This window comes from Draconibacterium sp. IB214405, from assembly GCF_033963885.1.
In the GTDB taxonomy this organism is placed as follows: domain Bacteria; phylum Bacteroidota; class Bacteroidia; order Bacteroidales; family Prolixibacteraceae; genus Draconibacterium.
Genome location: NZ_JAXBMA010000004.1, coordinates 978816 through 1036486, shown reverse-complemented (window position 1 = coordinate 1036486; position 57671 = coordinate 978816). Strand labels below are relative to the sequence as shown.

The window sequence follows — 57671 nt, the reverse complement described above, 5'->3', positions numbered from 1 at the left end:
ATGGGAGCAAGAATATTTTCTTATTGATGAGGCCTTGTACATGGCTCGTCCCGACCTGATGTTAACCGGAAGAACGTTGATGGGGCATGCTTCTTCAAAAGATCAGCAACTCGACGATCATTATTTTTCGTCGATTCCAACACGCGCCAATCGGTTTATGCAGGATGTAGAGAATGAGGCATACAAACTTGGAATTCCGGTTAAAACTCGTCATAACGAGGTGGCACCGAATCAGTTCGAACTGGCCCCGATTTTTGAAGAAGCCAACCTCTCGAACGATCATAACCAGCTTTGCATGGACATTATGCAAAAGATTGCCCGTCGTCATAAATTCCGCATCCTTTTTCACGAAAAACCATTTGCCGGAATTAATGGTTCAGGAAAACACAATAACTGGTCGTTGTCGACCGATACCGGTGTGAATCTGTATTCTCCGGGAAAAAATCCAAAATCGAATCTGCAGTTTTTAACATTCGTAATTAATACGATGAAAGCGGTGTATGATAATCAGGATTTGTTGCGCGCCAGCATTTTAACTGCCTCAAATCAACATCGTTTGGGAGCTAATGAAGCACCACCATCAATTATTTCGGTATTTCTTGGATCGGAAGTTTCTGCCATGCTCGATTTGATGGAAGAAGCTGTGGTTGACCGTAAAATGACACCGGATGAAAAGACAGCTTTAAAACTGAATATTGGCCGTATTCCTGAAATCATTCTGGACAACACGGACCGAAACCGCACATCGCCATTTGCGTTTACCGGTAATCGTTTTGAGTTCCGCGCTGTTGGATCGATGGCGAACAACGCATCGGCACTTATCGTTTTAAATACTGCCGTTGCCGATCAGCTGAAGAAATTTAAAGCCGAGGTTGACGGATTAATTGAAAAAGACGTTAAAAAGGACGAGGCAATTTTCCAGGTACTAAAAACTTTGATCATCAACACCAAACCGATTCGTTTTAACGGAGATGGTTACAGCAATGGTTGGGTGGAAGAAGCTGAAAAACGCGGTTTGACCAATATTAACAATGTTCCCGAGTCGTTATCGGCACTGCTGCGAAAAGAGAGTATTGATCTTTTCAAAAGAAACGGTGTGTTTAACGAATCCGAAATTGAAGGCAGGGTAGAGGTTGAGTACGAGAAATTCATTATGAAAGTGCAGATCGAGTCGCGTGTTCTTGCCGATATCGCAATCAACCACATTGTGCCTACTGCGGTAGAGTATCAGACCATGTTGCTTGAGAATGTTAAAAACCTGAAGGATGTATTTCCCGAAGAAGAATTTATGTCGCTGGCAGGTGGCCGCCTAGAACTTATTAAAGAAGTTGGCCGACACATTTCGGCGATAAAAGCAAAACGAAAAGAGATGATTGCGGCACGTTCAAAAGCCAATAAGGTTGAGAATGTAATTGAACGGTCGAAAGAATACGATGCCGAAGTGCGTCCTTTTCTCGATGAAATCAGGGATCATATAGACAGACTTGAGCTGATTGTTGATAACGAAAAATGGCCGTTGCCAAAATACCGCGAGTTACTTTTTGTTCGATAAAAGATCAAATTCGTAAGTGCAAAAAAGACTTTTCTTCCGAAGAAAAGTCTTTTTTTATCTTTATATACTTAAGCAATCAATAATACGTTAGTTAAAAGACGAAATAATTTATTGGAATTAGTCGGTAAAAAAATTTTACTTTTACTCCCCGAAATTGAATGGGTATGAAGCAGGTTAAACTAGCTGTTTTTTTTATAATAATTGTAGTTTTAAGTGGTTGTGGTTCCGCCAAACATGGGCGCGATGCTTTGTTGTCGCAAGATATTGGCGAATATTACAAAGCCATTGAAAAATACCGGAAAGCACGTAAAAAAGAAAAAAACCGTCAGAAAAGGATTGAATATGCCTACAATCTGGCCGAGTGTTACCGGGCAATCGGAATGTACGATTATGCTGAACAGAACTACAAATTTGCCATTCGTTTGGGCTATGATAATCCGGAGGCGCTGCTACATTATGCCGAAATGTTGCGTATTACCCAGGATTACGAAGAAGCTTACGAAACTTACCGAACTTACCTCGATTCTGTTCCCGGCGATGAACGGGCCCTCGATGGAGTGGAGGCCATGCGTAAAACGCAGGAATGGGTCGCAAATCCAACCCGTCATATCATTAACCCGATTAAAGAATTAAATTCCCGCGAAAGCGATTTTGCCCCTGTTTTTGTTGGTGGCCGCGATAACGAGATCTTTTTCACCTCATCGCGAAAAGCTGCAACCGGTAAAAAGGAAAGTATGATTACCGGGCACAAATACACCGATATTTTCCGGGCAACTTTTGGGGTGCAGCGCCAGAAATGGGAGCAACCCAAATTGCTGGATGAAAACATGATTATAAATACCGGTGAGGAAGAAGGTGCTATCACGCTAAACTCTACCGGCGAGCAAATGATTTTTACGCGTTGCCGTTACGATAAATCGCAACCGTTGGGAGCCGAATTGTATTCCACATCGCAATCCCGCGGATCATGGTCTGGACCAATAAAATTGCAAATTGTTGGCGATAGTATTATTGCTGCACACCCGGCACTAAGTCCCGATGGAACAGAAATTTATTTTGTTTCGGATATGCGAGGAGGACAGGGTGGCAAAGATATCTGGAAAGCGACAATGGAAGGTGGCAGTTTCGGAAAACCGGTGAATATGGGACCGATCATTAATACTGCCGGCGATGAAATGTTCCCGTTTGTTCGCGATAATGGCGAGCTTTATTTTGCCTCGAATGGCCACATCGGACAAGGAGGACTTGATATTTTTATGGCGAATAAAAATGAAGACGGGATTTGGGTAGTGGAGAACATGGGGTCGCCAATGAACTCGCCTTCCGACGATTTTGGAATTGCATTCGTTACCGGCGAAGACAAAGGGATGTTTACCTCGAACCGTAAAGGATCGCGTGGCGATGATATTTACAGTTTTGTGGTGCCGCCAAAAGTTTATGAAATTGAGATTGAGGTTTTTGATAAAGAAACAGCATCGCATCTCGACGGATCGACAATGCGTATTATTGGTACCGACGGAACAAACCTGAAAGTACGTGCAAGGGGTGGAAAGTTTAAAATGAAATTAAAACCCGAAACCGAGTATGTTTTTGCAGCTTTTAAAGACGGCTACCTGCGCGATAAGGCAGCAGTGAATACCATTGGGCTGGCCGACAGCAAAGATTTCCGTTTCGATATGTTCTTAACTGCTACCGATGCGCCAATTAAAGTGGATAACATTAGCTACGAATTTGGCAGCTGGGAATTGTTGGAAAGTTCGAAGGTTGCACTCGATACGCTGGTTCAGATACTTGTTTTCAACCCAACGATTACAATTGAACTGATGGCACATACCGATTATGTAGGTAGCGATCAGTTTAACTTCGACCTGTCGCAAAAACGTGCACAAAGTGTGGTGGATTACCTGATTGAAAAAGGAATTAATCCTGATCGTTTGGTTGCGAAAGGTTATGGCGAAACCTGGCCAAAAACGGTAAACCGAAAATTGGCCAATCAATACGATTTCTTAAAACGGGGCGATGAGTTAACTGAAGAGTTTATTCTGACGTTACCGGAGGCACAGCAGGAAATTGCCCAGAGTATAAACCGACGTACAGAATTCAGGGTGCTATCAACAGATTTTATCGAGAAATTCGACGCAGAACCGGAACGTTAATTGTCTTCTTCGGAGTCTGGTATTGAATCGATTGGTGGCTTTTTCACTTTTCGGGTGGAGTAATAATCTGTTTTATATCTTTTATTTTTCTTCCGTTTTTGTGCGTTTTTTCCTCCGAAATCCAACGGAATTCTTAATATACTCACCGAGCTGGCTTCCGTTCGCATTAGCCGGTTATTTTCTGTCATTATTGTGGTTGTCGCATCGATTTCGGGTTCCATCCTTTTATACAATATTGGTTTGTATTCATCCAAAAACTGAAGGTTTTGCTCTGCACGTTTTAAATCGCTTTTTTGTTCGGAGCTAACCACTACTTCAGGTATCTGAACATCATCAGACTCGAGAATAATTTGTGGATTTTGCAGGAGCCGGTAAATCTGCACCGATATACGGGTATATGAAATGTGCGAGAAGATTAAAGAGTCCTGGGGGTTAACAGTGATTTTAAAAATTCCGTTTGTTCGGGTAATGTCTTTTTCTAACGTTCTTGGGTTGATCACATAAACATCTGCAATTGGCTGCCCGTCACGGCCTATCGTCTTTCCTTCTATAATAAAGCTTTTATCCTGAGCATAGGCACTTATGCAACAGATTATGGCTAATAGTAAGGTGAAAGTTTTCATTTGTTGTTTAGTTTTCAGCACAAATATCGCGATAAGTTGTTTTAAGGATGCTGAAAAAAAACTAAACTATGTTAATCAATTGACACTGAAAAACAAATTCCCGGAACCTAGATTTACTAACTTGATGCTTTGACATTGTACGCTACAAGCACATCGCCGTGCCGCACCAAAAACATTCCGTTGTAAATTGCCGGTCTCGACCAGTACGGGCCGCTTCCGTACTCGATTTTGAAAGAACTTACCACATCAAACTTTTTGGGATTCGCTTTTACCAGCGCAACATTGCCTCGTTTCTCATCGATTAGATACAACATTCCTTCCGCCGAAATTGCGGGGCCTTTGCTGTGGAAATCAGCTATCCAAACTATTTCACCGGTGTCCCAGTTCATACAAACCCATTTTCCGGTTTGTCGTCCTGTAAAGTTCGATCCATATAAATAACCGTCCACTAATACTACTCCGTGGTTTTGGTTGTCAAAAGTCTGGTCGGCAAATTTTTCGGTTATACTTCGTCCATCGTCCGATATCTTTAGCATCGATGATTTTACATCCCAACCACTGGTAATCCATAAACAGCTGTCCTTGTAGGTTGGTACGTTTGTAAGAATTGTTGTGTTATCGCCATTTGGGCTAAGGAAATTGTGATGGAAATCCCACATAATTTCGCCGGTGTTGGCGTCTACACTTATTACGTGAGTTTGGTTGGCTGTAATAATGTATTTTTTACCGCAATGTTCAATCAGCAAAGGAGTGATGTTCGACCGTTTAGCATGCATTGTTTCCGATTTCCACACCAGTTCTCCGGTCATTTTATCGAGGGCAACTACCATGGCAGTTTCTCCTCCAACAGATGCAATTACTTTATCATCAACCAGCAGGGGAGATTCAGAAACGCCAAACATGTCCCAGTCGCTTTGGTATTTTTCGTGCAGGTCAACTTGCCAGATTATTTCGCCATTTTCGGTGTTCATACAAACCAGCTCGTCTAATCCCGATAAAAGGTATAAGCGGTTGTCTTCAAGTGTTGGAGTACAACGCGCTTCGGGGTATGTATTTATCCACGCCCGGCCGTAACTTTTTTGCCAAAGTATGTTGCCTTGCAAATCGAGGCAGCTTACATATTCCATTGTGTCTATATTCCCGGTAGTATAAATGCGATCAGCTGTTGCAATGGTCGACGAGTTGCTTTTACCCAAATCTTCGGTTACCCATAACACTTCAGGACCTTCTTCGGGCCACTCTTTTAACAGCCCTGTTTCGGGGAAAATACCATCGCGGTTGGGGCCTCTAAACTGAATTACCTGAGCATTGGTTGTGGTTACACTTGAAAAAAATAGAGATACGATGAGGATCAGGGGTAGAAATTTAAAATTTGTCATTTTTGGTATTAATTAACTATGCTTCTTTTTGCATTACTTCTTTAAGTTTTGTGATTTGGAGAGGGTTACCCAAAACAAATAATTGGTCGTTGCGCGAAAGTATCATTTGCGGATCGGGATTAAAAACATACCGGGCCCCGCTAATTTTAATTCCGATAATATTGGCCCCGGTTAACTCTCTAACCTTGAGTTCTGAAATTGATTTTCCAACAAATCGTTGTGCTAAATTTTTACATGATATTTCTTCCAGCGATACGTCCTGCGATTTTTGTAACAGAATGTATTCGATAAACTCAACAACATCAGGCTGGTGTACAAGTTTTGCCATCCGCTGTCCACCAATGCGTTCAGGCATAATTACGTTGGTGGCACCGGCGCGTTTTAATTTCATCTGGCTTTCCAGTTCCGAGGCACGGCTGATCACCGTTAATCCGGGATTCATACTTCGGGCGGTTAAAACGACAAATACATTATCTGCATCGTTTGGAGTAGTCGCAATTAACGCACGCGCCCTGTTAATTCCTGCTTGCTCCAGCGTTTCTTCGTGAGTTGCATCGCCCTTTATATATAAAAGGTTTTCGTTCTCCCGAATTCGTGATATCACATTATCTCGTTTATCAAGGATAACAAACTCCACCTCATTTTCGGCCAGTTCCATGGCTGCCTGTTCGCCATTTCTGCCATATCCCACAATAATTACGTGGTCTTTTAGTTTTGCAATTTTTTTATCCACCCTGTACGTTTTTATATAGTTAGCCAATTCTCCGTCGAAAACAAAACGTGCCATATTCGAGCCTACGTACGCCAAACTACCCAGACTCATAATGATAAGAGCAATGGTAAATATTTTTCCATCGGGCGTTAAAGGATGCGAACCAACCTCTTTAAAACCAACAGTTGAAATGGTAATTACGGTCATGTACACGCTGTCGAGCACGTTCATTCCCTCGATGTAATAATACCCCATTGAGCCAAAAATTAAAATCGAGAAAAGCAGACCTATCCCGATTTTAACGGTTTTGCTCGAAACCGCCTGAAATTTATTGTACTGTTGGCTACTCGCTGGCATGTTAGTCGTCCTGATTTTGTAAAGATGAAACCAATTTCACCCCTATTTGGCAATTTAAACATTTTTTTGATTCACAGTAACAGTTTTTTAACTGAAGTAGAGCCTGCGATTCAAACGCCGAACGCGCCTGTATTCCCAGTTCTTTCCATTTCGAAATGATTGAATTACTCTCTGCCGGCAGATTTTCCAGAAAGCCGAGTGCCCGGTTTTTTAGTTCGGTTTTGTTCTGCTTTTCTCCATAAACAAAAAGAAAAGGAACAATTACGTTGATTATAAGAATGGTAGCTGCTACATCGCCCAATTCCTTTGGTTTTGTTCCCTTCGACGATTTATTGAAATTATAATGTGTATCCCAGTATTCCGAGGTTTTTACTTTTAGCAAGGCCTTCACATTCTCTATTGATTCTGTTTCCAGGATACGCGAAAAAAGCCCCTGCCACCGGTAAATTAAAGCTGCCAATTGCGAAATTCTGATCGTCGGAAAATTTGATGGCCGTAAACGCATAAACTTCCACAGATGGCTTTCAATACCTTTTAGCTTGTATTTTTTGTAAAGAAAAGAATATTCGTCGCGAAGGCGGATAAAATAGTCGTCGCCAAGTAACTGTTGATTAAGTAATCCCGAATTTCCAAACAACAGCGCCTCCAGTTGGAACAGGCTGTTTTTATGTTTTAGCAGAATTTGGATAGGTGTTGATTTGGCCAGCAACTCGAATGGCAAAGCGTTGACTTTAAATCCTAACATGCGGGCCAACACCTGAAAAAATGTTTCATCCCAATTATTGTTGTTTTGTTCCAGTTGCTCAACAATGGCCTGTGTTTTATTCTCTAGTCGTTCTATCATCAGACGGTTAAAACCAAGTTGCAAGATTATTGGATCGATTTTGTGAAATTGATTCTGGCAGGCAATCCAGGTTTGTGCATCCAACAGATTTTGGTAGTTCAGTTTGTATTGCTCGGGATAGTTAAGAGTAAAGGTTGGAATATTTTCTCCGTTGCTACGAGTGATTTTAGCATCGGCAGTCTCAACCACGTGTAAAATTACGTTGTCGTAGGCTTTGTCGTTATTGTGTTCGTGTTTTTGCCAGTCGGAAGCTTTTTTGTGGATTTCGATGTTTCCCGCCCAGATCGTGTCTTTTATTTTAATCTTTGCATTAAAAAAATCAGGACCAGAATCGGTATTGATTCTTCCCGGATCAATAATTTCCAGCCGATCTCCTTCAACGGTTGATAGATTTTCGTTAGTAAAAAGTCTGTTCTGCCAAATGTATTGCAGAAATTCTTCGGGCATATTTTTCGGGGTAGCCATTTGGGAATGTTTTGTTTTCCCTAAAAATAAAGAAAATGTTTGAATTGCCGGAGAACGAAAATCAAGCTGTAAATTAGCCTATCGTATTTATTTTCTGAAAGATGTCCCACAAAACAATACCGGCACTCACCGAAATATTAAAGGAATGTTTGGTGCCGTATTGCGGAATTTCAATGCTGCCATCGCAAAGATCAACAACACTTTGTTTTACACCTTTTACCTCGTTTCCAAAAACCAGCGCCACTTTTTCTCCTTCGGCAGGTTGATAATCCGGTAGCATAATACTGTTTTCAACCTGCTCGATGGCGTACACTTTAAAACCATCCTTTTGCAGGTTCTCAACAACTTCTTCGGTGTGTTCGAAATATTCCCAGTCAACCGATTTTTCGGCATCAAGTGCTGTTTTGCGGATTTCATTATTGGGAGGTGTAGCAGTAATTCCGCAGAGGTATATTTTATTAATCAGCAAAGCATCAGAAGTCCGGAAAACCGAACCAATATTGTTGCAGCTTCTGATATTGTCGAGCACCACAACGATGGGTGTTTTGTCTGACTGTTTGTATTCTTCAACCGATAAACGACCGAGTTCAATATTTCTTAGTTTTCGCATAAATCTTTTCTTTTCAAAATCGTTCTACCAGTTTACTGCTGCTCTTCTGAAAGGTTGCGACATACATCGCGCACCGCCACCGCCGCGTGCCAGTTCCGATCCGGCGATTGTTACCACACATTTTTTGTAATCGTCGACATTAGTCTTGCCCGAAATTATGTCGGTGGCAGTTATAACATCATAACCATGTTTGTTCAGCTCCTCAATGGTGTGAACATTTCGCTGGTAACCGATAATTTTTCCCGGTGCAAAAGCCAAAAAGTTGGCACCACTGTGCCATTGTTCCCGTTCCTGAATCCACGGATCGCCGGTTCCTCCACACGAAATTGGTCGTAAATCCATGCCCAGTTTTTTTAGTGCTTTCGGGATGTTTGGCATTTCTTCAATGCGGTTAACTTTGCCGTTCTCAATTTCAATATGAATGGTTTTAAAGCGGCTCATCCCAAAAATTACCGGCGGGTAAACCATACATTCATCGGTATTCAGAAAAGTAAAAACCATGTCGAGATGAATAAACGATTCAGGTGTTTCCGGTAGTTCCTGAACGATAATGTGGTGTTTTTCCTTTTTTTGGTGTTTTAGGTTTTCAATGATAAAATCGATTCCCTGCGTGCTGGTTCTAATTCCGGTGCCAATCACAAAAATATCGTCGCGGGCAATTTGTACGTCGCCACCTTCAACCATCGATTTCCGGTTCACCATAATTCCTGAATCGGGTTTTCCGGGGTTCAATATTTTAGTGTCAATATCCGGGTGATATTTGTAAATGGCCTCCATTATCACCGATTCTCGTTCGCGCACCGGGTTGGCCATTTTGCCAATAAGCATGTTGTCGTTCATTGCCATGGCCGAGTCGCGTGTAAAAAACAGGTTGTGCAAAGGCCGCAGTAAAAAACGTTCGTTGCTCAGGTAGTTGGTCAGATTATTTTTCTCCAGTACAACTCCTTCAACCAGCAAATTTGCCAGTGTTTGCGAACTTGCTTCAGTAAGCTGCTGACAGGAATCGATGTATTCGGTCATACAGATTTCATTCAGAACTTCTTTTTTTACGGCTTCATCGGCCAAAATATCGGCCAGCAGATCTTTTACCTGGTACACTTTCGACACCTTTTTCAGCACACCTTCAAATTGTGCATATTCTTTCGATGCGATAGATAAATTCAGTATATCGCTGTACAAAGCACGTTCCGCATTTGCCGGTGTCATATTCTCCACTTCCGAACCCGGAGTATGAATAATAACACCTTCTAACTGGCCAATTTCTGAATGAACCGAAGTTTTCATATTCTCGTAATATCAATGTGTTTACGGGATCAAAGATATAAACTTTGTATGGTCCGTAATTGATTAACGAATATTTCATGTGATTAGAATTGATTATTTTTATGGCAATCCGCCAGCTGGCGGAAACGCGCAAGATCATAATCATTCGCCATAGAGTAAAAAAATTATCTCGTACGATGTGTATTTGGACAGACTTTTTGTTATACTCGTTTCGTTCTACTTTTATGTTGCTAAAAATGTTTGGATGAGGAGTTTTGTCTTTATATTGATTTTTTTGTTGGGAGCGGGGTTTGCCGGAGCGCAGGAAAACGATACTTCTGAAATAAATATGGGGTATGTGCAGGATGGCGACACCATCATTTTTAAGAACATAAAAGAGGTGGTTGTTTTTCCGAATCGTGAGTTTAAAAACAAACGACAATATCGTCGTTATACCCGTTATGTTGCAAAAGTGAAAAAAGTGTACCCGTTGGCCGTAGAAGCGCGGGAATTGCTTGCAGAATACGAGCCACAATACAATGCGCTTGAAGAGCCTAAAGAGCGCCGTAAATTGATGAAGCAACTGGAGAAGGAATTGTTGGACGAACATAAAGACGAATTAAAAAAGTGGTCGATTTCCGACGGTCGAATTTTGTTAAAACTGATTAACCGCGAAACCGAACGGACTCCGTATAGTTTGATAAAAGAATTTCGGGGAGGATTTAGTGCAACGTTCTGGCAGGGAATTGCCAAGCTGTTTAAAAACGATTTGAAAGCAGGCTACGAACCGGAGGAAGAGGACAAAGTATTGGAGGAAATTGTAACACTCATTGAACTTGGATATCTTTAGCATGCGAGATCATATAAGAACTTTTATCGCCATAAAAATACACCCTAACGAAAAAGTGCTGGATTTGCTACAATATTTAAAAAAGCAATTCCCAGCAGATAAAATAAACTGGGTAGATACCGAAAACTTCCATCTTACCTTACGATTTTTGGGCAACACAACTCGTGAACAGCTGTATGAACTTGTTGACCGTTTGGAGGAGGTTGTTTCTAGGAAAAAGAAGTGTAAACTTAGTTTAAAAGGGACCGGATATTTTAAAAGCAAAAATCAACCACGCGTGTTATTTGTTAAGATTCAAGCGGAGGAAGTGCTGGAACTTTTGGTTCAGGAAATTGAAAAGGAAGTGGTGAGTTGCAGTTTTGAGGCAGAACAAAAGGCTTATAAACCGCATTTAACGTTGGGCCGAATAAAACATGTTCAAAATACAAATCGGTTTTTCTCACTGTTAGATGAAATGCCTTCGGATATTTATCAGGAGATTAAAGTTGACGGGATTATTTTATTTCAAAGTATATTAAAAACAACCGGTCCGGAATACCGGCCAATCAAAACATTTGCACTACAATGATTGCCAATACACCAAAACCACCTTATTACGCGGTAATATTTACGACACTTCGCAACGATATTGATGACGGCTATGGTGAAATGGCCAAACAAATGCTGGAGTTAGCTAAAAAACAGCCCGGTTTTTTGGGAGAGGAGTCGGTTCGTGAAGAGTTGGGGATAACCGTTTCGTACTGGGAAAGCCTGGAGGCAATTAAAAACTGGAAGCAAAATGCAGAACATTTGCAGGCACAACAATTGGGGAAAGCCAGGTGGTATAAGAAATACAAATTGCGGGTTGCCCGTGTGGAACGCGATGCGGAATTCTGAATGAAAGAATGCTTTAATGGAAAATTTGCGTCGTTGCGATAAATTGTAAAACTGCTCAATTGAATTACTGCCCGGCTTTTGCCAATTGCCAATTGCATTTTTGCCTATTAAGCCTGAATGAAAAGGGATTAGTGTTTCGAATGAATTACAATTATTATTAACCTGAGTTAGATTTTAAATAGAAACTGAGACAAGATTTAGAATCGAACTCAGGTTATTACTTTCCGTTGCCTTTCACACTCACCATTACGGTGTAAATGAGGATTTTGAAGTCGATGTACAACGAGATGTTTTTCAGGTACATCATATCGTAAGTTAAACGCTCCAACATTTCGTCGACGTTTGAGGCGTAACCGTATTTTACCTGTCCCCACGAAGTAATTCCCGGACGAAGTTTGTGGAGGTGAGCGTAATGCGGCGCACGTTCCAGAATCTGCTTGATAAAAAATTCCCTTTCAGGACGCGGTCCAACCAAAGACATGGTTCCCATAATTACATTAAAAAACTGGGGAATCTCATCTAGGTGCGTTTTTCGCAGGTATCGGCCAATTCCTGTAATGCGAGCATCATTTTCCGAGGAAAGAGCAGGTGAGCCATTTTCGGCATCGGCAACCATACTGCGAAGCTTATAAATATTGAAAGGTTTACCGTAGCGGCCAACTCGTTGCTGTTTGTATATAATAGGACCTTTTGACGATGTTTTAATAATGACAGCCAGTACAATAAATACAGGGAAAAACAGAATAAGTGCGATGCACGAAAACACAACATCAAGCAAACGTTTTACGTTTGCCTGCCATCCGGGCATTAATCCGTTGCTGATTTTAATAAGCGGACTTCCGAAAATGGTATTTGTTTTGGTCATTCCCGAAAGCAGGTCGTACAAATCGGGGATTCCCCAAATGGTAATCTGGCGGTTCTCGATAATAGTAAGTATTTCACTCAGCTGATCGTGTTCTTTGGTTTCCAAGGCCAGAATAACCTCTTCAATATTCTCTTTATCCAGAATATTGATAATGTCTTTAATGTGACCGAGCATTGGCAATTGTTCACTTAAAACCGAATCGCTATTCTTGTCCAGTTCTATAAAACCAACAAATTTATTTCCGGCCGGACGAACCTGGCTCGACATTTCGTTGTATACTTTCAGCGCTTTTTCGTTACTGCCAATTATAAGGGTGTTAAAACCAATTTTGCGTTTGTGTATTTTATGAACGGTTTGGGTAGTAAGAACCAGTCTGAACAAGTAGGTTAACCCAAAATGCAGGCTGAAAAGCGTAAATATGGAATTGTAATAGTTTTTATACGATCCTATCCAGTCGTCGAGCAAAAAAGCAAAGAAAATAATTACAACACCAACCACCGATGTTGCAAATGTTTGACCAAGCTCGAGCAAACGCGACCGGCGATAAATGTTATTGTAAAAGCCTACGATATAATAGAAAGTGATCCAGAAAGCCGGAATAAAAATAAGACCCAAATAAAACTGGGTGGTTAATTCGAACGGAACATCCCATCCGTTAAAATATTGAGGTTCAATAATTTCTTTGCGATATACGAAAAAAGAAGCCCAGGCCAGTGCTGCAGCAAAAAAATCGAAAAATAAATATTTGGCCGTCTGCCACGATTTGTTCATGTAGAAACGATTAAGTCAGGTCTTTTCACAATCAGTATTTAAACGACCTCTAATACAAAATATTGCGGCAAAAGTAATTTTTTATTGGCATTAATGAATAGAAAACTGAGCGATCTTTTTATTGATCTTCTGAGCCACGTGCATGGCAATCAGGTAATCATCAAGGGTTGATATTTTTTTAATTTTCCCCTCTATTGACTGAATAAAAACATCCAGTTCGTTAACGATAAATTCATCGTCGAATTTAATGTCCTTGTTATCCGTCAGAAATTTTTCTTTCGAGAAATTGAACGTTGCAAATTGGTTATCGGAATAGATGCGTAACTTAAAGTTCTTCAACGATTCAAGTTTTCCGAAATTCAGATTTACCACTGAAGCATCACCAAATTCAAGACGAACGTTGGTAAATTTTGAGTTGTCGTATCCCGGGAAAGTTACGGCGCCAATCTTTTTTGGAGAAATACCGGTAACCTTTAAAAGCATCAGCAGCATGGGGTAAAGCGAATTCTTTTCGGTTACATCTGCCTCAAAATTCGAATAGTCGATAAATGCCGGAGTTTTAATGTTTTTATTTACCCACTGTATTGCCGGCGAGAAAAAGTACGGATTGATAACCTGCACCACCGATCGCGATTCGTTAATAAGTTTATTCAAATCGGTACATTCATCAATGGTGAGATCGGGGTATTCAACGCAAAAAATGTGCTTCGACTTTTTAATAATATCGCGCATAAATTTAAACGGCATTGGTGTTGAATTGTCCATCAGAATAACATCAGCGCGTTCAATCAACTCAACACGGTTGAACTCCGGAATGGAATAGTGGAAACCGGTGAGCTCGGCGCTCGAACCAACCGAAGCTTTGCCAATAATATTTATCAAAGCATTTTTTTTGATTTCTACAGCGAAGGGTTCAAGAATTTCTGTGTTTCCTATTAAGCCTACATTCAACATATTACGCTATTTAAATTGTTTCTATGCAAATATAGAACTCAGGTCAATATTTTTTTGTGGAGCTGCGTTTAATTTATCAACGTTAAATGTTAATATTCATTCCTGAATGAAAAGTTTGTTGGTACGTGAATTCGATTAATTTTGTACATATAGTTAAGGAAAAGATGGTAAAAGACACATCGCGACATCAGGGTTTGCGCAAACGTTTAGTTGATGGGCTAAAAGTAAAGGGCATTCGAAACGAGGCTGTTTTAACGGCAATCGGTAACGTGCCGCGCCATTTATTTATGGAGAGTGGATTTATAAATTTTGCCTACAAAGATCAGGCTTTTCCGATTGGTGCCGGACAAACCATTTCGCAACCCTATACCGTTGGTTTTCAAACCCAATTGCTCGATGTTAAAAAGGGGGAGAAAGTGCTAGAAGTTGGAACCGGATCAGGTTACCAGGCAGCCGTGCTGGTTGAAATGGGCGCAAAGGTTTTTACTATCGAACGTCAAAAAGAACTGTATGTAAAAACGCATAAGTTTTTGCCGTCGATAGGATATAAACCCGCTTGTTTTTTTGGAGATGGTTATAAAGGTTTGCCAAACTTCGCCCCTTTCGATAAAATTTTGGTAACGGCAGGTGCGCCGTCGGTCCCTTCCGAGTTGAAACTTCAGCTGAAAATAGGTGGGAAATTGGTTGTTCCGGTGGGCAACGAAAAGCACCAGGAAATGTGCGAAATTGTTCGTACAGGCGAAAATGATTTCACTATGAAAAAACATGGAGGCTTTGTTTTTGTTCCTCTCTTAAAAGGAACCGTAAATTTTTAATATGATTAAAGTTGAAAAATTTGTTGTAAACCCCTTGGGCGAAAATAGTCTTGTATTGAGCGACGATACAAAAGAATGTGTAATTATCGATCCCGGATTTTATTATGGAGAAGAACAGGACGAGCTAAAATATTACATCGAACGAAATGAGCTGAAACCTGTAAAAATAATCAATACGCATTGCCATTTCGATCATATAATGGGTGTTGATTTTGTTCGCGAAGAATATAAGATTCCGTTTTTAGCCCATGCCGACGATGCTTTTTGGGTAGAACGGGCAGTTGATCAAGGCAAAATGTATAATTTCGAAATGCAGCCTGTAAAGCCTATCGATACTTTTATTGAAGAGGGGCAAACTGTTGAATTTGGTGAGTCAAGCCTCGAGGTAATTCATGTTCCCGGTCATGCTCCTGGTCATGTTGTTTTTTATAGCAAAAACGATAAACTATTAATTGCCGGCGATGTTTTGTTTTATGGTAGTATTGGACGCACCGACTTGCCGGGAGGCGATTTCGACACCTTGATAAACAACATTAAAGGAAAACTTTTTGCATTACCCGACGAGACAAAAGTGTACTGTGGTCACGGCCCGGAAACCACACTTGGTTTTGAAAAAGTAAATAATCCGTTTTTAACCTGAATGTAAATGATTTAAAATTGTTTTATATCATTTTTTTAAAACCATTCAGTTTATATACTTGCACAAAAATTCATTATAAAATAAATATTTCGAATGTCTCAGGATAGATTTGTCACCCGCCACATTGGCCCGCGAGGTTTGGAAATTGCCGAAATGCTTGAATCTGTTGGTGTTTCGTCGATGGAGGAATTGCTCGAACAAACTGTACCGGCCAATATAAGGTTAAAGCAACCTTTAAAAATGAATGAAGGATTGTCGGAACGTAAATACTTCCGTCGTATTCTTGAACTGGCATCAAAAAATAAAGTATTTAATACTTACATCGGAATGGGCTATTACGATACAATCACTCCGGCAGTGGTTTTACGTAACGTGCTTGAAAATCCGGTGTGGTATACTTCTTATACACCTTACCAGGCTGAGATTTCGCAGGGGCGTCTCGAGGCATTGTTAAACTACCAGACAATGGTTTGCAGTTTAACCGGAATGGACATTGCAAATGCATCCTTGCTTGATGAAGCTACTGCAGCAGCCGAAGCCATGGTTATGATGGCGAATTTGCGATCGCGAAAAATGGTTAAAGCAGGTGTAAACACCGTTTTGGTTGACGACAAAATGTGGCCGCAAACTCACGATGTGTTAAAAACGCGTGCTTTGCCTCTTGGTTTCGAACTTAAAATTTTACCAAAAGACGAGTTTGTTTTCGACGACACCGTATTTGGAGTGTTGGTGCAATATCCGAACTCTGATGGTGAAATTGTTGACTATGCTGACCTTGTTGAAAAAGCACACGAAAAAGAAATAAAAGTTGCTGTTGCTGCCGACCTGATGTCGTTGGCAATATTAACTCCTCCGGGAGAATGGGGAGCCGATATTGTATTTGGTAACTCGCAGCGTTTTGGTGTTCCAATGGGATACGGTGGCCCTCATGCTGCATTTTTTGCAGCCCGAGAAGATTTTAAACGAAATATGCCGGGACGTATTATTGGTGTTACGAAAGATATGCATGGTAACCGTGCGCTTCGTATGGCACTGCAAACCCGCGAACAGCACATTAAACGCGAAAAAGCAACTTCAAATATTTGTACCGCTCAGGCGTTATTGGCAATTATGGCCGGTTTCTTTGGCGTTTATCACGGACCGGATGGTATTATCGGAATTGCAGAGCGCATCCATAATATCGCTGCATTCCTTGCCAGCGAAATTGAAAAACTTGGGTACACTCAGATTAATAAAAACTACTTCGATACCATCCGTTTTGCATTGCCAAAACATGTAATGCGCGAAGATATTGAGTGGTTGTCGCACGAGCTGGAAATGAACTTCCGGTATTTCGAAAATGGCGATGTTGGTATCAGTATCGATGAAACAACGAACCCGCAGGATATTGGCTGGATCATTGAAGTATTTGCAAAAGCTGCCAATAAAAAATGGCAGGTAGCCGAAGAATATCCCGAAGGAGTTGAAATAAACGCTGCGTTTAAAAGAACTTCGGAATTTATGACCGAGGAAGTATTTAATAAATACCGCTCGGAAACAGAGATGGTTCGTTACATTAAACGATTAGCAAAAAAAGATATATCGTTAACACAATCGATGATTTCGTTGGGCTCGTGTACAATGAAGCTGAATGCTGCAACTGAAATGTTGCCGATGAGCTGGATCGAATTTAACGGTTTACATCCTTTTGTTCCGAAAAACCAGGCACGTGGTTACCAGGAAATGATGGAAGAACTGCGTAGGGATTTAGCTGAAATTACCGGAATGGCCGATGTAAGTTTGCAGCCAAACTCAGGTGCTGCTGGCGAATATGCCGGTTTGATGGTAATTCAGGAATACCACAAAAGCCGTGGCGAGGGCCAGCGTGATGTGGTAATTATTCCTTCTTCGGCACACGGAACCAATCCTGCTAGTGCTGTTATGGCCGGAACAAAAGTGGTTGTGGTAAAATGCGATGAAAAAGGTAACGTTGATATGGACGACCTGCGTGCCAAAGCCGAACTGCACAAAGACAATCTTTCGGCGTTTATGGTAACTTATCCATCAACGCACGGGGTTTTCGAAGCCTCAATTATTGAAATGTGTGAGGTGATTCACGAAAATGGTGGTCAGGTTTATATGGATGGTGCCAACATGAACGCACAGGTTGGATTAACCAATCCACGGATGATCGGCGCTGATGTTTGTCACCTGAACCTGCATAAAACATTTGCTATTCCACACGGTGGTGGTGGTCCTGGTGTTGGCCCTATTGGTGTTGCCAGTCACCTGGTAGAATTCCTGCCATCGCATCCGATTATGAATAACGGACACGTTGGTATTACAGCTGTTTCAGCAGCTCCATGGGGAAGTGCATCAGTATTGCCAATTACTTATGGTTACATAAAAATGATGGGCGCTGAGGGCCTTACAGAGGCTACAAAAATCGCCATTCTGAATGCCAACTACATTGCAACAGCTTTAAAAGATAATTACGGAATTTTATATACCGGTGAAAACGGACGTGTGGCACACGAATTAATTTTGGAGTGCCGTCACCTAAAAGCTTCAGCCGGAATTACCGAAGAAGACATTGCCAAGCGATTGATGGATTATGGTTTCCACGCGCCAACACTGTCGTTCCCGGTTCATGGGACTTTGATGATCGAGCCAACAGAAAGTGAATCGAAAGATGAGCTGGATCGTTTTATCAGTGCTTTAAACTCTATTTTCGATGAAGTTAAAGAAGTGGAGAACGGTGCTGCCGACAAAGCTGATAACGTACTAAAAAATGCGCCACACACAGCAGAAAGTGTTTGTGCCGATGAATGGACACATGCTTATGGCCGCGAGAAAGCTGCTTATCCGCTGGATTGGGTGCGCGAAAACAAATACTGGGTGCCGGTTGGCCGTGTTGATAATGCATGGGGAGATCGTAACCTCATTTGTACCTGTGGTTCGCCGGAGGAATACGAAGCTTTCGCTGACTAGAAAAATAAATCTTTATATAAATGTAGGAAGCCGTCTGAATTTTCAGGCGGCTTTTTTATTTTTGTTGCATGATCATATTTCCCAATGCGAAAATAAATATCGGGCTTAATGTTGTGGAGAAACGACCGGATGGTTACCACAACCTCGAAACCATCTTTTACCCGGTAAAATTATCGGATGCTTTGGAAGTGATCGAATCAGAAGAAACGAGCTTTTCTTCGTCGGGTATTGAAATTGATGCTGCTCCGGAGAATAATCTCGTTTATAAAGCTTATTCGTTGCTAGCACGGGATTTTGATCTTTCACTGGTAAAAATGCATTTACACAAAGTAATTCCGTTTGGTGCAGGCCTTGGTGGTGGTTCGGCCGACGCGGCTTTTGCATTAAAAATGCTGAACGGTTATTTTGAGTTGGGATTAACGACAGTTCAACTGGAAAATTATGCTGCCCGAATTGGTGCCGATTGCCCATTTTTTATTCAAAACAAACCAACTTTTGCACATGGTATCGGCGATCAGTTTAAACCGGTTAAACTCGATTTGTCGGCATATGAGATCGTTGTTGTTAAACCTCCGTTCTCTGTTAGTACACCACAAGCTTATCAAAATATTATTCCTGCTAAAGCGGATTTTAACCTGCTTGAGATTGAAAATCTTCCGATTGAAGAATGGAAAACTGTAGTAAAAAACGACTTTGAAAAAAGTGTATTTCCGCAGTTTCCCGAAATCGAAAAACTGAAGAACCAGCTTTACGAAGCGGGCGCTGTCTACGCATCTATGTCGGGAAGTGGCTCAGCATTGTTTGGAATATTTCGCCATTTACCGGCAAATTTAGACAGTAGCCTACCAAAAGGTATTTTTATTTACCGATAACCCCGGACGTTTACCGACCTTAAGAACTCATTAACATTTTTTTTATTCTTTTTAACAAAACGAAGTGTAACCTTTGTCTTCGTAATTAGTCTATTATACTGAAAACAAGAAAACAAAAAAGTCCTTTACGAAGGCAATTTGAAAACAAACAATTAGTTCGAAAACAGTTAAAACAGAAAACATGAAAACTAGATTTAATTTAAAAACAGTTGCACTTATACTAGCAGTAATATTTACAGTAGGAACAGCTAATGCAACAGAAAAAGTTACAAAAGCCTCAAGTCATGAAAACATTGTTGAAACATCGTTGAACCTGGAGTCGTGGATGACCAACGACGCAATCTGGAGCACTTCTGCCGACTTTAATTTCGTTGAAGCGCAGGAAGGTTCGCTAGAGTTGGAAACCTGGATGACAAGCAACGATGTGTGGTCAACTGCAAGTGATATGGCAGCTCAAACAGAAGAAGCCGATCTTGAATTGGAAAACTGGATGACCAACGATTTCACCTGGCAAGTAGTACCAACTTCAACAGTTGAAATGGACGGGACTCTAAGTCTTGAGGACTGGATGATTAATGAAAGAGTTTGGAATTTGTAGATAAATAGAAAACGCGATTAGTTTTATTTGGATTTTTTGAGAGTTGCCGCTTAGTTGAGGCAACTCTTTTTTGTATAAAATAAGGCACAAAAAAAACCGCACAGTCTACTTGCGCGGTTTTAATATTTGAAACTCGTTACGAGTTATTTTGTCGGTTTAATTTCAATCATCAAATGACGGTTAGGAATAACCTCTCCTTTTTTGACGTGAATTTTAACGATCTCTCCATCAAAAGGCATCCGTACCTGGTTTTCCATTTTCATTGCTTCGAGCAATAGTAATGTTTCACCTTCTTTCACCTTTTGTTTTGTTTTTACAAAAAGATCGATGATTGTTCCCGGTATAAATGAATAGAGTTCATTTGGATCCGGAGACACATAATTAACCCTGTTTTCAAACCTTTTGGTATAGGTTGTTTTGTAAACAGCCCCTTGAATAACAAGATTTTTAAGCTCTTTTTCTTCTGCCATAATGCAAATCTTTTAGTGGTTTAAAACGGAGGAATTCCGTGTTTTTTAGCTGGCATTGAAGCGCTTTTGTTCTCCGATACCTGTAACGCATGTAATATGCGCGAACGTGTATCGCTAGGCTCGATTACCTCGTCGATATAACCTTGTGCAGCAGCAACATAAGGATTGGCAAATTTCTCTTTGTACTCCTCAATTTTTTGCTGACGCATTTCATCAGGATTTTCGGCTTCGGCAATTTCTTTGCGGAATACAATGTTTGCAGCTCCTTCTGGTCCCATAACTGCAATTTCGGCTGTTGGCCATGCAAAAACAAAGTCGGCACGCAAGTGACGCGAGTTCATTGCAATATAACCACCACCATAAGCTTTACGCAGAATAACAGTTACTTTTGGCACTGTAGCTTCGCTATAGGCGTAAAGAATTTTTGCACCGTGACGAATTACTCCGGCATGTTCCTGATCAACACCAGGCAGGTAACCAGGCAGGTCTTCCATGGTAATAATAGGAATATTGAAAGCATCGCAGTAACGGATAAAACGAGCTGCTTTGTCCGAACTATCGATATCAAGAACACCTGCAAGTACCATTGGCTGGTTAGCCACAAAACCTACAGTTTCGCCATTCATACGACCAAAACCTACAATGATATTTGGAGCAAAACGTTCCATAACTTCGAAGAATTCAGAACCGTCGGTGATGCTTTTAAGTACATCGCGCATGTCGTACGGAATTCTTGGATCAGCAGGAACAATATCTTCAACCTTAACTCCTTTTAACGGAGCTTTTGGTTTATGAGGTAATGCTTTTTTCAGGTTACTACGCGGAATAAAGCTGATAAGTGTTTTTATCTGATCGAAACACTCCATTTCAGTTTCGGCATAGAAATGTGCATTTCCGGTTACCTCGGCGTGTACTTTAGCACCACCAAGTTCTTCCATAGAAACTTCTTCGCCCAAAACCGATTTAACCACTGATGGTCCGGTAATGAACATTTTCGAAATGTTTTCTACCACAAAAACAAAATCGGTAAGAGCAGGCGAGTATACCGCACCACCGGCACATGGGCCAAGAATTACCGAAATTTGTGGAATTACACCTGAAGCCAGTGTGTTGCGGAAGAAAATCTCTCCGTAACCGGCCAATGAGTTAACTCCCTCCTGAATACGCGCACCACCCGAGTCGTTGATACCGATTAATGGTACACGCATTTTCAACGCGTGATCCATAATTTTGGTGATCTTGCGAGCATGCATCAATCCCAACGAACCACCTGCAACGGTAAAGTCCTGGGCAAAAATACAAACTGGCTTGTCGTAGATAGTACCGGTACCGATAATAACACCGTCGCCGTGCAAGGTTTTGCCTTCCATGCCAAAATCCTTGGCAGCATGTTCTACAAATAAATCGTATTCGTGAAATGAGTTTTTATCCAACAGGGCAAGGATACGTTCACGGGCTGTGAGTTTACCCATTTTAACCTGTTTCTCAATGGCTTTATCTCCACCACCTTTTTGTACTTCTTTCTTTCTTTTACGAAGATCGAGTACGTTACTTCTTAGTGACATAAAGTATTTTTTTAGTTATAAATTACCCGGTAGTTGACCGGTGTTATTTTATTTAGCGTGGGCAAAATTATAATTTTTTTTAATTGCCATGGGCTAATGTATTGTAGTACTACGGAAATTAACCAACATAGGTTCAAGCCCTTCGAATTATTGTATTGTATGTTTGAAAAATTGTCGGAAATTGGCTTTGAAACGCTAAGAAATGTGGAAAATGAGAACTCTCCACACTTTTTAAAATTTAACGGGCAGCCCATCGGTATACAAAAAATGCCAACACAGCATAAGTCAGGTTGGGTATCCACACCGACAGCATTACAGGAGCCGTACCACTTATGGCAAATACGGTTGAAATTTGCATAAATAATATATACGAGAAAGCAAGAAGGAGTCCCAAACCGATGTGTAAACCGAGTCCTCCTTTAACTTTTCGCGATGCCAGACCAACACCGATCAAAGTTAAAATGAATGCGGAGAAAGGATTCGCCAAACGTTTGTGTTTCTCTACTTCCCACTCAATATAATTTACTCCGCGCATTTTCATCAGGTCGATTTCCTTAAGTAAGGCCGGCGTAGGAAAGGTTTCCATTTCATTTTTCATTCGCTGAAAATCGCCTGGCGTCATGTTCAACGTAGTGTCCATCCGGTAACCCTTTTCAAATGTTTCGTGATCGTCGAAAATGTTTCTTTTCCAATACGAGTTGATCACCCATTTCTCGGTTTTTTCGTCCCAGCGGATATTTTGTGCGGTAAGCTTTTCTTTTAGTTTCGCACCTTCAAAACGTTCGAGCGTAAAACGCATCCCCACATTATTTGCATTAAAACTCTGCATATAAATATAGGTGCCCGGTTCAATTTGTCGGTGTATATTTTTGTCGATATCAACAGTTCTGTTTTTAATGTATTTGTGCCTGAAATCGATCATCGTTTTGTTGGCCGGCGGAATTACATAGTTCCCCAACACAAACGAAAAAAGTGCAATAATAAACGCCGAAACCAGGTAAGGTCGCATCAGTCGGGCATACGAAACACCACTGCTTAAAATGGCAATAATCTCGGTGTTGTACGTCATTTTCGAGGTAAAATAAATTACCGCGATAAACGTAAACAGCGGACTAAAAAGGTTGGCAAAGTAGGGGATGAAGTTCAGGTAATAATCAAAAACTATATCGTGAAGCGGAATATCTTTCGACAGGAATTCATCGAGGTTTTCCGAAATATCGAAAACAATGGCAATACTTAAAATCAGGCCAATGGCATAAAAGAACGTTCCCAAAAATTTTTTCGAGATGTAAAGGTCTATTGTTTTATACCACTTCATGATCTTTTAAAGGCGTTGTTTTAGTTTTAAAACCATTTCGTTTTTCCAGCTTACAAATTCGCCGCTCTGTATTTTTTCTCTTGCGGTTTTAACCAGCCACAGGTAAAAAGCCAGGTTGTGCTGACTGGCAATTTGCGCGCCAAGCATTTCGTTCGAAATAATTAAGTGGCGAAGATAAGCTTTTGAATACTGGTCGACAAACGAAGTTCCGTTTTCATCGATGGGAGAGTGGTCGTTTTCCCATTTTTTATTTCGCATGTTCAGGATTCCTTCGCTGGTAAACAACATTCCGTTGCGTCCGTTTCGGGTGGGCATCACACAGTCGAACATATCTATTCCGCGATGAATACCTTCCAGAATGTTTACCGGAGTACCAACGCCCATCAGGTAACGCGGTTTATTTTCAGGAAGATCGGCAGTACAAACTTCGGTCATTTCGTACATTTCCTGTTCGGTTTCGCCAACCGACAACCCGCCAATGGCATAACCGTCGGCATCAAAATTTTTAACGTTGGCCACTGCTGCTTTTCGTAAATCGGTAAACGTGTTTCCCTGAACAATGGGGAACAACGATTGCGAATAACCATATTTTGGTTCGGTGCTGTTAAACTGTTTAAAACAGCGTTCGAGCCAGCGTTGTGTTAATTCCAGCGAACGTTTGGCATAATCGTAATCGGCATCGCCCGGAGTACATTCATCAAAAGCCATAATAATATCGGCACCGATTGTACGCTGAATATCCATCACATTTTCGGGCGTGAACATGTGATACGATCCGTCGATGTGCGATTGAAAACGAGCACCTTCTTCGCTTAATTTACGAATGTCTCCCAGCGAAAACACCTGGAAACCTCCACTGTCGGTCAGGATTGGTTTATCCCAACGATTGAATTTATGTAAGCCACCGGCTTTTTCAATAACATCAATGCCTGGGCGCAAATACAAATGATAAGTATTGCCCAATATAATCTCGGCTTTAATGTCTTCTTTTATATCTCTGGTGTGAATTCCTTTTACCGATCCGGCAGTACCTACCGGCATAAAAATGGGAGTTTCAATGGTGCCGTGGTCGGTGGTAAGTACACCTGCCCGGGCACGCGAGTTATCTGCTGTTTTCTGTAATTCGAATTGCATTTGTGTAAAATTGCGTGGCAAATATAGCTATTTAACCCGAATTCATTTTGGTTGTGGCGTGCCCAATCTTGTTAATAAAAACTAATTACTGTAAACAAATTCGTTTGCTGCAAAGAAAATGGTTGAGGTAATTTTGCTACTATTGCGTTAGTTTTTAATACCGAATTTTCTTCTCTAAATGATTCAGGAATTAACTGATAGTTTTAGCGCGTTAACTGTCTTTCAGGTTACGGTTTTGGCCATTGCTTTATTGTTGTGGTTGCTGCGATTTTTGTATCTGCTACTGTTTCCGTTACGTGTTGTTTCAAACAAAAATAAAGCAGAAGAGAACGACAAAAACACTTCGTTATCCATTTTGCTTACCGTACGAAACGAAGAAAACAATATTCGTGAAACCTTTCCAAGCTTGTTAACAGTGGAAGGTGCCGATTACGAAGTGGTAGCCGTAGACGACTTTTCGCAGGACAATACCTTGTCGGTATTAGGTTTGTTAAAACAGCGCTACGAAAAACTAAAAATCTCGTCGTTAAGCCAGGAAACCAGACATTCAGAAAAACTGTCGCAAAATATAGCACTGAAATTAGCCTCTAAAGAATGGGCTTTGATTTATCCGATAAATGCGCAAAAAGTTTCGGAGGAGTGGTTGGCAGAAATGTGCAAATCAAGCGACGATACTACTTCTGTAAAAGTTGGCTATGTAACCGTACTGCGAGCAAAAAGCTGGTTTAACAAGTTGTATCGGGTTGAGAACTTTTTTCAGCAAGTAAAAAGCGCATCCTTCATATTAAATGGAGCTGCATTTGTTTATAACGAAGAAAATGTGGCCTTTAAAAGAACGGAATATTTTAACCATGGTGGGTATGGAGTGAAGGTAAACGAACCTTTTGCCAACCTAGAGCTCGTATTAAACGACATCATTACAAAAAAGAATTCTGAATTTAATTTTAGCGATAAATCGGTTGTGGAAAAACAATTTTCGGTCGGCCAATCGGATTTTACAAACCTCATTCGAAAAAGCATCAGAATTGAAAAATATTTATCGAACAGGAAGAAATTTTTGTTAGAAATAGATCGCTTAACCGAGATATTTTATCCCTTATTTGTCGTTTTTAGCCTATTTGTTGCATTAACAATATGGCCGGTAATTTTGACTTTTATACTGCTTAAGTTGCTGGTTTTCATGGTTATCATAAAAATATTACAGAATCGTTTGAATGAACATAAATTATTCATAACTTCGTTAGTGTTCAGTTTTATAAGGCCTTTTTACAGGCTGATTTTTAAGTGGCGTTTTAATCGAACAAGCCGAAACTATAAATGGAAAAACAAGGGGTAATATTATCTGAGAAGGCGCGGCAAGACTACGAACTAGTTAAGGCTGCGTTGAATGGAGATGATAAAGCTTTTGCCCGTTTGTTAAACCGCTACAAAGACGCCATTTATTTTATGCTGCTAAAAATGGTGAATAACCGCAGCGACGCAGAAGATCTTACGCTTGAAGCTTTTGGCAAGGCATTTAAGAGCCTTCATCAATATTCGCCCACCTACGCATTTAGTACCTGGCTGTTTAAAATTGCATCGAATAATTGTATCGATTTTCTCCGAAAGAAAAAGGGTGTTCATGTCCCCATCGAAAATAACGCGCAGGACGATAATAGTGAAACCATAAAATTACGCTCGAAAGATCCTGATCCGGAAGAAAAGCTGATTCGTCAGCAGAAGGCGATTTTGTTGAGGCGGGTGGTACGTAAGTTAAAGCCGCGTTATCAAATACTGGTCGAACTCCGATATTTCAGAGAGTTTTCGTACGAAGAAATTGCAAAAGAGTTAGATTTGCCGCTCGGAACAGTAAAAGCCCAGCTTTTCAGAGCTCGCGAAATGCTGTTTAAAATGATTGAAAGTACCGAGATCGGACGAAAAGAGTAACTTTTGTATGGATATAATTCTAAAGTATTTCCCGCACCTTACCGAAACCCAGATTGAGCAATTTAAGCAACTGGAGCCATTGTATGCCGACTGGAATGCAAAAATAAATGTGATTTCCAGAAAGGATTTTTCTGAGTTTTACGAGCGCCACGTATTACATTCGTTGGGTATTGCCAAGTTTGCCCGTTTTGCCGACAAAACAAAAATTCTGGATGTGGGAACCGGTGGTGGATTTCCAGGAATTCCGCTGGCCATTTTATTTCCCGAAGTGCAATTTCATCTTGTCGATTCCATCGGAAAGAAAATAAAAGTGGTTAACGGAGTTGCAGAATCGTTAGGATTAAAGAATGTGCGTGCGGAACAAATTCGTGCCGAGCAACTGCAGGAGAAATACGATTATGTGGTGAGCCGCGCCGTAACCCGTTTGCCCGATTTTGTAAAATGGATCAGAAAAAACATTTCGAAAAAACAAATTAACCCGCTGCCAAATGGTGTAATTTATCTGAAAGGCGGTGATTTAAGAGAAGAGATCAAACCGTTTGGAAAAAGAATTTTCTTACAGGAGCTGTCGGATTATTTTGACGAGCCGTTTTTCGAAACCAAAAAAGTCTTGCACTTACCGCTATAAAAGAAAAACCGTTTTGAAACACTCAAAACGGTTTTTTTATTTAATCCTTCATCGTTAATCCTTCATCCTTTCTAAAGAAATTCATCGCCAAACGATACACCCATTTTTCGGGCTTTTTCAATCAATCCCAAATCCGGTTCAACCAGTCGCAATTTTCCACCAACTTCTTCAAGCGGCACTGTTGTTAGATCGTTGTTTTTAATGGCAACCATAGTTCCAAAATTTTCGTCGGCGATACACTGGGCTGCAAATGCTCCGTAGCGTGTGGCCAGAATGCGGTCCATTGGTGTTGGCGAGCCTCCCCGCTGAATATAGCCTAAAACAGTTTCACGGGTTTCAATACCGGTATATGTTTGAATAGCTTGTGCAATATGTGTTGCGGCCGATACTTCTTTTGGGTGATCGATACCCTCGGCAACTACCACAATCGAATATGGTTTGTTGCTTTCGTAACGACTTTCAATTTTTTTACAAACCGAGCGGATATTGTATTCCAACTCAGGCAAAAGAATGATATCACCACCACCTGCAAGTCCCGAATACAAAGCCAGCCAACCGGCGTGGTGTCCCATAATTTCAATAATCATTACACGCTGATGCGAGTTGGCCGTGGTGTGCAAACGGTCGATGGCGTCGGTGGCAATTTGCACTGCTGAATCGAAACCGAAAGTAACATCCGTGCCCCAAACGTCGTTATCGATTGTTTTTGGAATACCAACCACATTCATTCCCTCTTTTGCCAGTAAACTTGCTGTTTTCATGGTGCCGTTTCCACCAATACAAACAACGGCATCAAGTCCAAGTTTTTTATAATTCTTTACAATTTTTTGTGGTTTATCGTCGTCATCTTTTCCGTTTTTTTTGCCTTTATAGGGTTTTTCGCGCGAGGTTCCAAGCACGGTTCCACCAAGAGTAAGAATTCCCGAAAGGGCCGATTCTTTTAACTCAATGTAATCGCCGTTAATTAACCCTGAGTAACCGGCATTAAACCCCAATACCTCCATTCCGTATTCAACTATGGCTGTTTTTCCAACGCCTCTAATTGCTGCATTCAATCCGGGGCAATCGCCTCCTGCAGTCAAAATACCAATCCTTTTTGGTTTTGCTGAAGTACTCATATCAACTAATTTTTATTCAACTTAATCTTTTAATTAACCGAATTTACAAAAGAACTTTATAAAAACGATGCTCATTGCATGCTAAATCCTGTTATTCTCGATTTCTTTTTTTGCTGAGATAAAAAACGGTTTAACAAAATTTGTACATTCGCACGTCGTTTGAAAAAATGGCATTTTAATCTTTAACCAATTAAATTTAATAGAAATGAGAAAGTTTTTTTCACTTTTAATGGCTACTGCTATGGTTTTTTCCATCTCTTGTAAGAGTACAAAAACTGGTGGTTCTGCCGGATTAAATCAATTAACAAAACAAGAAAAAGAAGACGGTTGGGTACTGCTTTTCGATGGTAAAACCAGCGAAGGATGGCGGGGTAACAACAAAGAACATTTCCCAACAGGTTGGGAAGTTGTTGACGGAACGCTGCATTGCAACAAATCGGGTCAGGGTGAAGCCGGAGCACGCGATGGTGGCGACATTATCACAACCAAAGAATACTCGAATTTCCACCTGAAACTGGAGTGGAAAATTGCAGAGGGCGGAAACTCAGGTATTTTCTACTTAGGGAAAGAACATGAAGGATGGCCAATTTACAAAACAGCTCCTGAAATGCAGGTGTTGGATAACGAGCGTCACCCGGATGCATTGCTGGGAAAAGACGGTAACCGAAAAGCAGGTTCGTTGTACGACCTGATTCCTGCAAAACCACAAAATGCAAAACCTGCCGGTGGATGGAACACGGTTGAAATTATTTGCTACAAAGGCACTGTTGTGCACAAGCAAAATGGCGAAACAGTTGTTGAGTACCACTTGTGGACCGACGATTGGAAAGAAATGGTAGCCGGATCAAAATTCCCGGGGTTAAATCCTGACTGGGCAAACATTGCTAAAGAAGGTGTAATTGCATTGCAAGACCACGGCGACGACGTTTGGTTCCGTAATATCAAGATTAAGGAAATGAATTATTAAGCGAATTTAGCTGATAGTGAACGGCCCGGTAGATTTTTGCCGGGCTTTTTTGTCTTTAGTCGCGAGCTGCTAGCTTCGAGTTGTAAGAAACTAGTGACTAGTCGCTTTCCTACTCCGGATTATACCCTGAATCGTTCAAAATCTGCTGAAAATCGTAATTCGCCATCAACTCGGGCAAAGTTACTTCCGGGTGTTTTTTCATGTATTGTCGTACAATTTGCCAGCCAATCCACACACCTGTTCGTCCGGGCGAATCAAGCGGGAAACCACTTGTTGTTGGCGACGGATTTATGTACCGGATAATATCCATTCGTTTGCTGGTGTACAGCATTTCATGCTCAATCAGGTAAGTCCACATTTGAGGCTCGTTCATTTGGCACCACTCCAGTTGCTGTGTGGTATAGCCAATTTTTAGCGAGTCTTGCATGTCGGGCAACATGGCGTCAACCAGGTACATCAGTTTGCCTTTTTCAACCATATTGCCCAGAAGGTTGGTCGCACGGTCTTCGTGTTCAAATTCGGTAATTGCCCATGCAAATGCCACATCCGACAAAATCTTGTCTTTGTGCATGTTTTGTATCTTGTATTGCGGCGTTGTGCTTAGTTGCTGATAATAGTTGCAATCGCGCCCCAGGTATTTATCGAGGCTGATGCCAATAATATTTTCGGCCGTAACAACCGACTGGTTAAAACCAGAAGTGTAGGTATAAATGGTTGGCAGCTCTTTTTCGGGGAAATGGTAGCTGTAATATTTAAAAGCCTTTTTCAGCCCCTTTTCAAGCTTTTTTGTGTTGTTAAAAACCGAATCGGTTTTGTGTTTTACATCAACAATCAGGCTGTCGGTTAAAAACAGGCTCATCATGTGCTTAAAATCGTCGTCGCCGATACCACCCACCTGAATTACACGGTAAGTGTACAAATTGAAAAACTCAGGATAAGTATTACTCAACTCCGAAAACACTTCCAGCGTATCTTTTCCTTCGAGGTTAAAAAGTTGTTCGCCAAAATGAACTACTTCAACTTCTTTATCAATGTCAGAAATATTAACTTTTAACGGATTTGGTTTACAAGCAAAAAAAATCAGGGCTATTGTACCCATTAAAAACAGTCCTTTTAACAACTTCATTTTACAAGAAATTTAAATCAATACGCTTCTGCGGTCAAATTATTGCAAAACTGAACTAAAAATTGAACTTTTGCAAGGTTAAAAAGAATGATCAGAATAATGAGTTTATTATAGCGTTTTAAAACTCGAAACTCGGAGCTCTGAACTTTAAACTCGTATCATGAAAGTTGCATTAGCACAGTTAAATTATACCATAGGCGATTTTGAGGGAAATGCGTCGAAAATAATTGAAACGATCAATAAGTCGAAACAAGATGGTGTTGATCTGGTTGTTTTTTCCGAGTTGTCGGTAACGGGTTATTATCCGCACGATTTGCTGGAGAAGAAAGAGTTTATTGCCAAAGCGGAAGCTGCGGTTGCCGAAATTGCAAAATATTGCGACGGCATTGCTGCGCTGGTTGGTGCACCCCGAATTAATGAGCAGGAACGCGGTAAAAAGTTGTTTAACTCGGCATTCTTTTTAGCCGATGGCGAAATAAAAAGTGCGCACAACAAAACGTTGTTGCCAACCTACGATATTTTCGACGAGTATCGTCATTTTGAGCCAAACAACGAGTTTAATCTGATAGATTACAAAGGCGAAAAAATTGCCGTAACCATTTGCGAAGATTTGTGGGACGAGCAACCCACGGCCAACGAATTTGGAAAAGACAAGCTGTATTCGGTTTCGCCAATGGAAGAGTTGGCGAAATTAAAACCTGATTTTGTGGTGAATTTGTCGGCATCGCCATTTTCTTACAACCAGGAAGGCTGGCGGAAAAATGTGCTGATTAACAAAGCTAGAAATTATGGCATTCCGGTCTTGTATTGTAACCAGGTTGGAGCACAAACCGAACTGATTTTCGATGGTGGTTCGGTGTATATCGATACGGAAGGAGAGATCGTTAAAGAACTCAACTATTTCGAGGAAGATTTCCTCGTTCTCGATACCAAAGCAATTGGAGAAAAGGAACTGCAGCCAAAAGTTGACTACATTGAGAAGATACATGATGCACTGGTTTTGGGAATTCGTGATTACTTTAATAAGATGGGCTTTAAACAGGCCACGTTGGGATTGTCGGGTGGAATTGATTCAGCAGTGACAGTGGTGCTTGCTGTTCGTGCGCTGGGACCGGAAAATGTTCGTGTGCTGTTGATGCCATCGAAATATTCGTCGGACCACAGTGTAGACGATGCCCGTGAACTAGCCGAAAACCTTGGAATCCGTTACGACATTGTAAATATTCAATCGGCAGTTGATCAGTTTGAAAACGCGCTGTCGCCACTTTTCGAAGGGCGTTCGCCCGATGTTACCGAAGAGAATATACAAGCCCGTGCACGTGGAATTTATATGATGGCCATTTCGAATAAATTTGGACACATTCTGTTAAATACCACCAATAAGAGTGAGTGTGCAGTGGGGTACGGAACCTTGTATGGCGATATGAATGGAGGTATTGCAGTGTTGGGCGATGTATATAAACTCGACGTGTTCAAGTTGTCGCGTTTTATGAATAAAGACGGTGAAGTAATTCCTGAAAATACCATCGTAAAACCGCCGTCGGCCGAGTTGCGCCCCGATCAAAAAGATACCGATTCGCTACCCGAGTACGAAGAGCTTGATGACATGCTTTTTAACTACATCGAATTGAATAAATCGCCGCTGGAAATCGCTGCTCTTGGTTATGAAGAGGCGATTGTTCGTCGTGTGATAAGAATGGTGAATATGAATGAGTATAAGCGCTTTCAGGCGGCACCGATTTTAAGAGTAAGTTCAAAAGCATTTGGTTTCGGAAGGAAAATGCCTCTTGTTGCCCGCTACTAAGCATATATTTCTGGATCAGTAGTTTTATGTAAACTGATTCATGATATTATTCATGAGTCGTGTAAAATAACTGTTAAAAAAGAATCAATTTTAACATTTTTTTTTAGCTTTGATGCTATAAAACATACAGCGAAGTATATGTTAAATTCGGAAATTGGACTTAGGGATCTTGTTGATAATCCAAAATCAATATTTTATTTACTTGGGCAGGAAGATAAAGACGAACTGCAGCATCATATTTCACTTTCGCATTATAAAAAAAACGAATTCATTTATAAAGAAGGGGATAAGCCAAACGGATTTTTGGTGTTGATTGATGGGAAGGTAAAGATTTTTAAAGAAGGTGTTGGCGGACGAGAGCAGATTATTCGTATGACTAAACCGCTTGGGCTGATTGGTTATCGTGCATTGCTTGGCGATGAAACGCATAACGGATCGGCTGTAACGCTAGAAGAGTCGCTGGTTTGTACGATTAGTCCTGATTTTATCTTTAACCGTGCATTAAAAAACACCGATTTCTCATTTAAAATAATTCGTAAACTTTCACGAGAGCTTGGTTTTTCAAACGCCCGAACAGTAACGCTTACTCAAAAGCACATTCGAGGACGTTTGGCGGAATCGCTGATCCTGTTGAAGGACAAATACGGTTTTGAGAATGATGGAACAACTTTAAAGGCGTTTCTCTCGCGCGAGGACATTGCCAACCTGTCGAACATGACTACTTCGAATGCCATTCGAACCCTGTCAACTTTCGCCAGCGAAAAAGTAATTGCCATCGATGGTCGGAAGATTCGAATTCTGGATGCTAATCGTTTGGAGCGGATCAGTAAATTAGGATAACGTTTTCAAAAGAATATATCGAAGTGCCATCTGCTTGTCGGATGGCATTTTTTATTCCTGCAAATACACTCGTTTTACACGTTGCGAAATGCCTGTTAGAATCTCGTAAGGAATTGTCTCCAGTTTTTCAGCCAGCTCAATAATTGAAATGTTTGGGCCGAATAGCTCCACACTGTCTCCGGTTTCCACTTCAATGCCGTTAACATCCAACATTAACATGTCCATGCAGATATTACCCACAATCGGCGCTCTTTTCCCGTTTACAAAAGCACAACCTTTGCCATTGCCCAGTTTTCGGTTTATGCCGTCGGCATAGCCCAGCGGAACGATGGCGATACGGCTTCGTTTGCCGGTTTTTCCTTTTCGGTTGTAACCAACGGTTTCATCCGCTTCAACTGTTTTTACCTGCGAAACGGTAGTTTTTAACGTGCCAATATTTTCCAGCTGCAGTCCGGTTTGAGAGATGCCATATAATCCAATTCCCAGTCGAACCATGTCGAATTGATAGTTCGGAAAACGTTCTATTCCGGCTGAGTTAAGAATGTGTTTCTCAATTTTGTAATCGCAGGCTTTTTCGATGATGGCAGCCAGTGAGTTAAAGCTGTCGATTTGCTCCAGTGTAAATTCATCCAATGCTGCTTCATCGCTTCCAACAAGGTGTGAAAACATGGAACTTATTTTTAGCTGCTTATTCGATTTTATAAACTCTACAACTTGTTCGATCTCCGATTTTGTTTTCAGTCCAAGCCGGTTCATTCCCGTGTCAATTTTCACATGAATCGGATAGTTGGATTGTCCATACTCGGTGACTGCATCCGAAAACTGTTGCAAAAGATTATAGCTGTAAATATTTGGTTCAAGACGGAAGTCAATAATATTTTGAAAACTATCCTGCTCCGGATTCATTACAACAATGGGCACATTTATACCGGCATTACGCAACTGAACGCCTTCGTCGGCTACTGCCACTGACAGATAATCTACGTTTTGGTGTTGTAAAAGCCTGGCAATTTCAACATCGCCGCTACCATACGAAAAGGCTTTCACCATCACCATAATCTTTGTTTTCGCTTTCAGCAGTTTTCGAAAAGTATTAAGGTTGTGGATCAATGCATTCAGATTGATCTCCAAAACCGTTTGATGAGCTTTGAGCTGCAAAAGAGCAGCTGTCTTTTCGAATTCGAATTGTCGTGCTCCTTTTATAAGTATAGCGGATGATGTATAATTATTCCGTGTAAAATGATTCTCAAATGTCAATCGGTTGGGGAAAAATTCACTTTCAATATCAAAAACATGACTGTGTTTATAGAGCTCCGGACCAATTCCTGTTAATTTATTAATGCCCCATTCCTGAAGCAGTTGATTTACTTTTGAATAAAGTTCTTCGGCAACCACTCCGGTCTGTTGGATATCGGAAAGGATAACGTGTTTGTGCAAATGACCTTTGGCAGCCTGTTGTTTTAGAACCGACAAGGCGATTCCAAGTGAATTCAGATCGGAATTGTAATAATCGTTGATCAACAGGCAATTATTAATGCCATGTTTTATTTCAAGACGCATGGCAACCGGTTGCAATTGACTGAACCGCTCCAAAAATTCTTCAGGTTTTTCTTTTAATGCAATCAGTGTGGCAAAACAATGGCAGGCATTTTCTATGGCCGACTCATCGGTGAAAGGAATTTCAAAAGAATAGTTCTTATCTGCCACTTTCGCCGATAATCGCGTTTTGTCGCTTTGTATTTCTGGAGTAATTTCAATTGGAGCTTTTTGCTTTTCCAGCGACCAATTGATTGAGTTTATAGTTCTTTCAGAACAGAAGTCGCTGATGTGTTTGCTGTACGAGCGATCTGCCCGAAAAACCAAAACTTTGCAACCGGTAAAAAGCTTTAGTTTCTCATCCAGCTTTTCTTCCAGCGAGCTAAAATTTTCCTGGTGAGCGTCGCCAATGTTTGTCAAAATACCGATGTTTGGTTTGATTACAGAAGCCAGCTTTGCCATTTCATCCCGTTCTGAAATCCCTGCTTCTAAAATTGCGAGGTCGTATGGTTCGTCGAGCAATAATGCAGACAATGGAACACCGATTTGAGAATTGTAACTTTTCGGACTTCTTACGATTCTTTTGTTAGCCGATAGCAAATCGTAAAGCCATTCTTTGATAATGGTTTTTCCGTTACTTCCTGTTATGCCTATTATCGGATACGAAAAATGTCGTCGGTTAAAAGCCGCCAATTGTTGAAGTGCTGAGGTGGTATCTTCAACTAAAATATAATTGGCCGTATTTTCAATAAACGATTTGTCGGAAATAATAAAAAGTTGAACTCCCTTTTGGCGCAGCTCTGCAATGTAATTGTGGCCGTTAAAAACAGGACCGGTGAGTGCAATAAAAGCAACATCCGAACCTCCGAAAAAAGTTCTGCTGTCGGTTATAATCGAAGAAACAGAGAAATTCTGAAACGATGAAGATGGAAAAAGTTCACCATTTAAAACGGTACAAATATCTGTAACCGTCAGTGTTTTCATTCGCGGATGGCTTTATTGTAGCAGCTTCGGCAGAGTGGTTCATAAATGTCTTTTTCGCCTAGCAGAACCACTTGCTCTTTTTCCGAAAGGCGGTGCGAAAACTGTGCAATACTTCCGCAACGCACACAAATAGCGTGAACCTTGGTAATGTAATCGGCAACCGCCATTAATCCCGGAATTGGTCCAAAAGGAACACCTTTAAAATCCATGTCGAGCCCGGCAACGATAACACGAATTCCCATGTTCGCCAGCTTGGTAACAACATCGATCAGTCCTTTATCAAAAAACTGTGCCTCGTCAATCCCAATTACATCAACATCGCCGGCCAGCAAAAGAATGTTGGCAGAGTTTTCAACCGGGGTAGAATGAATCGCATTTTCGTCGTGCGATACCACTTCGGTCTCCGAGTAACGAACATCAACCATTGGCTTATAAATTTCCACCTTTTGTTTGGCAATTTTGGCGCGTTTCAGCCGTCTTATCAATTCTTCTGTTTTTCCCGAAAACATCGATCCGGCCACAACTTCAATGGTGCCCACTTTTTTGTGGTTGTTTATGTCTCTTTCAATAAACATCTATCGTTACTCTTTTTTGTAAATAAGAATTCTTACAGGGTGCTTTTATTTACTACTTTTACAAAAATAAAATTTACAGGCTTGTTTGGGTAGTAAAAGCCATGATTAATTTACCAACATCGCGTTAAAAGCTTGGATGCATGGACAATAAAAAATTATTTAAATTTTTGTACAAAGATATTTCGGAGATAGAAGAACTGTTTGCTGAAAAAGGTGCCGAAGGATTTGATGAGCTGGAAATGGAATTTATCCGTACCCGTTTTAGTGGGGCAAAAAACATTATTCAGTTACTGAGCGAAAAGGAAATCAAGTCTCCTGAAGTTCAAATCCCTCAACCGGCAGTTGCAGATAACAATGGTTCGTCTTCTGAGAAGACTGAAGCCGAAATTCCAGCAGCACCTCGCACAGAGTTAACCGAAGACGAAAAGGCAGGTTTAAAAGAACTGGAAGAATTTGAAGCAGAAATTGCCGACAAGGAAGACGAGGAGCCCGAAACGATAGAAGAACCGGTAGAAAAGATTGAGCCTGTTGCAAAAGAAGTAGTTGAAGAGACTGCTGAAGTAGTAGAAGCTCCGAAAGTAGTTGCAGCTGTTGAAGAGACAATTGAAGAAGAGATAAGCCAGGAAGAAGTTGAGAAAGAAAAGCCGGTAGTAGACGAAGTCCGCGAGGAGGAAGAGACCGAAGAAGTGGAGGAAACAAATACCAGGATAGGAGACCGTCCGGTTGCCGGAAAATCGGTAAACGATTTGCTTGGAGGCAAAGAGGATGGCAAGCTGGAGTATAAAATATCAAACAGCCCGGTGACAAGTATTCAGGCGGCAATTGGTATAAACGATCGTTACCAGTACATTCGTGAGTTATTCGACGGCAATGCCGACACTTTTGCAAAAACGGTTAGCGATCTGGATGGACTAACTAATATCAATGAAGCGGTGGAGTATTTGCAGCAGAACTTTAAATGGAAAAAGAACGAAACAAGTTTGAAATTTGTTGGCCTTGTAAAACGCAGATTCCCGAATGGATAAAGAAGCAAAATTAATATTGGTACCCACGCCCATTGGCAATCTTCAGGATATTACCTTAAGAGCGGTAACGGTTTTAAAAGAAGCTGACATCATTCTTGCGGAAGACACGCGGGTATCGTCGAAATTGCTAAAACACCTCGAAATAGAAAAAAGACTTGTGGCGCATCACAAGTTTAACGAGCATAAAACCACAGCATCAATTGTTTCTCAAATTGAGCAGGGAAATACTGTTGCACTCATCTCCGATGCCGGCACTCCTGCCATTTCCGATCCCGGTTTTTTGTTGGTAAGGGCGTGCGTAGAAAAGGATATAACAGTGGAGTGTTTACCAGGAGCAACGGCACTTATTCCCGCATTGGCAGTTTCAGGTTTGCCCACCGATAAGTTTGTTTTTGAAGGATTTTTGCCGCAGAAAAAGGGCCGGCAAACTCGTTTGAAAATTCTGGCAGAAGAGCCTCGTACCATTGTGTTATACGAATCGCCATATCGTTTGGTAAAAGCTCTGGGGCAGTTTGCAGAGTTTTTTGGAGAAGAAAGAAAAGCCTGCGTTTGTCGCGAGCTGAGTAAAATGTTCGAAGAAATAAAACGCGGAACGGTTACTGAGTTGAAAGCGTATTACGAAGAACACACACCAAAAGGCGAAATCGTGATTGTGGTAGAGGGGAAAGACCAATAATCACTCAAGCGTTTAACAAACAGATGCCGTCGGGCAGCACGTAATGAAGAAAAAATATACACACCTGTTTTTTGATTTGGATAATACCCTGTGGGATTTTAAAACAAACTCGAAGTATGCTATGTTGGCAACCTTCAATTTGTTGAAACTTGATAAAAACAGTGTGGACTTCGAGCACTTTTTTGAAACTTATAACCGGTTTAATGATGAGTTGTGGGAGGCCTACCGAAAAAAGGAGGTCACAAAAAAGGAACTTACCCGTCAACGTTTTCAGCTAACTTTTGATTCCCTGAAAATTACAGACATTGATGCGCTTGAAATGAACGAGCAGTATTTAAGTGAGATGCCAAAACAGACGCATCTTATCGAGGGCGCAAGAGAAATACTCGACTTTGCGAAATCACGCGGATATCGCATGTTTATTATTACAAATGGCTTTAAGGAGGTTCAACACCGGAAACTTTTGAATGCTGATCTTGCCGGATATTTCGAGAAGCTATTTATATCAGAAGAGATAAAAACGCCAAAACCGGGACGCGAAATCTTTGAATATGCCGTAAAATCGGCCAACGCAAAAAAGAAAAAAAGTTTAATGATTGGCGACGATTGGGATGTGGATATTCAGGGTGCCCGTAATTTTGGTATGGATGCGGTTTATTATAACCGCTTAAAAGGCACAATCGATAACAAACACAATTCTATAACGGTTATTGAATCCTTAAACGAGTTGACAAATATTTTATAGCTCGTAATTCAACTATTCTTTTTAATCAATATTGTAACATAATTGAAAATTGTTGCTCCCCACAAAATCGAATAGTAATTTTTATTTCCTATCATATTTTTTAGCCTAAAATTATATTAGACTGCCTGCTTATCATAAGTATGATGTGTTGTGAAATGTTCGCCAAAAAGTGATAAATGTCATGAAAACACATTATGTCTGGAAAAAAGAGTTTTATGTCGTATAAAATATGCCATTATGATATGAAAATCCATGGTTTTATTAACCTTTTGTTAACATAAATTAACTTCTTGTTGTCGATTGTACAGTATCTTGGTAATGAGTGATTTATGTAAAATTGAAATTAATTGTGTTGTAAGTAAAATTGCCTAAAGAGTGACAAAAAGAAATCAAAAGTGGCTACACGGTGATAAACTGTTGTTAGAAATGAATAAAAAATGAATATTTGGTCATCTGTAAACGCTGTTTAATTTTAATTTAAAACTCTTTCTATGAAAAAAATCGCACTGTTTATTCTATTCCTGTGTGCCATAGGTATTGCAGGAGTTTGGGCTCAAACCAAAACGATTACAGGGGTTGCTACCTCTGCCTCCGATGGAATGACCTTGCCAGGGGTTTCTGTTTCTATTAAAGGAACAACGCTTGGTACGGTAACCGATATCGACGGGAAATATTCTTTAAAAGCTCCCGAAGATGCAGCAACCATCGTTTTCTCATTTATTGGGATGAAAACCAAAGAACTTGCAATTACCGGAACTGTAATCGATGTTGAAATGGAATCGGGAGATATTGCTCTTGATGAAATTGTTGTTACGTCGATGGGTATTTCGCGTGAGAAAAAATCACTGGGATACGCCGTTCAGGAAGTTGGATCGGACGACATTGCCAGCTCGGCATCAAAAAACATGATCGACGCGATCAACTCAAAAATCGCCGGTGTTCAGATTCAGAACTCAGGTGGTCAGGCCGGTAGCGGTACCGGTATGGTAATTCGTGGTTTTTCGTCGATTAACTACAGTAACCAGCCGCTTTATGTAGTTGATGGTGTTCCTATTAACAACGATGTTGTTGGGCACAGTGCATCAGGTACACCTTCTGCCAACCGTGCAGTCGACCTCGATCCGGAGCAAATCGCTTCAATGTCGGTACTTAAAGGTGGTGCAGCAACTGCACTTTACGGTATTCGTGCAGCAAACGGTGCTGTAATTATTACCACTAAAAAAGGTTCGCAAAAGCAAGGTTTAAAAATTGATTACAATTTTTCTTACTCGCTTGATAAACCATATCACTTGCACGAGTGGAACAGCGACTACTCCAGAGGACGTTACGGACAATACAGTAATGTAACGCACTGGAGTTGGGGACCACATTATGCTACAAATCCTACCTTCCCAACCGGAACCATGGTGGATTTAGATGGCGATGGAACAACCGAGGATGTTGGTGGTGAATTAATTCCGCAATACAAAGACAACTATTCAAGATTCTGGCAGGATGGAAATTCGCAAACACATAGTTTGTCAGCATCGGGCGGTTCGGAAACCGGTACTTTTTATGCATCAGTTTCTCGTTTAGATCAGGATGGTATCACACCTAACCAGGATTACGATAAAACATCGTTTGTGATTAATGTTAGCCAGAAAATTAAAGAAAATATTACTGTTTACGGTAAAGCAAACTACATCAATACAGGTGGTACACGATTCAGAACTGCCAGTGGTATTCTAAACGGTTTAGGATACTGGCATAACATGTGGGATGTTAACGGATATCCGTGGAAAAATCCTGCAACAGGCGATAAAACCTGGTTTTCAGGTGGTGTGCCTCATCCACAGTGGGTTGTAAACGAAGAAGGTGAAGACTGGCGTTTGAACCGTTTGATTGGTAATTTAGGTTTCGACTATAAAATTGCTCCATGGTTAACCATGAAATACACTGCAGGTATTGATACCTATTCCGAAAGCAGGGTTGAAATCAGACCATTTGGTTCGGTTGAAACAGCAAGTCGTTCAGGTGATATGACTGTGATGAAAATCAACCAGTCGGATTACAACCAGGACCTTATTTTTAATGGTAAGGTTAATTTTGGTGAAGATTTCGACGTGAGCTACCTTGTGGGTGGTAACGTTTGGCAAACCAAATACGATCGTTTATCTTCTGTAGGTACCGAGTTTGTATTGAAAGAATTTTATAACCTGAATAATACGGTTGAAATACAGTCTTCAACTTACCAGTCGGGAAAAATCCTGTACGGTGTGTACAGCGATGTAACAGTTGGTTGGAGAAACTCTATTTATCTTGGAGTTACTGCACGTAACGACTGGTCGTCGACTTTACCTGAGGACAACAACAGTTTCTTCTATCCATCGGTTAACCTGGGTGTATTGGTTAGCGAGCTGGTTGAAATTCCGGGAATTAATTACCTGAAACTGCGTGGTTCGTATTCGCAAATGGCCAACGATGCACCAACAATGGCATTGTATGATTCGTTCTCGAAAAACGCACCAAATATTTACGGTAATCCACGATTTACAATCAGCAACTCGCAAAACAACCCGGCTTTAAAACCGGAAAGAACAAACGAATTGGAATTTGGTGTTGAAGCAAGAGCACTGAATGATATTATCGGATTGGATTTGGCTTTGTACGACAGAACATCGTTAGACCAGATCATCCGTCAGCCTGTGTCTTCAGCTACCGGTTACAGCACTAAATTAATCAACCTTGGTGAGGTGAGTAACAAAGGTATTGAAGCAACACTTTCTGTAATGAACCCATTTAAAGGAAAAGATTTTAAATGGAATACTTATTTCAACTTCACTAAAAACAAGGGTAAGGTAGAGCGTCTTGGTCAGTCAACCGAAGACGATCTTGACCGTGTAATTCTTACCGATGGTTGGTGGACAAGTGCACTGATTGTTGCTGTTGAAGGCGAAGAATTAGGAACCATTTATGGTGACCCATGGCAACGTTACGGACAAGATCTTGATCCTTCAGATCCTGATTACGTAAGTCCTGAGGATGAGGATTATTTAGATGCTCCTTTATTGATCGATTCAGAAGGAAAACCACAATTGGGTTCTCAAACCGTTAAGTTGGGTAATGTAAACCCTGACTGGACCTTGGGTATTACTTCTGATTTTGAGTACAAAAACTTCAGTGCAGGTTTCACAATGGAACGTCGTCAGGGTGGCGATATGGTGAATGGTTTTGAAGCAAACCTTATCTACGCCGGTTTGTCTACATTGACTGCCGATCGCTGGTACGATGGCGATGCTGCTGACGGAAGTGACGGTTACTCGAATACTACCCGCCTTATCGAAGGTGTTCATGCCGATGGAACAGTAAACACTACTCCTGCTAAAATGGACAACGATTTCTGGACCGGACGTTACCGTTTGGTTGAAGAAGAACTGGTTCAAGACGGATCGTGGTGGAGACTTAGAACTGTTTATCTGGGTTACCGCCTACCAAGTAAAATGTTGCAGAAGACCTTTGTAAAAGGGCTGAAGTTTACATTCACCGGTAAAAACTTATTCCTGGCTACTCCATACAAGGGTAACGATCCGGAATTGAGTTTCCACGGTGTAGGTAACTACCAGGGATTTGATGAATTGGTGATTCCAAACAACAAATCTTATATGTTCAGCATTGCTGCAACATTCTAATCAGTAGGAATAAGAAATTTTAAAAGAAGAAAGACATGAGATATATAAAAATAACAACAAGTTTACTGGTGATTTTTATGTTGTCGATTGTGAGTTGTTCCGAATTCGACACAATCAACGATAACTTAAACTCGCCACAAAATGCTACTATTGACGTTGTGTTAACAGCAGCTCAGTATACGCAAATGGACGATTTTGGAGGTTTTGGTACCGGCTTTTGGGGCTTGTTTAGTCAACACCAGGCTGGAAACCACGCACGTGGTATTAACTACGACCGTTACATTATTACACACAGTGATGAAAATGGTTTTTTCACCGGACTGTATTTGGGCCCGTTAAAAGACTACCAATATATTATGGAAGTAGCCGAAGAAAACGGATCAAATCATTATTTAGGAATTGCCAAAGTAATGACAGCCTTTGGATTGGCTACTTTAACAGATATTTACGGCGATATTCCATGGTCGGAAGCATTTAACACAGAAAATGAAACGCCGGCATACGATAGCCAGGAGTTTGTATATTCTGAAATTATCCGCTTGCTGAAAGAAGGTATTGCTCATTTCGGACAAGACTCATACATGGCGGTTGGTTCTAACGATTTGATTTATGGTGGCGATATGGACAAGTGGACAGCTTTGGCTAACTTGTTACTCGCACGTAACTTAAATCACCTGAGCAAAAAATCGTCGTACAATCCTTCTGATGTACTGAAGTATGTTGATGCAGCAAAAGCTGCCGGTGCTGTAGTTGGTGGCGACTGGGATTTTAAAATGAATTATGAAGGTACTGCAAGTAGCCGTAACCGCTGGGGAACGCACTGGGAAAACAACACCGTAATTGCTTCGAAAGTAATGATGGATATGATGTTGGTTGATACAGGTGAGAACAATCCGAATCCTACATATCCTGAAGCAACTGAAAACTCAGATCCTCGTTTGGAAGCTTATTGGGATAACTATAACTTCGACGGAATGCTTGTTGGATACAAAGGAAAACCAAACGGTTTTGGTATTACCAGCGAAAGTTTTTCTCCAATTGGTCCTGACGGTGTTTTCGGAGCTTATGATTCGCCTATCTATGTAGCAACGGTTATCGAGATGTTATTTATTGAATCGGAAGCTGCTTATGCAGCCGGCGATTTAGACCGTGCAGCATCTGCATTAAACGAGGCTGTTACTGCAAGTGTAACTCAAAATAGTATTGGTGCCGGTGTTGACAGAGCACCTGCTTATTTGGCTGCACATGCTGCCGAAACAGCAGGTACGGTAACCCTGGAGAAAATTATGACTCAAAAATGGTTGGGAATTTTCCCTCTTGAGCCGGAAGCATGGGTAGATGCCCGTCGTCATGATTATGCATATCCTGAAGAAATTGCTATTCCAATAAACGATAGTGGCGATCCAATTGCCTCTGACTGGATCAGAAGATTCCTGTATCCACAGGATGAGCTGAACAAAAACAGGTCGAATGTACCTGATGCTACCATTTTCGACAAATTGTGGTGGGATCAATAAAAAATAAAGAGAACCGGATTCGCCCGGTTCTCTTTATTTCATAGAAGTTGTTAGCCTTTTAGCTAAAAAGAAATAACCGGGAGATACTCACTCTACATTTACTCACAATTACCCTTCGTAGAAACTTAAATAATCTCCCGGTTTCTTTTTTTCTCTCTCTTTTTTATTCTACTTTAAAATCCGTCTTCCTTTAATTCTTCAAAGCCAGATATATCATGCAGGTGATAAATTCTTAAGTAGATAGTGCTTCTTTTTGAATCCGGTTCGATTTTCTATTTGGCTCATTTTGTTTCACTTTGTTCTATTCTGTTTTTCATAATATCGTAAAAACATTCAGGAGTTTTAATAATGATGTTTTAGAAGGCTTTTTGTTTCAATATGTAAGCTGAGTGGCAAATCTTTTAATATTCTGTTAACACAAATTAACACTTTGTTGTAGTTGTTACAATAAGCTAATAATGAGGAGTTTGTCTGTTTGGAATTCTTTTAATTTGTGTCAAAAAGAAAGATTGTAATGTCAAAAAGAATCAAAAAGCTCAATATGGATGGCAAAATGTTGTCTATGTGAAATAAAAGATGAATATTTGACATGTGAGAATTTAGGTTTATCTAATGAATATTTGTTGCGAGAACATAAAAAATGGCAACGACGAGTTTGGGGGAATTCGATATTCATTTATCAGATTAAAAATATAAGAATGCTGTTTAATTACTGTTTATTACATTTTTCAGAAGGGGGTCAACAATCCATATATTTTACTAAAGAAATATTACACTAAATGATTGGTGTTAAATGATTTCTGCTGTGTATTTCGGTATTAATCGATACGCAAAGTATTAACAAAAGAATTTTGAATTGTAGTTATAATATTAATCTAAAATTGTTTTTTATGAAGAAAATTGCACTTATTATGTCGTTCCTGCTTCTCTTGGGAGCGACGGTGGCAAATGCTCAGACAAAGATGGTTTCCGGTACGGTTACATCCAGCGAGGATGGTATGCCAATTCCGGGAGTTTCTGTTTCAGTAGCAGGAACAACCATGGGTACTGTAACCGACATTGACGGGGTTTTTACATTAAAAGTACCACAAGATGCCAAAGCTTTATTGGCAAGTTTTGTGGGTATGAAAACACAAACCGTTGAATTGGGCGAAGGTTCGGATTACGCTATTGTAATGGAGCCCGACCTGGTTGGTATCGACGAGGTAGTGGTTACTGCACTTGGTATCTCGCGCGAGAAGAAATCTTTAGGATATTCGGCTCAGCAGTTAACAGGTGACGACATTGCCGCAGTAAAAGATGCGAACGTGGTGAACTCTTTATCGGGTAAAGTTGCCGGTGTACAGGTTACTGGTTCTACCGGTACTGTTGGTGGTTCGTCGCGTATTGTTATTCGTGGTGTTAACTCGATTTCGGGTAACAACCAGCCTTTATTTATCGTTGACGGTACTCCTATCGACAACTCAAACTTCAACTCTACCGGTACTCAAAACGGTGGTGGTGGTACTGACTGGGGTAACTCTGCAGCAGATATCAACCCTGAAGACATTGAGTCGATGACTGTACTGAAAGGTGCCAACGCTGCCGCACTTTACGGTTCGCGTGCTGCTAACGGTGTAATCCTTATTACAACTAAAAAAGGTACAAAACGTAAAGGTATCGGCGTATCTATTTCTACAGGTGTAAATGTTACAACAGTTGCATTGTTGCCTGATTATCAGAATGAATACGGTGGTGGTTACAAACAAAGTTTTGATACTTACGAAGGTGAGCCTGTTGTAAACTACGCAGCTGACGAAAGTTGGGGACCAAAAATGGACGGAACTTTAGTACGTCAGTGGTACAGCTGGTACGAGGATGATGAGGACTACGGACAAATGACTCCATTTGTTGCTCATCCAAACAACGTAAAAGATTTCTACGAAACAGGTATTACAACTAACAATAACGTTGCTATCGAAGGTGGTGGCGAGGGTACACTGTTCCGTTTGTCTTACACTAACTTTAAGCAAACAGGTACATTGCCAACTTCAGAATTAAAAAGAAATACAATTGCCTTTAGCGGAAGTTCAAAACTTACTGACAAATTAACTGCTTCAGCAAGTATGAACTACGTTAAAACTAAAAACGATGGTATTCCTTCTCAAGGATATTCGGGTGTTCAAGGTAACGTTGTAACAAGTTTTAACCAGTGGTTCCAGCGTCAGATTGATATGGACAAACTGGCTAATTACAAAACAGCTGATGGTGTTGACCGTACATGGAACATCAGTTCTCCAACCAACCTTCACCCACTTTACTGGGAAAACCCATACTGGGTAATCAACGAAAGTCCTGCAAACCTTCAGAGGGACAGGGTATTCGGTAACGTATCGTTGAAATACGATGTGCTTCCTGGTCTTACTGTTCAGGGATGGGCACGTACCGACTTCTATAACGACCGTCGTGAACAACGCATTGCTTCAGGATCTATTCCACAAGCATGGTACCAGGAGCAAGTTCGTCAGATGGAAGATAACAACTTCGAGTTCCTGGCAACTTATACTAAAAACATCACTTCAGACTTTTCTTTAGATGCTAACTTTGGTGCTAACAAACGTGTACGTAACTACTACAACAATACTGCAAGTACAAACGGTGGTTTAAGTGTACCTAACTTCTTTAACGTAACAGCTTCGGTTGACCGTCCTTCTATCACTGATTACAAAGACAAAAAAGTGGTTAACTCGCTTTACGGAAGTGCAAGTTTCGGTTATAAGAGTATGGCTTACGTTGATGTATCATTACGTAACGACTGGTCTTCTACTTTACCTGAAGGAAACAACTCTTATTTGTATCCTGCTGTAACAGGTACATTCCTGTTCTCTGAATTGATTGAAGATAAGTCTATCCTTTCATTAGGAAAAGTTAGAGCAAGTTGGTCGCAGGTAGGTAACGATACCGATCCTTATCAGTTGGCAGTTACTTATTCTTCTGGAAACAACTATGGTAGCTACCCAGCATATTCAGTACCTAATAACCTGAAAAATGCTGATTTGAAACCTGAAACCATCGAAACTGTAGAGTTTGGTGCTGAGTTTGGTTTCTTCGAAAACCGTTTAGGTTTAGACGTAACTTACTACGATATTAAATCGAAAGATCAGATTTTAGGTTTAAGTACAGCAAGTACAAGTGGTTATAGCTCGGCTGTTGTAAACGCAGGATTGATTACCAACAAAGGTTGGGAAGTTATGTTGCGTGCACGACCTATCGATAAAGAATTTACATGGGACGTTGTTGTAAACTGGGCGAAAAATAATAACAAGGTTGTTGAATTGGCTGAAGGCGTTGATAACTACGTTTTGGCAAGTTGGGGACCTTCTATTAATGCCAAAGAAGGTGAAACTTACGGTACTTGGGTAACCGATGGTTTTACTTACAACGAAGACGGAGAGCGTTTGGTTGATGAAGACGGTTATTACGTTCGTTCAACTAACCAGACTTACGGTTCTTATTTACCTGACTGGACTGGTGGTGTAACCAACTCATTCTCTTACAAAGGTATTTCGGTAAGTGCTTTGGTTGATTTCCAAAAAGGTGGTCAGCTGTACTCAGTAACTAACCGTTACGGTGAATATTCAGGTCTGTTAGCATCAACTGTTGGTAACAACGCCAAAGGAAACCCAATGAGGGATCCTGTTAGCGAAGGCGGTGGTATGCTTGCTGAAGGTGTAAAAGAAGACGGAACTCCGAATGATGTTTACATCGAAGCAGTAGATTACTGGAAAGCTATGAGAAACTACAGAGAGAACTATTTATACGATGCAAGCTTTATTAAGTTGAGAGAAGTGAAAATTGGTTACTCATTGCCAAGCAGTTTGTTTGCCAATACATTTATCAACGGAGTTAATGTTGCATTGGTAGGAAGAAACCTGGCCATCCTTCATAAAAATATTCCTAACGTTGATGCTGAAAGTGCATACGGTTCAGGCAACATTCAGGGATTTGAGAACGGTCAGCATCCAAGTACCAGAACTATGGGTTTCAGCGTAAATGTTAAATTTTAACAAGTTAAGAAGAAGATATTATGAAGAGATATATAAAGAAATCAGTTTTTGCCCTGCTTTTTGCTAGCTTATTTGTGGGCTGTACCAAAGATTTCGAAGAAATCAATACCGATCCGAACAACGTTACGGATGTGCCAACTGCATACCTGATGACAAACGCACAGCGTTCAATTTTGGGTAACCGTTTTAATACAACTTGTATGCTGTACTCTCAGCACTGGTCTGAAACACAGTATACTAATACGTCAAGATATCAAACTGCAGAAGCAAGTTTTAACTCATACTACACTGGTCCTTTGGCTGATTTAGAGCAAATTATTGCTATTAACACCGATGAGGCTACAATGAGTGATGCTACTGCTTCAGGTTCTAATGCCAACCAGATTGCTGTTGCAAGAATCCTGAAAGTGTATACTTTCCAGTTGATTACTGATATGTGGGGTGAGATTCCTTACAGCGATGCTTTAAAAGGTTCGGAATCTTTTAAACCAACTTACGATACTCAGGATGCAATTTATGCCAGTTTCGTTACTGAATTAACTGAGGCTGCTGCCCAGATTGAAGTAAACGCAGCAGGTATGGAAGGTGACATTATTTTCGGTGGTGATATGGCTGCCTGGAAAAAATTCGCCAACTCATTAAAAGCACGTGTTGGAATCCGCATGACAGAAGTTGATGCTGCTGCTGCTAAAAGCGCTGTAGTTTCTGGTTTGGCAGGTGGTTTTACAAGCAACGACGACAATGCATTGTATTCGTACTTGGCCGATGCAGCTAACTGGAATCCTATTTACAACCACTTCTTAACAAGAACTGACTACGCGATCAGTAATACAATGGCTGATTACATGGCTGCGATCAACGATCCACGTTTGCCTGTTTATGCCGATCCTGCTCCAAATACAGGAACAGTTGTTGGTATGCCTTATGGAGTATCTGATGCAGAGTCAGGAAGTATCACTAACGCAGAAATTTCATTCCCGGGTGCTGCTGTACGTGCTGCAGAGAGCCCAGGTGTTATGCAGACTTATTCTGAGTTGTTATTCATCAAAGCAGAAGCTGCGGCCAGAGGATGGATTAGCGATGATCCTGCCACTGTTTACGAAGAAGCGATTACTGCCAGCATGGAATTCTGGGGAATTGATGCTGCTGCAACTGCCGATTATTTAGCACAGGAAGCTGTAGCTTACGATGCTGCTAACTATAAAAAATCGATTGGTGAGCAAAAATGGGTGAGCTTGTACATGGACGGACAGGAGTCATGGTCGGAGTGGAGACGCCTCGATTATCCTGAACTTGCACCTGCACCAGCTGCATACCAGGACAGAGAGATCCCTCGTCGTAGAGCATATACTCAGAACGAATTTGACCTGAACGAAGAAAATGTAACAGCTGCAGTAGCTCGTCAGGGTGCAGACGATATGGACACCAGAATCTGGTGGGATAAATAATATCAAAGAAAAACCATTCGGCCAGTTGTGGCCCTTTTAGGTTATTAATTAAAGAGCAGCCGGTAAGTTTTGACTTACCGGCTTTTCTTGTTTTAAAACATAACAAAAGTCATAAAATGTTAACCCCGGTTGTGTCTGTCTTAAATCGAGGTGTTAAGGTGCACATATTCAGAATGTTGAGAGGTGGGTTTTATTAAGTATAAATAAGTCTGATTTTGTGTGTTATTTAATCTATTTGTCAGTCAGGCGCAAAAAAATCTTACACTTTCTTTAATAAATCAAAACTTCTTTTAATATTTGTAAGTGTTAAAAATATTAAACTAATAATATTACATAACAATTGTTTCTCAAAAATGAGTGGATTTGGGGGAATCCTTTTGAGAAAATACATTTTAAAAGCTGTTTAATTATTACTTAAAACTGTTTCTATGAAGGGGGAAATTTTTCAAGTTAAGACTTATCAGTTACCAAAATTTCGATCAATCTGTTGTAGGCAGGTAATGACCTGACCTTGTGTTCATATCTGAGCGTGTATACCATTGTTAACCAGTATGGTTTTTTTGAATAACAGGACGTGAGGGGAGGATTATTTGCAAATTTGGGTAACTGTTAAAAAAATTAACAATTAGAGTACTTCGCCAGGTCTTACAGAGGTCAATAATAACTGTGACAAAAATATTAGTGCTTTTTAATTAATAACTGTTTCTGTGGTTGGTAGAGTAAATAGTCGAATTGATTTTTACAAATTCTTTAGTCGCAAAATAAAGGATTTGGCAATAAGATATTGCCGGGAGGTACTCACTCTACATTTACTCACAATTACCCTTCGTAGAAACATAAATCCTCCCGGCTATTTTCAAATAGAATAGAAGGTTTTTATACAATTTTTATAGCTCTTTAATTAATAACTTAAAATTATTTCTATGAAAAAAATTGCGATTTTTTTATCGATTCTCCTTTTCATGGGTAATTTGGTGTCAAATGCTCAAACGAAGACATTGACCGGTACGGTTACTTCTGCTGAGGATGGATCATCAATTCCCGGGGTTTCGGTTTCTGTAAAAGGTACTACTCTTGGTACTGTAACTGACATTGACGGGAACTACAACTTGAAAGCACCCGGCGATGCTTCAGTTCTTATTTTCTCTTTTGTTGGAATGGCTACTCAGGAAGTAAGTATCGATGGCCGTTCGTCGATTGATGTTCAAATGGAAAACGCCGACATTACTGTTGATGAGGTTGTTGTTACAGCTCTTGGTATTCAACGCGAGAAAAAATCTCTTGGTTTTGGAGCCACAGAATTAGGCGGCGACGCGGTTAGCGAAGTTAAAGAAACGAACTTTGTTAACTCATTATCAGGTAAAGTAGCCGGTGTTCAGATTCGTCAGGCAAATACAATGGGTGGATCTTCGAATATTCTTATTCGTGGTACTACCTCGTTAACCGGTAACAACCAGGCATTATTTGTTGTTGATGGTGTACCAATCGACAATGCCAATACCAATACCAGTAATCAGACTTCAGGCTGGGGTGGATACGACTACGGTAACGCAGCAATGGATATCAACCCTGACGACATTGAGTCGATCACTGTACTTAAAGGTGCTGCTGCGAGTGCGCTATATGGTTCGCGTGCAGCAAACGGTGTAGTTTTGGTTACAACAAAAAAAGGTAAACACAAAAAAGGCTTAGGAATCACAATCAATTCTCAGGTTCAGATCTCTAAGGCTGATAAATCGACAATGCCAAAACACCAGAAATTATATGGTGGTGGTTATGGTCCTTTCTACGAAGATCCGACTGCCTACTTCTTTTACGCAGATATTGACGGTGATGGAGTTGAAGATTTAATTACACCAACTTCGGAAGATGCTTCATGGGGTGCTGCATTCGATCCGAACTTAATGGTTATTCACTGGGATGCTTTAGATCCGACTTCTCCAAAATTTGGTGAAAAAAGACCTTGGGTTGCACCGGAACATGACTATACTTATTTCTTCGAAACCGGTTTGAAATTCTCAAACAACGTATCTTTCGAAGGTGCCCACGATAAAGGAACATTCAGATTATCGTATACCAATGTTGACGAAAACGGTATTTTGCCTAACAGTGAAATCAAGAAAAACACCCTTTCGTTTGCAGCAGTGCATAATTTCACCGATAAACTTTCGGTTGATGCAAGTATCACTTACGTTAAAACTGATGCAGTGGGTCGTTACGGAACCGGTTATGATGAAGGAAACGTTATGCAGTCGTTTGGTCAGTGGATTGAGACAAACGTTGATTTCAAACGATTGAAAGAAGATTATATCTCTCCTGACGGAAGACAACGGACTTGGAACTACGCTTACTATGATGAGTTAGTACCTATTTATTTCGATAATCCTTACTGGGTACGTTATATGAACTTCCAGGATGACGAACGTAACCGTTTCTTTGGTTATGCAGCCTTGAACTATAAAATTACCGACTGGTTAACATTTACCGGCCGTACAGCTATCGATTATTACACGCAAATTCAAAACGAACGTGTCGCTGTAGGAAGTAACGGTACATCAGATTTTACAAAACGTACACGTACATTTAATCAGCGCAATACTGATGTTATGTTGAAATTCAACAAGAATATCAATGAATTCTCGATTAACGGTATCGTTGGTGGAAACTTTTATCAAAGTAATATCGAATCAACTACCGGATCTACTGTTGGTGGTTTGATCGTACCTGGTCTGTATACAATCAGTAACTCTGTGTCTCCTGTTTCAGTTAGCGAAAGCTTGCAGGAAAAAGGAATGAACAGTGCTTATGCTCAGGCATCTGTTGGTTACAATAACTTTGTTTATTTAGATGTAACCGGTCGTTACGACGTTTCTTCAACCTTACCTGATGGAAACAACGCTTACTTCTACCCATCGGTTTCAGGTAGTTTAATTTTATCAGAACTGGGTGGAATGAAAGATGCCAGCTGGTTGAATTTTGGTAAATTCAGAATGAACTATGCAGAAGTAGGTAACGATGCTCCTATTTACAGTACAACTTCCACCTACTCGCAAGGTACAAACTGGGGTGATCTGGCATTGTTCTCAGTAAACAGCACGCTTCAGAATCCTGACTTGAAACCAGAGCGTACAAAATCGTATGAAGCAGGTTTGGAAGGAAGAATGTTTAACGACAGATTTGGATTTGATATTTCTGTATATAAATCAAATTCTTACGACCAGATTATGCCTGTACTTGTTTCTCGTTCATCGGGTTATACAAGTCGTTACGTAAACTCGGGTGAAATTCAAAACAAAGGTATCGAACTTAGTCTTGATGTCACTCCGGTAAGAACATCTGATTTCTCGTGGGATATTACATTGAACTGGTTTAAAAACAAAAACGAAGTTATCAGCCTTTACGAAGGTGTATCTAACTTGCTGCTTACTTCGGCATGGGATGTTACCATTAACAACACTGTTGGACAACCTGCAGGTGTTATTCGTGGTACCGACTTTGTTTACACTAACGGACAACCTACAGTTAATGAAAACGGTTACTACATGATTTCTGATGCAGAAGACGAAATTATTGGTAACGTAAATCCTGACTGGAATGCAGGTTTGATCAACAAGTTCACCTACAAAAACATTACTTTGAATGTATTACTTGATATGCAACAGGGTGGTGACATTTACTCAATCAATACAAAATACGGTCAGGCAACAGGTGTTTATGCCGAAACTGCCGGAACAAACGTTTTGGGTAACCCAATGCGCGACAACGTAGTTTCACAATCAGAAGGTGACATGGGTGCACACTTTGGTGGTGGTGTTCCGTTAAGCGATGCTGCATCCAACTCGGGTGGTACAATTCTTCCTGGTGTTAAAGCAGATGGTACACCAAACGATATCCTGATTAACTCAGGTCGTTGGGGACGTGCTTTCTACTACAATAATTCACCTACAGCACGCTACGTATTCGATGCTTCTTATCTGAAATTACGTGAAGTTTCGTTGGCTTATACTTTGCCAAAGGCTTGGTTTAACAATACGCCAATCCAGAATCTGACATTGTCGGCAGTTGGTAGAAACCTTTGGATTATTAGCAAAAACACTGAACACTTCGATCCTGAATCAGGTTTAAGTTCTGGTAACAAACAAGGTATCGAAAGTGGTGCATATCCAACAGCGAGAACATTTGGTTTCAATGTTAAAATTGGCTTTTAATTAAGGTTAAATTAAAAAAAGTAATTCTATGAAAAGTATAAAATATATTTCAATAGCATTGATGCTGATCTTTACAATTGGAATCACATCGTGCGATTTGCCGGATAATCAGAATCCGAAGGCAGCAACGGAGGTGCCTGTGAACACACTGTTCACAAATGCTCTGATCTCATTTGCCAATCAAGTGAACAGTTCAAGTGTGAATTCGAATCCTTCACGATTGTTGGCTCAATACTGGCAGGAGACTACTTACTTCGATGAAGCAAGATATAACTTCCAGGACAGGGGTATTTCTGATAGCTATTCATCGGCGTTCTACAAGGACGTAATTATGGATTTAAAAGAAGCGGCATCTATTATTTCTGCAACAGATGCAACAGGTTCGTTGGCAATAGAAAATGCCAATAAGTTGGCTGTTATGGAAGTTATGAGCGTTTATTCATTCCAGTGTTTGGTTGATGCTTTTGGTAATATTCCATATTCTGAAGCACTTATGGGCTCTGAGAATTCATCTCCAAGTTACGATGATGCAGCTACAATTTATGCTGATCTGTTGTCACGTATTTCAAGTGCAATCAGTTCAATGGATGATTCATACGGAAGTTTTGGTTCTGCCGATATTCTTTTTGGCGGCGATGTTGCCAGCTGGAAAAAGTTTGCAGCTTCTGTAAAACTTCGTCTTGGAATCCGTTTGGCCGATGTTGATGCATCTGCAGCAAAATCAGCAGTTGAGTCAGCTTATTCTGCCGGTGTTTTCGAAGCAGGAGAAGGTGCATTGTTCTACTATAACGGAGTTGTTCCTCACGTAAATACAATTTATAGTCACTTCTCGGTTTCAAACCGTAAAGACTGGTTGCCTGCCAATACAATCGTCGACAAAATGAATGAATTGGGTGATCCTCGTATCGGAAAATATTTCACACAATACGAAGGTGAATACATTGGTGCTATTTATGGTTTAAACGGTGCTCAATCATACAACAACTTCTCAAACTTCACCGATCGTTTTATGGCAGCTACTTTCGAAGCCGATTTGTTGAGCTATCCTGAAGTTGCTTTTATTCTTGCCGAAGCTGCACAAAGAGGTTGGAGCGTTGGCGGAACAGCTGAGGATTATTTTAACTCAGCAGTAAAAGCCAGCATTGTATACTGGGAATGTACTGAAGCAGAAGCTGATGCTTATCTTGCAGCAAATGCCTACGATGCCGCGAACTGGAAAGAAAGCATTGGCGTTCAGAAATGGATTGCATTGTACAACCAGGGTGTTGAGGCATGGGCCGAGTGGAGAAGATTGGATTACCCAATTCTGAATCCTCCGGAAGATATGACTTACGCTGACATACCTGTACGTATGCCTTATCCTTACGATGAAGAGGAATTAAATCCTGATGGTTATGCTGCAGCCGTTTCCGCAATGGGTGGCGACGACATGAGCATAAAATTGTTCTGGGATAAAAACTAACAACCATAATAGAAAGGGAGTTTTTTACTCCCTTTCTTTTTCTCTTTCGATAGTTGAATAACTAATTGAAAACCTAAATCATCTTGACCCACTTCCTCAAAAATATATCGCTTGTTTTCACCTTTCTGCTCGTTCTTGTTCAGCATACAAAAGGGCAGGAACAGTTTCTTCCGTTCGATACCATTGCTCCTTACACCGATGCTTTAAAGATTATCAATGGCGAGGAGTGGACTTACGTGAAAAAATATGTGGGGCAGCCGTTTTTTAAAAACGAAGACTGGAATAAGGCAAATGTTAAATGCGACGGGATAGTTTTTCCGGAAATGGATGTGAAATATAACATCGAAACCGACGACCTTATTCTGTTTGTAAAAAAAGGAGACCGGGCATTTTCTTACATCCTGAACAAGCAAATAATTAACTCGTTTGAGTTTTCCACCGAGGATAATTCAAAACCGTACTTGTTCTCGTACACGAGGCTGGACCAAAATACGCCAAAGGCATTCTACACAAAACTTTATGACGGAGAGTTAAACTATTACGTTCGCTTTCAAAAGTACATTAACAAGGTTATTTCCGGAAATTATACGGGTGAGTACGTTCTGCATGCACTCATGTACCTTGAAATGGATGGCCGAATCTTTGAGTTAGATACCAAACGTCAGTTGTTTTCACTTCTTGAAGACAGAAAAACAGAGATCAAGAAATTTATGAAAAAGCAGCGTATAAAATTTGATCATAAGCGCCCGGAAGATCTTATCGCTGTTTTTAGCTATTACGATTCCCTAAAACCAATATCCCTGAATGCTGATGCACCTCAACACTAAATACATAGTATTGATCCTTCTGGTTGGGCTGTTTTCGGTAAAAGCATGGGGACAGAAGACAGAGCCGATTATCTCAGGTAATTATTCGAGAGTTCAGTTAATTGACTTTATTAAAGAAATTGAAACGCAATACAACTTCAGTTTCTTTTATAAAGATTCCGAAATAGAAAGTCGGGTAATAAATGAAGTTTTTGAGAAGGAGCCGCTGCAAAGTTGTTTGCAAAAAATCGGTGTCGATCTAATCCTGAATTTTACGCTTATCGACAACCAGGTATTTATTTACAAAGGGCCGGAAATTAGAAGCGACTTTTTTGTTGAGCAACAAACCGAAAAAGCGCCAGAAACTATATCGCAGGAAAAACTTGATTTGGCCGAACTGAGAAGGCAGGAATTTATAATAAAAAACATTGGTGTTCCCGGGCAATCCAGAGCTCGGTTGGTTACATTAACCGGAACCTTAAAAGTTTTCGACGACAAGTCGCCTGTAGCAAACGGCAATGTTATTGTTGCCGGTACAACCACAGGAGTGGCAACCGACAAAAATGGCCGTTTTGAAATTTTATTGGAGAAAGGTAACCATACCTTGCAGTTTAGTAGTGTAGGTATGAAACCAACTCAACGGGTTATCAATATTTATTCAAATGGCCGGCTCGATGTAGAATTGGAAACCCAGGTGATGCTCATCGGGGATATCGATATTTATGGCGATAAAAAAGAGACGGTGAGCGATGTGCGATCGGGGGTTGAACGGATTAGTGAGGAGATGATAAAATCTATTCCGGCCTTGCTGGGAGAGCCCGATATTATAAGAACCACACTTTTGATTCCCGGAGTACAAACCGTAGGTGAAAGTGCGCAGGGATTTAATGTGCGTGGTGGAAAAACCGATCAGAATTTGATTCTGGTGGATGGGGCACCACTTTATTATCCGTCGCATTTTTTTGGGAATTTCTCGGCCGTAAATTCCGATATGGTAAAAGATGCCATCCTCTACAAAGGAAGTATGCCGGCGCAATACGGAGGGCGAATTTCTTCTGTTTATGAGATCAATACAATCGAGGGCGACAGCAAAAAGATAAAAGGTGTTGGAGGCATAAGTCCGCTGTCAGCAAAAATAGCCGTGAACGGGCCACTTCAAAAAGGATCTACTTTTGCGGTGAGCGCCAGAAGCACCTATTCTGATTACGTTTTGGATTTAATAAAAGTACCCGATCTGTATAACAGTGAGGTTGGATTTAATGATTTCCATGCCAAAACAAATTTGCGTTTAAGTGATAAGTCGCAACTTGCGATTGCAGCCTACACCAGTAACGACAAATACAAACTGCACAGCGATACTTTGTACAAATACAAAAACGCTATTCTTTCTGCCGATCTTCATCAGCGATACAATGATAAATGGGAATCTGATTTTCTTTTTACCACGAGTATGTTCGGATATGATATTTCGAGCAGCCAAAGTTTGAGTAATGCCTACAACATGACTCATGATGTTTTGAATGCAGGATTTAAAAACAATAATCAGGTGAGTTTTACACAAGATGCCACACTCAATTTTGGTGGCGAGCTGAATGCTTTCTTTGTTAATCCCGGGGAGAAAACTGTTCCCGATGGATCTTCTCTCACCCCGTTCGAAAGCAGCACCGAAAAGGCAATGGAATATGCACTATTTGCAGGAGCTGAGTTTCCGGTTACAAGCAGATTGACCCTGGAAACGGGTTTGCGTTTGTCGGGCTATCTCTCTTTTGACGATGGATTACGCTATGTGTACGATCCAAACCTGCCAATGGACGAGGAGAATATTATTGACGTGATTGAAGGTGAAGAAAATACGATCAAGAAAAAATACTTATATCCAATATTCAGGTTTTCGGCTAATTACATGT

The 57671-nt window shown here is 40.7% G+C and carries 43 protein-coding genes (2 of these 43 cut by a window edge); 27 read left to right on the top strand and 16 right to left on the bottom strand.

Translation table 11 applies throughout. The features are described from left to right. Positions 1-1552, top strand: the 3' portion of a protein-coding gene (locus SLH46_RS16865; RefSeq protein WP_320282379.1) for a glutamine synthetase III family protein. The gene continues 638 nt to the left of window position 1, outside the view; 1552 of the gene's 2190 nt are visible here — the last part of the coding sequence; its start codon lies off the left edge, out of view; the stop codon is at positions 1550-1552. A 164-nt stretch (positions 1553-1716) separates the two neighbouring features. Beyond that, positions 1717-3708: a PorE family type IX secretion system protein gene (gene porE, locus SLH46_RS16860; RefSeq protein ID WP_320282378.1), complete on the top strand. Its 1992-nt coding sequence runs from the start codon at positions 1717-1719 to the stop codon at positions 3706-3708. On the opposite strand, the gene SLH46_RS16855 is transcribed toward porE, so the two are convergent. The 6 genes from SLH46_RS16855 to SLH46_RS16830 form a co-directional block, all read right to left on the bottom strand. Next, a complete protein-coding gene (locus SLH46_RS16855; protein ID WP_320282377.1) occupies positions 3705-4331 on the bottom strand; it encodes a hypothetical protein in 627 nt (208 codons plus the stop codon). The two genes, porE and SLH46_RS16855, sit on opposite strands and share 4 nt — an antisense overlap. Before the next feature lie 116 nt (positions 4332-4447). Next, the gene (locus tag SLH46_RS16850; protein WP_320282376.1) at positions 4448-5710 is read right to left on the bottom strand and encodes a PQQ-binding-like beta-propeller repeat protein; all 1263 of its coding nucleotides are present in this window, start codon (positions 5708-5710) and stop codon (positions 4448-4450) included. A gap of 16 nt (positions 5711-5726) precedes the next feature. Further along, complete coding sequence (locus SLH46_RS16845; RefSeq protein ID WP_320282375.1) at positions 5727-6779, bottom strand: potassium channel family protein; 1053 nt, start codon at positions 6777-6779, stop codon at positions 5727-5729. Between the two features lies 1 nt (position 6780). Then, positions 6781-8088 (bottom strand): DUF2851 family protein, encoded by a 1308-nt coding sequence (locus SLH46_RS16840; protein ID WP_320282374.1) that lies wholly within the window; start codon positions 8086-8088, stop codon positions 6781-6783. A 73-nt stretch (positions 8089-8161) separates the two neighbouring features. After that, positions 8162-8698: an RNA methyltransferase gene (locus tag SLH46_RS16835; RefSeq protein WP_320282373.1), complete on the bottom strand. Its 537-nt coding sequence runs from the start codon at positions 8696-8698 to the stop codon at positions 8162-8164. Positions 8699-8722: 24 nt separating this feature from the next. Next, positions 8723-9982 carry an arginine deiminase gene (locus SLH46_RS16830; RefSeq protein WP_320282372.1) on the bottom strand — a complete coding sequence of 420 codons (1260 nt, stop codon included), beginning with the start codon at positions 9980-9982 and terminating at the stop codon, positions 8723-8725. Between the two features lie 244 nt (positions 9983-10226). Here SLH46_RS16830 and SLH46_RS16825 point away from each other — a divergent pair, with 244 nt between their 5' ends. The 3 genes from SLH46_RS16825 to SLH46_RS16815 are packed head-to-tail and all read left to right on the top strand — an operon-like array spanning position 10227 to position 11687. After that, on the top strand, positions 10227-10811 hold the full coding sequence (locus tag SLH46_RS16825; protein WP_320282371.1) for a DUF4294 domain-containing protein: 585 nt from the start codon (positions 10227-10229) through the stop codon (positions 10809-10811). A 1-nt stretch (position 10812) separates the two neighbouring features. Beyond that, positions 10813-11379, top strand: a complete 567-nt coding sequence (thpR, locus tag SLH46_RS16820) for an RNA 2',3'-cyclic phosphodiesterase (protein ID WP_320282370.1) — start codon at positions 10813-10815, stop codon at positions 11377-11379. Continuing rightward, on the top strand, positions 11376-11687 hold the full coding sequence (locus SLH46_RS16815; protein WP_320282369.1) for an antibiotic biosynthesis monooxygenase family protein: 312 nt from the start codon (positions 11376-11378) through the stop codon (positions 11685-11687). Before thpR ends, SLH46_RS16815 begins: the two co-directional genes overlap by 4 nt. Before the next feature lie 217 nt (positions 11688-11904). On the opposite strand, the gene SLH46_RS16810 is transcribed toward SLH46_RS16815, so the two are convergent. After that, on the bottom strand, positions 11905-13323 hold the full coding sequence (locus tag SLH46_RS16810) for a sugar transferase (RefSeq protein ID WP_320282368.1): 1419 nt from the start codon (positions 13321-13323) through the stop codon (positions 11905-11907). Between the two features lie 90 nt (positions 13324-13413). Further along, on the bottom strand, positions 13414-14205 hold the full coding sequence (locus SLH46_RS16805) for a hypothetical protein (protein ID WP_320282367.1): 792 nt from the start codon (positions 14203-14205) through the stop codon (positions 13414-13416). Between the two features lie 197 nt (positions 14206-14402). Here SLH46_RS16805 and SLH46_RS16800 point away from each other — a divergent pair, with 197 nt between their 5' ends. From SLH46_RS16800 to SLH46_RS16780, 5 genes are all read left to right on the top strand, one after another. Next, complete coding sequence (locus SLH46_RS16800; protein WP_320282366.1) at positions 14403-15092, top strand: protein-L-isoaspartate(D-aspartate) O-methyltransferase; 690 nt, start codon at positions 14403-14405, stop codon at positions 15090-15092. A 1-nt stretch (position 15093) separates the two neighbouring features. After that, positions 15094-15732: an MBL fold metallo-hydrolase gene (locus tag SLH46_RS16795; RefSeq protein WP_320282365.1), complete on the top strand. Its 639-nt coding sequence runs from the start codon at positions 15094-15096 to the stop codon at positions 15730-15732. Positions 15733-15825: 93 nt separating this feature from the next. Next, entirely contained in the window at positions 15826-18702 is a 2877-nt protein-coding gene (gene gcvP, locus SLH46_RS16790; protein ID WP_320282364.1) for an aminomethyl-transferring glycine dehydrogenase, read from the top strand. Positions 18703-18770: 68 nt separating this feature from the next. Further along, entirely contained in the window at positions 18771-19574 is an 804-nt protein-coding gene (gene ispE / locus SLH46_RS16785; protein WP_320282363.1) for a 4-(cytidine 5'-diphospho)-2-C-methyl-D-erythritol kinase, read from the top strand. A 181-nt stretch (positions 19575-19755) separates the two neighbouring features. After that, positions 19756-20172: a hypothetical protein gene (locus tag SLH46_RS16780; protein ID WP_320282362.1), complete on the top strand. Its 417-nt coding sequence runs from the start codon at positions 19756-19758 to the stop codon at positions 20170-20172. Positions 20173-20315: 143 nt separating this feature from the next. On the opposite strand, the gene SLH46_RS16775 is transcribed toward SLH46_RS16780, so the two are convergent. From SLH46_RS16775 to tgt, 4 genes are all read right to left on the bottom strand, one after another. Continuing rightward, positions 20316-20642, bottom strand: coding sequence for a biotin/lipoyl-containing protein (locus SLH46_RS16775; RefSeq protein ID WP_320282361.1), 327 nt, complete (start codon positions 20640-20642; stop codon positions 20316-20318). Positions 20643-20662: 20 nt separating this feature from the next. Further along, positions 20663-22207 carry an acyl-CoA carboxylase subunit beta gene (locus SLH46_RS16770; RefSeq protein WP_320282360.1) on the bottom strand — a complete coding sequence of 515 codons (1545 nt, stop codon included), beginning with the start codon at positions 22205-22207 and terminating at the stop codon, positions 20663-20665. Between the two features lie 238 nt (positions 22208-22445). After that, a complete protein-coding gene (locus tag SLH46_RS16765; RefSeq protein WP_320282359.1) occupies positions 22446-23525 on the bottom strand; it encodes an LptF/LptG family permease in 1080 nt (359 codons plus the stop codon). A 6-nt stretch (positions 23526-23531) separates the two neighbouring features. Further along, a complete protein-coding gene (gene tgt, locus SLH46_RS16760) occupies positions 23532-24659 on the bottom strand; it encodes a tRNA guanosine(34) transglycosylase Tgt (protein WP_320282358.1) in 1128 nt (375 codons plus the stop codon). A 178-nt stretch (positions 24660-24837) separates the two neighbouring features. Here tgt and SLH46_RS16755 point away from each other — a divergent pair, with 178 nt between their 5' ends. Genes SLH46_RS16755 through rsmG form a run of 3 tightly spaced genes read left to right on the top strand, consistent with a single transcriptional unit; the run spans position 24838 to position 27213 of the window. Continuing rightward, on the top strand, positions 24838-25995 hold the full coding sequence (locus tag SLH46_RS16755; RefSeq protein WP_320282357.1) for a glycosyltransferase: 1158 nt from the start codon (positions 24838-24840) through the stop codon (positions 25993-25995). Next, complete coding sequence (locus SLH46_RS16750; RefSeq protein WP_320282356.1) at positions 25977-26585, top strand: RNA polymerase sigma factor; 609 nt, start codon at positions 25977-25979, stop codon at positions 26583-26585. The genes SLH46_RS16755 and SLH46_RS16750 overlap by 19 nt, the downstream gene beginning before the upstream one ends. 7 nt (positions 26586-26592) lie before the next feature. Next, a complete protein-coding gene (gene rsmG / locus SLH46_RS16745; protein WP_320282355.1) occupies positions 26593-27213 on the top strand; it encodes a 16S rRNA (guanine(527)-N(7))-methyltransferase RsmG in 621 nt (206 codons plus the stop codon). Positions 27214-27284: 71 nt separating this feature from the next. On the opposite strand, the gene SLH46_RS16740 is transcribed toward rsmG, so the two are convergent. Next, a complete protein-coding gene (locus SLH46_RS16740) occupies positions 27285-28331 on the bottom strand; it encodes an ATP-dependent 6-phosphofructokinase (RefSeq protein WP_320282354.1) in 1047 nt (348 codons plus the stop codon). Between the two features lie 205 nt (positions 28332-28536). Between SLH46_RS16740 and SLH46_RS16735 the strand changes: the two genes are divergently transcribed. Then, positions 28537-29298 (top strand): 3-keto-disaccharide hydrolase, encoded by a 762-nt coding sequence (locus tag SLH46_RS16735; RefSeq protein WP_320282353.1) that lies wholly within the window; start codon positions 28537-28539, stop codon positions 29296-29298. Between the two features lie 109 nt (positions 29299-29407). Here SLH46_RS16735 and gldB read toward each other — a convergent pair whose 3' ends face one another. Continuing rightward, positions 29408-30424 (bottom strand): gliding motility lipoprotein GldB, encoded by a 1017-nt coding sequence (gene gldB / locus SLH46_RS16730; protein ID WP_320282352.1) that lies wholly within the window; start codon positions 30422-30424, stop codon positions 29408-29410. Between the two features lie 160 nt (positions 30425-30584). Here gldB and SLH46_RS16725 point away from each other — a divergent pair, with 160 nt between their 5' ends. Together SLH46_RS16725 and SLH46_RS16720 are read left to right on the top strand one after the other, a co-directional pair. Beyond that, a complete protein-coding gene (locus tag SLH46_RS16725) occupies positions 30585-32228 on the top strand; it encodes an NAD+ synthase (RefSeq protein ID WP_320282351.1) in 1644 nt (547 codons plus the stop codon). Between the two features lie 138 nt (positions 32229-32366). After that, on the top strand, positions 32367-33068 hold the full coding sequence (locus SLH46_RS16720; protein WP_320282350.1) for a Crp/Fnr family transcriptional regulator: 702 nt from the start codon (positions 32367-32369) through the stop codon (positions 33066-33068). A gap of 51 nt (positions 33069-33119) precedes the next feature. Here the strand turns inward: SLH46_RS16720 and SLH46_RS16715 are convergent, their stop codons facing one another. Together SLH46_RS16715 and SLH46_RS16710 are read right to left on the bottom strand one after the other, a co-directional pair. Beyond that, positions 33120-35588 (bottom strand): bifunctional UDP-N-acetylmuramoyl-tripeptide:D-alanyl-D-alanine ligase/alanine racemase, encoded by a 2469-nt coding sequence (locus SLH46_RS16715; protein WP_320282349.1) that lies wholly within the window; start codon positions 35586-35588, stop codon positions 33120-33122. Beyond that, positions 35585-36163 (bottom strand): thymidine kinase, encoded by a 579-nt coding sequence (locus SLH46_RS16710; RefSeq protein WP_320282348.1) that lies wholly within the window; start codon positions 36161-36163, stop codon positions 35585-35587. The genes SLH46_RS16715 and SLH46_RS16710 overlap by 4 nt, the downstream gene beginning before the upstream one ends. 140 nt (positions 36164-36303) lie before the next feature. Between SLH46_RS16710 and SLH46_RS16705 the strand changes: the two genes are divergently transcribed. The 11 genes from SLH46_RS16705 to SLH46_RS16655 all read left to right on the top strand — a co-directional run. Further along, the gene (locus SLH46_RS16705) at positions 36304-37188 is read left to right on the top strand and encodes a hypothetical protein (RefSeq protein WP_320282347.1); all 885 of its coding nucleotides are present in this window, start codon (positions 36304-36306) and stop codon (positions 37186-37188) included. Beyond that, the gene (gene rsmI / locus SLH46_RS16700; protein ID WP_320282346.1) at positions 37181-37864 is read left to right on the top strand and encodes a 16S rRNA (cytidine(1402)-2'-O)-methyltransferase; all 684 of its coding nucleotides are present in this window, start codon (positions 37181-37183) and stop codon (positions 37862-37864) included. The genes SLH46_RS16705 and rsmI overlap by 8 nt, the downstream gene beginning before the upstream one ends. Positions 37865-37907: 43 nt before the next feature. Continuing rightward, positions 37908-38609: a YjjG family noncanonical pyrimidine nucleotidase gene (locus tag SLH46_RS16695; RefSeq protein ID WP_320282345.1), complete on the top strand. Its 702-nt coding sequence runs from the start codon at positions 37908-37910 to the stop codon at positions 38607-38609. A 491-nt stretch (positions 38610-39100) separates the two neighbouring features. After that, on the top strand, positions 39101-42277 hold the full coding sequence (locus tag SLH46_RS16690) for a SusC/RagA family TonB-linked outer membrane protein (protein ID WP_320282344.1): 3177 nt from the start codon (positions 39101-39103) through the stop codon (positions 42275-42277). Between the two features lie 35 nt (positions 42278-42312). After that, complete coding sequence (locus SLH46_RS16685; protein ID WP_320282343.1) at positions 42313-43794, top strand: SusD/RagB family nutrient-binding outer membrane lipoprotein; 1482 nt, start codon at positions 42313-42315, stop codon at positions 43792-43794. An 890-nt stretch (positions 43795-44684) separates the two neighbouring features. Continuing rightward, positions 44685-47840, top strand: coding sequence for a SusC/RagA family TonB-linked outer membrane protein (locus SLH46_RS16680; protein WP_320282342.1), 3156 nt, complete (start codon positions 44685-44687; stop codon positions 47838-47840). A 20-nt stretch (positions 47841-47860) separates the two neighbouring features. Continuing rightward, positions 47861-49288, top strand: coding sequence for a SusD/RagB family nutrient-binding outer membrane lipoprotein (locus SLH46_RS16675; RefSeq protein ID WP_320282341.1), 1428 nt, complete (start codon positions 47861-47863; stop codon positions 49286-49288). Between the two features lie 923 nt (positions 49289-50211). After that, positions 50212-53496, top strand: coding sequence for a SusC/RagA family TonB-linked outer membrane protein (locus SLH46_RS16670; protein WP_320282340.1), 3285 nt, complete (start codon positions 50212-50214; stop codon positions 53494-53496). Between the two features lie 28 nt (positions 53497-53524). Continuing rightward, positions 53525-54958, top strand: coding sequence for a SusD/RagB family nutrient-binding outer membrane lipoprotein (locus SLH46_RS16665; RefSeq protein WP_320282339.1), 1434 nt, complete (start codon positions 53525-53527; stop codon positions 54956-54958). A gap of 83 nt (positions 54959-55041) precedes the next feature. Next, a complete protein-coding gene (locus SLH46_RS16660) occupies positions 55042-55785 on the top strand; it encodes a hypothetical protein (RefSeq protein WP_320282338.1) in 744 nt (247 codons plus the stop codon). 10 nt (positions 55786-55795) lie between these two features. Next, positions 55796-57671 carry the 5' portion of a TonB-dependent receptor gene (locus tag SLH46_RS16655; RefSeq protein WP_320282337.1) on the top strand. It continues 836 nt past the right edge of the window, so the window shows 1876 of its 2712 coding nt (coding positions 1-1876); it begins with the start codon at positions 55796-55798; its stop codon lies beyond the right edge, outside the window.

Bases quoted from the DNA above. Each gene is read 5' to 3' on its own strand.
- SLH46_RS16685 (WP_320282343.1), top strand. From the start codon at position 42,313: ATGAGATATATAAAAATAACAACAAGTTTACTGGTGATTTTTATGTTG.
- SLH46_RS16835 (WP_320282373.1), bottom strand. From the start codon at position 8,698: ATGCGAAAACTAAGAAATATTGAACTCGGTCGTTTATCGGTTGAAGAA.
- SLH46_RS16825 (WP_320282371.1), top strand. From the start codon at position 10,227: ATGAGGAGTTTTGTCTTTATATTGATTTTTTTGTTGGGAGCGGGGTTT.
- SLH46_RS16705 (WP_320282347.1), top strand. From the start codon at position 36,304: ATGGACAATAAAAAATTATTTAAATTTTTGTACAAAGATATTTCGGAG.
- ispE (WP_320282363.1), top strand. From the start codon at position 18,771: ATGATCATATTTCCCAATGCGAAAATAAATATCGGGCTTAATGTTGTG.
- SLH46_RS16735 (WP_320282353.1), top strand. From the start codon at position 28,537: ATGAGAAAGTTTTTTTCACTTTTAATGGCTACTGCTATGGTTTTTTCC.
- SLH46_RS16665 (WP_320282339.1), top strand. From the start codon at position 53,525: ATGAAAAGTATAAAATATATTTCAATAGCATTGATGCTGATCTTTACA.
- SLH46_RS16715 (WP_320282349.1), bottom strand. From the start codon at position 35,588: ATGAAAACACTGACGGTTACAGATATTTGTACCGTTTTAAATGGTGAA.
- SLH46_RS16775 (WP_320282361.1), bottom strand. From the start codon at position 20,642: ATGGCAGAAGAAAAAGAGCTTAAAAATCTTGTTATTCAAGGGGCTGTT.
- SLH46_RS16695 (WP_320282345.1), top strand. From the start codon at position 37,908: ATGAAGAAAAAATATACACACCTGTTTTTTGATTTGGATAATACCCTG.
- tgt (WP_320282358.1), bottom strand. From the start codon at position 24,659: ATGCAATTCGAATTACAGAAAACAGCAGATAACTCGCGTGCCCGGGCA.
- SLH46_RS16830 (WP_320282372.1), bottom strand. From the start codon at position 9,982: ATGAAAACTTCGGTTCATTCAGAAATTGGCCAGTTAGAAGGTGTTATT.
- SLH46_RS16680 (WP_320282342.1), top strand. From the start codon at position 44,685: ATGAAGAAAATTGCACTTATTATGTCGTTCCTGCTTCTCTTGGGAGCG.
- porE (WP_320282378.1), top strand. From the start codon at position 1,717: ATGAAGCAGGTTAAACTAGCTGTTTTTTTTATAATAATTGTAGTTTTA.
- rsmG (WP_320282355.1), top strand. From the start codon at position 26,593: ATGGATATAATTCTAAAGTATTTCCCGCACCTTACCGAAACCCAGATT.
- SLH46_RS16725 (WP_320282351.1), top strand. From the start codon at position 30,585: ATGAAAGTTGCATTAGCACAGTTAAATTATACCATAGGCGATTTTGAG.
- SLH46_RS16740 (WP_320282354.1), bottom strand. From the start codon at position 28,331: ATGAGTACTTCAGCAAAACCAAAAAGGATTGGTATTTTGACTGCAGGA.
- SLH46_RS16755 (WP_320282357.1), top strand. From the start codon at position 24,838: ATGATTCAGGAATTAACTGATAGTTTTAGCGCGTTAACTGTCTTTCAG.
- SLH46_RS16810 (WP_320282368.1), bottom strand. From the start codon at position 13,323: ATGAACAAATCGTGGCAGACGGCCAAATATTTATTTTTCGATTTTTTT.
- rsmI (WP_320282346.1), top strand. From the start codon at position 37,181: ATGGATAAAGAAGCAAAATTAATATTGGTACCCACGCCCATTGGCAAT.
- SLH46_RS16845 (WP_320282375.1), bottom strand. From the start codon at position 6,779: ATGCCAGCGAGTAGCCAACAGTACAATAAATTTCAGGCGGTTTCGAGC.
- SLH46_RS16675 (WP_320282341.1), top strand. From the start codon at position 47,861: ATGAAGAGATATATAAAGAAATCAGTTTTTGCCCTGCTTTTTGCTAGC.
- gcvP (WP_320282364.1), top strand. From the start codon at position 15,826: ATGTCTCAGGATAGATTTGTCACCCGCCACATTGGCCCGCGAGGTTTG.
- SLH46_RS16670 (WP_320282340.1), top strand. From the start codon at position 50,212: ATGAAAAAAATTGCGATTTTTTTATCGATTCTCCTTTTCATGGGTAAT.
- SLH46_RS16750 (WP_320282356.1), top strand. From the start codon at position 25,977: ATGGAAAAACAAGGGGTAATATTATCTGAGAAGGCGCGGCAAGACTAC.
- SLH46_RS16770 (WP_320282360.1), bottom strand. From the start codon at position 22,207: ATGTCACTAAGAAGTAACGTACTCGATCTTCGTAAAAGAAAGAAAGAA.
- SLH46_RS16795 (WP_320282365.1), top strand. From the start codon at position 15,094: ATGATTAAAGTTGAAAAATTTGTTGTAAACCCCTTGGGCGAAAATAGT.
- SLH46_RS16815 (WP_320282369.1), top strand. From the start codon at position 11,376: ATGATTGCCAATACACCAAAACCACCTTATTACGCGGTAATATTTACG.
- thpR (WP_320282370.1), top strand. From the start codon at position 10,813: ATGCGAGATCATATAAGAACTTTTATCGCCATAAAAATACACCCTAAC.
- SLH46_RS16765 (WP_320282359.1), bottom strand. From the start codon at position 23,525: ATGAAGTGGTATAAAACAATAGACCTTTACATCTCGAAAAAATTTTTG.
- SLH46_RS16855 (WP_320282377.1), bottom strand. From the start codon at position 4,331: ATGAAAACTTTCACCTTACTATTAGCCATAATCTGTTGCATAAGTGCC.
- SLH46_RS16710 (WP_320282348.1), bottom strand. From the start codon at position 36,163: ATGTTTATTGAAAGAGACATAAACAACCACAAAAAAGTGGGCACCATT.
- SLH46_RS16780 (WP_320282362.1), top strand. From the start codon at position 19,756: ATGAAAACTAGATTTAATTTAAAAACAGTTGCACTTATACTAGCAGTA.
- gldB (WP_320282352.1), bottom strand. From the start codon at position 30,424: ATGAAGTTGTTAAAAGGACTGTTTTTAATGGGTACAATAGCCCTGATT.
- SLH46_RS16690 (WP_320282344.1), top strand. From the start codon at position 39,101: ATGAAAAAAATCGCACTGTTTATTCTATTCCTGTGTGCCATAGGTATT.
- SLH46_RS16720 (WP_320282350.1), top strand. From the start codon at position 32,367: ATGTTAAATTCGGAAATTGGACTTAGGGATCTTGTTGATAATCCAAAA.
- SLH46_RS16850 (WP_320282376.1), bottom strand. From the start codon at position 5,710: ATGACAAATTTTAAATTTCTACCCCTGATCCTCATCGTATCTCTATTT.
- SLH46_RS16840 (WP_320282374.1), bottom strand. From the start codon at position 8,088: ATGGCTACCCCGAAAAATATGCCCGAAGAATTTCTGCAATACATTTGG.